The 52,782-nt window shown below is 68.3% G+C and carries 61 protein-coding genes and 1 tRNA gene (1 of these 62 only partly in view); 29 read left to right on the forward strand and 33 right to left on the reverse strand.

The genetic code is table 11. The features are described from left to right. The 5 genes from PO768_RS07955 to PO768_RS07975 all read left to right on the forward strand — a co-directional run. A partial coding sequence (locus PO768_RS07955) for a hypothetical protein (protein ID WP_272645623.1) occupies positions 1 to 559 on the forward strand: 559 nt, incomplete at its 5' end. An 18-nt stretch (positions 560 to 577) separates the two neighbouring features. Continuing rightward, complete coding sequence (locus PO768_RS07960; protein ID WP_272645624.1) at positions 578 to 1,663, forward strand: NAD(P)H-dependent flavin oxidoreductase; 1,086 nt, start codon at positions 578 to 580, stop codon at positions 1,661 to 1,663. A gap of 27 nt (positions 1,664 to 1,690) precedes the next feature. Continuing rightward, positions 1,691 to 2,011, forward strand: coding sequence for a type II toxin-antitoxin system RelE/ParE family toxin (locus tag PO768_RS07965; protein WP_272645625.1), 321 nt, complete (start codon positions 1,691 to 1,693; stop codon positions 2,009 to 2,011). Further along, complete coding sequence (locus PO768_RS07970; RefSeq protein ID WP_272645626.1) at positions 2,008 to 2,346, forward strand: helix-turn-helix domain-containing protein; 339 nt, start codon at positions 2,008 to 2,010, stop codon at positions 2,344 to 2,346. The genes PO768_RS07965 and PO768_RS07970 overlap by 4 nt, the downstream gene beginning before the upstream one ends. A 22-nt stretch (positions 2,347 to 2,368) precedes the next feature. Next, positions 2,369 to 2,674 carry a hypothetical protein gene (locus PO768_RS07975; RefSeq protein WP_272645627.1) on the forward strand — a complete coding sequence of 102 codons (306 nt, stop codon included), beginning with the start codon at positions 2,369 to 2,371 and terminating at the stop codon, positions 2,672 to 2,674. Between the two features lie 242 nt (positions 2,675 to 2,916). On the opposite strand, the gene PO768_RS07980 is transcribed toward PO768_RS07975, so the two are convergent. Then, complete coding sequence (locus PO768_RS07980; protein WP_272645628.1) at positions 2,917 to 3,555, reverse strand: LysE family translocator; 639 nt, start codon at positions 3,553 to 3,555, stop codon at positions 2,917 to 2,919. Positions 3,556 to 3,768: 213 nt separating this feature from the next. Between PO768_RS07980 and PO768_RS07985 the strand changes: the two genes are divergently transcribed. Next, a complete protein-coding gene (locus PO768_RS07985) occupies positions 3,769 to 5,034 on the forward strand; it encodes a glutamate-5-semialdehyde dehydrogenase (RefSeq protein ID WP_272645678.1) in 1,266 nt (421 codons plus the stop codon). An 8-nt stretch (positions 5,035 to 5,042) separates the two neighbouring features. On the opposite strand, the gene PO768_RS07990 is transcribed toward PO768_RS07985, so the two are convergent. The 13 genes from PO768_RS07990 to PO768_RS08050 all read right to left on the reverse strand — a co-directional run bounded on the left by PO768_RS07990 (position 5,043) and on the right by PO768_RS08050 (position 18,107). Continuing rightward, the gene (locus PO768_RS07990; RefSeq protein WP_272645629.1) at positions 5,043 to 6,020 is read right to left on the reverse strand and encodes an ABC transporter ATP-binding protein; all 978 of its coding nucleotides are present in this window, start codon (positions 6,018 to 6,020) and stop codon (positions 5,043 to 5,045) included. Then, on the reverse strand, positions 6,017 to 6,994 hold the full coding sequence (locus PO768_RS07995) for an ABC transporter ATP-binding protein (RefSeq protein WP_272645630.1): 978 nt from the start codon (positions 6,992 to 6,994) through the stop codon (positions 6,017 to 6,019). The genes PO768_RS07990 and PO768_RS07995 overlap by 4 nt, the downstream gene beginning before the upstream one ends. Beyond that, the gene (locus PO768_RS08000) at positions 6,994 to 7,908 is read right to left on the reverse strand and encodes an ABC transporter permease (RefSeq protein WP_272645631.1); all 915 of its coding nucleotides are present in this window, start codon (positions 7,906 to 7,908) and stop codon (positions 6,994 to 6,996) included. Before PO768_RS08000 ends, PO768_RS07995 begins: the two co-directional genes overlap by 1 nt. Further along, positions 7,874 to 8,833: an ABC transporter permease gene (locus PO768_RS08005; RefSeq protein ID WP_137944212.1), complete on the reverse strand. Its 960-nt coding sequence runs from the start codon at positions 8,831 to 8,833 to the stop codon at positions 7,874 to 7,876. The genes PO768_RS08000 and PO768_RS08005 overlap by 35 nt, the downstream gene beginning before the upstream one ends. Positions 8,834 to 8,860: 27 nt before the next feature. Beyond that, positions 8,861 to 10,651 (reverse strand): peptide ABC transporter substrate-binding protein, encoded by a 1,791-nt coding sequence (locus PO768_RS08010; RefSeq protein ID WP_272645632.1) that lies wholly within the window; start codon positions 10,649 to 10,651, stop codon positions 8,861 to 8,863. 92 nt (positions 10,652 to 10,743) lie between these two features. Further along, a complete protein-coding gene (locus PO768_RS08015; protein WP_272645633.1) occupies positions 10,744 to 11,058 on the reverse strand; it encodes a PspC domain-containing protein in 315 nt (104 codons plus the stop codon). 115 nt (positions 11,059 to 11,173) lie between these two features. Further along, entirely contained in the window at positions 11,174 to 11,620 is a 447-nt protein-coding gene (locus PO768_RS08020) for a lactoylglutathione lyase (RefSeq protein ID WP_272645634.1), read from the reverse strand. Beyond that, positions 11,617 to 12,831, reverse strand: a complete 1,215-nt coding sequence (locus PO768_RS08025; RefSeq protein ID WP_272645635.1) for an acyltransferase family protein — start codon at positions 12,829 to 12,831, stop codon at positions 11,617 to 11,619. The genes PO768_RS08020 and PO768_RS08025 overlap by 4 nt, the downstream gene beginning before the upstream one ends. Before the next feature lie 56 nt (positions 12,832 to 12,887). Continuing rightward, on the reverse strand, positions 12,888 to 13,622 hold the full coding sequence (locus PO768_RS08030) for a LytR/AlgR family response regulator transcription factor (RefSeq protein WP_272645636.1): 735 nt from the start codon (positions 13,620 to 13,622) through the stop codon (positions 12,888 to 12,890). After that, the gene (locus tag PO768_RS08035; protein ID WP_272645637.1) at positions 13,619 to 14,698 is read right to left on the reverse strand and encodes a sensor histidine kinase; all 1,080 of its coding nucleotides are present in this window, start codon (positions 14,696 to 14,698) and stop codon (positions 13,619 to 13,621) included. Before PO768_RS08035 ends, PO768_RS08030 begins: the two co-directional genes overlap by 4 nt. Positions 14,699 to 14,760: 62 nt before the next feature. Next, positions 14,761 to 15,897: a GGDEF domain-containing protein gene (locus PO768_RS08040; protein ID WP_272645638.1), complete on the reverse strand. Its 1,137-nt coding sequence runs from the start codon at positions 15,895 to 15,897 to the stop codon at positions 14,761 to 14,763. A 78-nt stretch (positions 15,898 to 15,975) separates the two neighbouring features. Continuing rightward, positions 15,976 to 17,196 carry a CaiB/BaiF CoA transferase family protein gene (locus PO768_RS08045; protein ID WP_272645639.1) on the reverse strand — a complete coding sequence of 407 codons (1,221 nt, stop codon included), beginning with the start codon at positions 17,194 to 17,196 and terminating at the stop codon, positions 15,976 to 15,978. After that, positions 17,196 to 18,107 (reverse strand): hydroxymethylglutaryl-CoA lyase, encoded by a 912-nt coding sequence (locus PO768_RS08050; RefSeq protein WP_272645640.1) that lies wholly within the window; start codon positions 18,105 to 18,107, stop codon positions 17,196 to 17,198. Before PO768_RS08050 ends, PO768_RS08045 begins: the two co-directional genes overlap by 1 nt. A 66-nt stretch (positions 18,108 to 18,173) precedes the next feature. Between PO768_RS08050 and PO768_RS08055 the strand changes: the two genes are divergently transcribed. Next, positions 18,174 to 18,890, forward strand: coding sequence for an IclR family transcriptional regulator (locus PO768_RS08055; RefSeq protein ID WP_272645641.1), 717 nt, complete (start codon positions 18,174 to 18,176; stop codon positions 18,888 to 18,890). A 10-nt stretch (positions 18,891 to 18,900) separates the two neighbouring features. Here the strand turns inward: PO768_RS08055 and PO768_RS08060 are convergent, their stop codons facing one another. Continuing rightward, positions 18,901 to 19,338, reverse strand: coding sequence for a RidA family protein (locus PO768_RS08060; protein WP_272645642.1), 438 nt, complete (start codon positions 19,336 to 19,338; stop codon positions 18,901 to 18,903). 213 nt (positions 19,339 to 19,551) lie between these two features. Between PO768_RS08060 and PO768_RS08065 the strand changes: the two genes are divergently transcribed. After that, positions 19,552 to 20,280 (forward strand): NAD(P)-dependent oxidoreductase, encoded by a 729-nt coding sequence (locus PO768_RS08065; protein ID WP_272645643.1) that lies wholly within the window; start codon positions 19,552 to 19,554, stop codon positions 20,278 to 20,280. A 31-nt stretch (positions 20,281 to 20,311) separates the two neighbouring features. On the opposite strand, the gene PO768_RS08070 is transcribed toward PO768_RS08065, so the two are convergent. The 3 genes from PO768_RS08070 to PO768_RS08080 are packed head-to-tail and all read right to left on the reverse strand — an operon-like array spanning position 20,312 to position 21,645. Then, positions 20,312 to 20,695 (reverse strand): hypothetical protein, encoded by a 384-nt coding sequence (locus PO768_RS08070; RefSeq protein WP_272645644.1) that lies wholly within the window; start codon positions 20,693 to 20,695, stop codon positions 20,312 to 20,314. A gap of 36 nt (positions 20,696 to 20,731) precedes the next feature. Then, positions 20,732 to 21,436 (reverse strand): glutathione S-transferase N-terminal domain-containing protein, encoded by a 705-nt coding sequence (locus PO768_RS08075; RefSeq protein WP_272645645.1) that lies wholly within the window; start codon positions 21,434 to 21,436, stop codon positions 20,732 to 20,734. Between the two features lie 53 nt (positions 21,437 to 21,489). Further along, positions 21,490 to 21,645 (reverse strand): DUF3149 domain-containing protein, encoded by a 156-nt coding sequence (locus tag PO768_RS08080; protein ID WP_272645646.1) that lies wholly within the window; start codon positions 21,643 to 21,645, stop codon positions 21,490 to 21,492. Between the two features lie 185 nt (positions 21,646 to 21,830). Between PO768_RS08080 and PO768_RS08085 the strand changes: the two genes are divergently transcribed. The 3 genes from PO768_RS08085 to PO768_RS08095 are packed head-to-tail and all read left to right on the forward strand — an operon-like array spanning position 21,831 to position 23,261. Then, positions 21,831 to 22,298: an AAC(3)-I family aminoglycoside N-acetyltransferase gene (locus PO768_RS08085; protein WP_272645647.1), complete on the forward strand. Its 468-nt coding sequence runs from the start codon at positions 21,831 to 21,833 to the stop codon at positions 22,296 to 22,298. Continuing rightward, a complete protein-coding gene (locus PO768_RS08090) occupies positions 22,298 to 22,678 on the forward strand; it encodes a GFA family protein (RefSeq protein WP_272645648.1) in 381 nt (126 codons plus the stop codon). Before PO768_RS08085 ends, PO768_RS08090 begins: the two co-directional genes overlap by 1 nt. Then, positions 22,668 to 23,261 (forward strand): hypothetical protein, encoded by a 594-nt coding sequence (locus PO768_RS08095; RefSeq protein ID WP_272645649.1) that lies wholly within the window; start codon positions 22,668 to 22,670, stop codon positions 23,259 to 23,261. The genes PO768_RS08090 and PO768_RS08095 overlap by 11 nt, the downstream gene beginning before the upstream one ends. An 11-nt stretch (positions 23,262 to 23,272) precedes the next feature. On the opposite strand, the gene PO768_RS08100 is transcribed toward PO768_RS08095, so the two are convergent. Beyond that, complete coding sequence (locus PO768_RS08100; RefSeq protein ID WP_272645650.1) at positions 23,273 to 23,503, reverse strand: DUF2789 domain-containing protein; 231 nt, start codon at positions 23,501 to 23,503, stop codon at positions 23,273 to 23,275. A gap of 1 nt (position 23,504) precedes the next feature. Next, positions 23,505 to 24,602 (reverse strand): zinc-binding metallopeptidase family protein, encoded by a 1,098-nt coding sequence (locus tag PO768_RS08105; protein ID WP_272645651.1) that lies wholly within the window; start codon positions 24,600 to 24,602, stop codon positions 23,505 to 23,507. 141 nt (positions 24,603 to 24,743) lie between these two features. Between PO768_RS08105 and PO768_RS08110 the strand changes: the two genes are divergently transcribed. Continuing rightward, positions 24,744 to 25,736, forward strand: a complete 993-nt coding sequence (locus PO768_RS08110) for a 2-dehydropantoate 2-reductase (RefSeq protein WP_272645652.1) — start codon at positions 24,744 to 24,746, stop codon at positions 25,734 to 25,736. A 6-nt stretch (positions 25,737 to 25,742) separates the two neighbouring features. Here the strand turns inward: PO768_RS08110 and PO768_RS08115 are convergent, their stop codons facing one another. From PO768_RS08115 to PO768_RS08125, 3 genes are all read right to left on the reverse strand, one after another. Further along, positions 25,743 to 26,906, reverse strand: a complete 1,164-nt coding sequence (locus PO768_RS08115; protein ID WP_272645653.1) for a serine hydrolase domain-containing protein — start codon at positions 26,904 to 26,906, stop codon at positions 25,743 to 25,745. Positions 26,907 to 26,967: 61 nt separating this feature from the next. After that, complete coding sequence (locus PO768_RS08120; protein WP_272645654.1) at positions 26,968 to 28,320, reverse strand: sensor histidine kinase; 1,353 nt, start codon at positions 28,318 to 28,320, stop codon at positions 26,968 to 26,970. After that, positions 28,317 to 28,976 carry a response regulator gene (locus PO768_RS08125; RefSeq protein WP_272645655.1) on the reverse strand — a complete coding sequence of 220 codons (660 nt, stop codon included), beginning with the start codon at positions 28,974 to 28,976 and terminating at the stop codon, positions 28,317 to 28,319. The genes PO768_RS08120 and PO768_RS08125 overlap by 4 nt, the downstream gene beginning before the upstream one ends. 165 nt (positions 28,977 to 29,141) lie before the next feature. On the opposite strand from PO768_RS08125, the gene PO768_RS08130 reads away from it, so the two are divergent. Genes PO768_RS08130 through PO768_RS08145 form a run of 4 tightly spaced genes read left to right on the forward strand, consistent with a single transcriptional unit; the run spans position 29,142 to position 33,375 of the window. Beyond that, positions 29,142 to 30,251 carry a type 1 glutamine amidotransferase domain-containing protein gene (locus tag PO768_RS08130; RefSeq protein ID WP_272645656.1) on the forward strand — a complete coding sequence of 370 codons (1,110 nt, stop codon included), beginning with the start codon at positions 29,142 to 29,144 and terminating at the stop codon, positions 30,249 to 30,251. 6 nt (positions 30,252 to 30,257) lie between these two features. Further along, complete coding sequence (locus tag PO768_RS08135) at positions 30,258 to 30,965, forward strand: response regulator transcription factor (protein ID WP_272645657.1); 708 nt, start codon at positions 30,258 to 30,260, stop codon at positions 30,963 to 30,965. Further along, positions 30,962 to 32,212 carry a sensor histidine kinase gene (locus PO768_RS08140; protein ID WP_272645658.1) on the forward strand — a complete coding sequence of 417 codons (1,251 nt, stop codon included), beginning with the start codon at positions 30,962 to 30,964 and terminating at the stop codon, positions 32,210 to 32,212. Before PO768_RS08135 ends, PO768_RS08140 begins: the two co-directional genes overlap by 4 nt. A gap of 32 nt (positions 32,213 to 32,244) precedes the next feature. Further along, on the forward strand, positions 32,245 to 33,375 hold the full coding sequence (locus PO768_RS08145; RefSeq protein WP_272645659.1) for a glycerophosphodiester phosphodiesterase family protein: 1,131 nt from the start codon (positions 32,245 to 32,247) through the stop codon (positions 33,373 to 33,375). A gap of 11 nt (positions 33,376 to 33,386) precedes the next feature. Here PO768_RS08145 and PO768_RS08150 read toward each other — a convergent pair whose 3' ends face one another. The 3 genes from PO768_RS08150 to PO768_RS08160 are packed head-to-tail and all read right to left on the reverse strand — an operon-like array spanning position 33,387 to position 34,686. Further along, complete coding sequence (locus PO768_RS08150; RefSeq protein ID WP_272645660.1) at positions 33,387 to 33,980, reverse strand: NnrU family protein; 594 nt, start codon at positions 33,978 to 33,980, stop codon at positions 33,387 to 33,389. A 55-nt stretch (positions 33,981 to 34,035) separates the two neighbouring features. After that, complete coding sequence (locus PO768_RS08155; RefSeq protein ID WP_269839119.1) at positions 34,036 to 34,179, reverse strand: hypothetical protein; 144 nt, start codon at positions 34,177 to 34,179, stop codon at positions 34,036 to 34,038. A gap of 60 nt (positions 34,180 to 34,239) precedes the next feature. Continuing rightward, a complete protein-coding gene (locus PO768_RS08160; RefSeq protein WP_272645661.1) occupies positions 34,240 to 34,686 on the reverse strand; it encodes an Lrp/AsnC family transcriptional regulator in 447 nt (148 codons plus the stop codon). Positions 34,687 to 34,832: 146 nt separating this feature from the next. Here PO768_RS08160 and PO768_RS08165 point away from each other — a divergent pair, with 146 nt between their 5' ends. From PO768_RS08165 to PO768_RS08185, 5 genes are all read left to right on the forward strand, one after another. Beyond that, positions 34,833 to 35,927: a saccharopine dehydrogenase family protein gene (locus tag PO768_RS08165; RefSeq protein ID WP_272645662.1), complete on the forward strand. Its 1,095-nt coding sequence runs from the start codon at positions 34,833 to 34,835 to the stop codon at positions 35,925 to 35,927. Between the two features lie 15 nt (positions 35,928 to 35,942). Beyond that, positions 35,943 to 38,585 carry an L-piperidine-6-carboxylate dehydrogenase gene (gene amaB / locus PO768_RS08170; RefSeq protein WP_272645663.1) on the forward strand — a complete coding sequence of 881 codons (2,643 nt, stop codon included), beginning with the start codon at positions 35,943 to 35,945 and terminating at the stop codon, positions 38,583 to 38,585. Between the two features lie 96 nt (positions 38,586 to 38,681). Next, positions 38,682 to 38,766: transfer RNA gene (locus PO768_RS08175), tRNA-Leu, on the forward strand. Positions 38,767 to 38,827: 61 nt separating this feature from the next. After that, a complete protein-coding gene (locus tag PO768_RS08180) occupies positions 38,828 to 39,349 on the forward strand; it encodes an MOSC domain-containing protein (protein WP_272645664.1) in 522 nt (173 codons plus the stop codon). A gap of 152 nt (positions 39,350 to 39,501) precedes the next feature. Beyond that, positions 39,502 to 39,870, forward strand: coding sequence for an HU family DNA-binding protein (locus tag PO768_RS08185; protein WP_137944183.1), 369 nt, complete (start codon positions 39,502 to 39,504; stop codon positions 39,868 to 39,870). 72 nt (positions 39,871 to 39,942) lie between these two features. Here PO768_RS08185 and PO768_RS08190 read toward each other — a convergent pair whose 3' ends face one another. After that, a complete protein-coding gene (locus tag PO768_RS08190) occupies positions 39,943 to 40,248 on the reverse strand; it encodes an antibiotic biosynthesis monooxygenase family protein (RefSeq protein ID WP_272645665.1) in 306 nt (101 codons plus the stop codon). Then, the gene (locus PO768_RS08195) at positions 40,245 to 41,162 is read right to left on the reverse strand and encodes a hypothetical protein (RefSeq protein ID WP_272645666.1); all 918 of its coding nucleotides are present in this window, start codon (positions 41,160 to 41,162) and stop codon (positions 40,245 to 40,247) included. Before PO768_RS08195 ends, PO768_RS08190 begins: the two co-directional genes overlap by 4 nt. A gap of 134 nt (positions 41,163 to 41,296) precedes the next feature. On the opposite strand from PO768_RS08195, the gene PO768_RS08200 reads away from it, so the two are divergent. Then, positions 41,297 to 42,385: a GGDEF domain-containing protein gene (locus PO768_RS08200; RefSeq protein WP_272645667.1), complete on the forward strand. Its 1,089-nt coding sequence runs from the start codon at positions 41,297 to 41,299 to the stop codon at positions 42,383 to 42,385. A gap of 5 nt (positions 42,386 to 42,390) precedes the next feature. On the opposite strand, the gene PO768_RS08205 is transcribed toward PO768_RS08200, so the two are convergent. Then, on the reverse strand, positions 42,391 to 43,215 hold the full coding sequence (locus PO768_RS08205; protein WP_272645668.1) for an alpha/beta fold hydrolase: 825 nt from the start codon (positions 43,213 to 43,215) through the stop codon (positions 42,391 to 42,393). Positions 43,216 to 43,276: 61 nt separating this feature from the next. Here PO768_RS08205 and PO768_RS08210 point away from each other — a divergent pair, with 61 nt between their 5' ends. The 5 genes from PO768_RS08210 (at position 43,277) to PO768_RS08230 (ending at position 47,667) form a co-directional block, all read left to right on the forward strand. Continuing rightward, entirely contained in the window at positions 43,277 to 44,353 is a 1,077-nt protein-coding gene (locus PO768_RS08210; RefSeq protein WP_272645669.1) for a DUF748 domain-containing protein, read from the forward strand. A 65-nt stretch (positions 44,354 to 44,418) separates the two neighbouring features. Further along, on the forward strand, positions 44,419 to 44,733 hold the full coding sequence (locus PO768_RS08215; protein WP_262969106.1) for a hypothetical protein: 315 nt from the start codon (positions 44,419 to 44,421) through the stop codon (positions 44,731 to 44,733). Between the two features lie 28 nt (positions 44,734 to 44,761). Next, positions 44,762 to 45,268, forward strand: a complete 507-nt coding sequence (locus PO768_RS08220; RefSeq protein WP_269839109.1) for a cupin domain-containing protein — start codon at positions 44,762 to 44,764, stop codon at positions 45,266 to 45,268. A gap of 72 nt (positions 45,269 to 45,340) precedes the next feature. Continuing rightward, positions 45,341 to 46,126 carry an enoyl-CoA hydratase-related protein gene (locus PO768_RS08225; protein ID WP_137944176.1) on the forward strand — a complete coding sequence of 262 codons (786 nt, stop codon included), beginning with the start codon at positions 45,341 to 45,343 and terminating at the stop codon, positions 46,124 to 46,126. Positions 46,127 to 46,137: 11 nt separating this feature from the next. Further along, positions 46,138 to 47,667 carry a 3-hydroxyacyl-CoA dehydrogenase gene (locus tag PO768_RS08230; protein WP_272645670.1) on the forward strand — a complete coding sequence of 510 codons (1,530 nt, stop codon included), beginning with the start codon at positions 46,138 to 46,140 and terminating at the stop codon, positions 47,665 to 47,667. Here the strand turns inward: PO768_RS08230 and PO768_RS08235 are convergent. Continuing rightward, complete coding sequence (locus PO768_RS08235) at positions 47,661 to 48,521, reverse strand: alpha/beta hydrolase (RefSeq protein WP_272645671.1); 861 nt, start codon at positions 48,519 to 48,521, stop codon at positions 47,661 to 47,663. The genes PO768_RS08230 and PO768_RS08235 overlap by 7 nt on opposite strands. Before the next feature lie 227 nt (positions 48,522 to 48,748). On the opposite strand from PO768_RS08235, the gene PO768_RS08240 reads away from it, so the two are divergent. Next, the gene (locus tag PO768_RS08240; protein ID WP_272645672.1) at positions 48,749 to 49,069 is read left to right on the forward strand and encodes a helix-turn-helix domain-containing protein; all 321 of its coding nucleotides are present in this window, start codon (positions 48,749 to 48,751) and stop codon (positions 49,067 to 49,069) included. Between the two features lie 169 nt (positions 49,070 to 49,238). Here PO768_RS08240 and PO768_RS08245 read toward each other — a convergent pair whose 3' ends face one another. The 3 genes from PO768_RS08245 to PO768_RS08255 form a co-directional block, all read right to left on the reverse strand. Then, positions 49,239 to 50,072 (reverse strand): putative phage abortive infection protein, encoded by an 834-nt coding sequence (locus PO768_RS08245; protein ID WP_272645673.1) that lies wholly within the window; start codon positions 50,070 to 50,072, stop codon positions 49,239 to 49,241. A 24-nt stretch (positions 50,073 to 50,096) separates the two neighbouring features. After that, a complete protein-coding gene (locus PO768_RS08250; RefSeq protein ID WP_272645674.1) occupies positions 50,097 to 50,474 on the reverse strand; it encodes a hypothetical protein in 378 nt (125 codons plus the stop codon). Between the two features lie 261 nt (positions 50,475 to 50,735). After that, positions 50,736 to 52,379, reverse strand: a complete 1,644-nt coding sequence (locus tag PO768_RS08255) for an FMN-binding glutamate synthase family protein (RefSeq protein WP_269839106.1) — start codon at positions 52,377 to 52,379, stop codon at positions 50,736 to 50,738. A gap of 136 nt (positions 52,380 to 52,515) precedes the next feature. Between PO768_RS08255 and sppA the strand changes: the two genes are divergently transcribed. Continuing rightward, on the forward strand, positions 52,516 to 52,782 hold the 5' end (the start) of the coding sequence (gene sppA, locus PO768_RS08260; RefSeq protein WP_272645675.1) for a signal peptide peptidase SppA. Its footprint extends 1,587 nt past the window's final position; the window shows 267 of its 1,854 coding nt (coding positions 1-267); it begins with the start codon at positions 52,516 to 52,518; its stop codon lies beyond the right edge, outside the window.

Here is a 52,782-nt window from a genome sequence, read left to right on the forward strand (position 1 = left end):
TGCGCGCCTGCTCGACGATGTGCTGGCGCGCGCCCGCGCCGCCGGCCTGGCCGAGGCCGAGCTGGAGGTGTTTGCGCAGAACGAGCGGGCGTTGCGCCTGTATCGCGGCCGCGGCTTCGAAACCCTGCATGAGCTGCACGGCTATCAGGCGCTGCCGGGCAGCGTCGCCCCGGCGGCCTGCGAGTTCCGCGCGCTCGAGCACGAGGCCGCGCTGGCCTGGCTGCGCGACGAGGCCCAGGCCCGGTTGCGCGATCTGCCGCTGCAGGTGACGGCCGCGTCGCTGCAATCGGCCACTGGCATGAGCGCCTGGCAGAAGGGATCGGCCCAGCTAGTGTTCTCGCGACCCGACGATGCCACGGTGGTGGTGGGCAGCCTGATCGACTGGCAGCCCGCGCAGACCGATGCCCGCGCCCTGCTGCAGGCGCTGCGCGCCGAGTTCCCGCAGGCCACGCTGCGCGTGCCCCAGCTGCAGCGCCTGGACCTCGGGGGTCAGGCCTTGCGCGAGCTGGGCTTCGAGACCCTGCCCCTGCATCAGCTGCTGATGCGTGCCAAGCTCTGATGCAGGAGACCTGCTGCGATGAACCACTGGCCCGATACCCGCATCCTCGATCTGTTCGGCATCGAGTTGCCCATTATCCAGGCGCCTATGGCCGGACCCACCTTGCACGAGATGGTGGTGGCTGTCTCGGAGGCCGGCGGGCTGGGCTCGCTGCCCTGCGCGCTTTTGAGCCCCGCCCAGCAGCGTGAGCAGCTGGCGCTGATCAGGGCGCAGACCGGCAAGCCTATCAATCTGAACTTCTTCTGCCACCGCCCGCCCGCACCGGATGCCGAGCGCGAGGCCGCCTGGCGGCAGCGGCTGCGCCCCTACTCCCTGGAGCTGGGCCTGGACCCGGACGGCCCGGTGCCCGCCTCGAACCGTCAGCCCTTTGACGCGGCCAGCTGCGAGTTGATCGAGGCCTTCCGGCCCGAGGTCGCGAGCTTCCATTTCGGCCTGCCCGCGCCCGAGCTGCTGGCCCGGGTGCGCGCCAGCGGTGCCAAGGTCATTGCCTCGGCGACCACAGTGGCCGAGGCGCGCTGGCTCGAAGCCCAGGGCGTGGACGCCATCATCGCCCAGGGCTTCGAGGCCGGCGGCCATCGCGGCCATTTCCTGGCCGACGAGATCGCTACCCAGGTTGGCACCTTCTCGCTGCTGCCCCAGGTGGTCGACGCGGTGCGGCTGCCGGTGATCGCGACCGGCGGCATCGCCGACCCGCGTGGCATCCATGCCGCCTTCGTGCTGGGCGCGGCCGCCGTGCAGATGGGCACCGCCTATCTGTTCACGCCCGAGGCCCATCTGGCGGCGCCGCACCGTGCCGCGCTGCGCAGCGAGCGCGCCGAGCAGACCGCGCTGACCAATCTCTTCACCGGCCGTCCGGCGCGCGGCATCGTCAACCGCCTGATGCGCGAAGTCGGCCCGATCTCGGCCCTGGCCCCGGCCTTCCCGACCGCCGGCGGCGCTTTGGCGCCGCTGCGCGCGGCCAGCGAGCCCAGAGGGGATGAAGGTTCGGGCGACTTCATGTCGCTGTGGTCGGGACAGTCGGCGCGGCTGGCGCGCGAGGGCTTGGGCGCGGGGGAGCTGACGCGCTGGCTGGCTGCGGAGGCGAGCAAGCGGCTGAGTTCCTAATCATGGCATGAATGTTATATTTGGCCTGTGAGCTACCGGATCGAGTTCTACAACGCCAGCGTCGAAGCTGAGATCCTGGCTTGGCCAGCGGGCATTGCTGGACGGTTTGTTGCGATAGCTCAGCGCATGGTTGAGCATGGACCCAGCTTGGGCATGCCGCACACGCGGGCGATGGGGGACGGCCTGTTCGAGGTGCGCGCCAGGGCGATGGAAGGTATCGGGCGAGCCTTCTCTTGCGTGCTGGTAGGGCGGCGCATCGTGGTGTTGCATGGCTTCATCAAGAAGACCGACAAGACCCCGGTCAAGGAACTGAAAATCGCACGCGACCGTATGAAGGAGCTGCCATGAGCAAGACTGTGCTTTATCGAGTGGGTGCTTTTGCACCGGTACCCTTCGATCCGGCATCCTATGCCCGTGATCGGGCGGCAAAGGATTCTGAATTCAAGCAGGCGCATGAATCAGCCGAGGAAGAGTTCGTGGCCCTGGATGCGCTGCTGCAGGCCAGGTTGCGTGCCGGCCTGACTCAGGCGCAGGTGGCAGAGCGCATGGGCGTCAAGCAGGCGGCGCTGGCGCGCGTGGAAAGCAGTCTGGGTTCGCGCAAGCATGCGCCGTCGCTGGCCACGCTGCGCAAGTACGCGCATGCCGTTGGATGCCGCTTGAAGATTCGGCTGGAACCGCAATGAGGCGTGAGGCTTAGAAAAACGCATGGCATTCGACATGTACGCAGACCAGGCGCGGGAGGCCATTGGTCAGCACGAAGAGTTTCTCCTCATGCTAGCGAGTGCAGACGAGGCCCGTTTTCCCGAGCTTTCAGCGGTGTGGTCCTCGTTCTATAAAAGCCCTTGCCTGCCGTCCGCACAAGCCGGCCGGCTTGTGCACGAGTTGCTTGACCTGCTGGCCTGCAACGGGGGCCGTTCCAACAAGCCCATCTCCGAGCCGGTCATCCGGCTGGTCTTGTTCTTCAGCGCCGCCTATCGAGGCGGGCATGAGGTTCGATGTTCGAGTGACTGACTGAAGCCCCGGCTGAACGCGGTGTCATGCATCGCGTTCTTCTCGCGGCGGTGCGCGAAGAGCGCTATGGCGCCTTTTGTGGCTGCCTGGCGAGCGAGTACATCGCGATCTCGTACGAAGTCCATTTGATGGGCGCGGGAGCCTCAGATCGATGCTGGGGCAACGAAGACGACATGCTGCTCACTGATCCAGGCCGCGAGCCCAGGAGCGATTGTTTCGTATGTCTTTCTATGGATGCGATGCTATGCCGCGCTGCGCTGCTGAGACAGGAGTTTGAAGGCCAAGGCCCCGAGCACCAAGCCCATGACATATCGCTGGACCGCGAGCCAGCAGCGGTTCTTGGCGAACCAGCCGGCCATGCCGGCTGCGGACAGGGTGACCGCCAGATTCACGCTGGACCCGATGAGAACCTGTGTGCTGCCCAGCAGCAGGCTTTGGGCAAGCACCGAACCAGACTCGGGTGAGATGAACTGCGGCAGCACCGACAGATAGAAGATGGCGACTGTCGGGTTGAGGGTGCTGGTCAAGAGTCCCATCACAAACAGCTTGTGCGGGGGCTCGGCCGGCAGGTCCCGCGCCTCGAAGGGCGAGCGGGCACCCGGTCGTACCGCCTGCCAAGCCAGCCATATCAGGTAGAGCGCGCCTGCGAATTTGAGCAGTTCATAGCCCAGCGGCACCGCCATGAAAAGTGCCGTCAGGCCGACGGCGGCACAGAGCATGTGGACGGTGAAGCCCAGAACGACGCCAAACCAAGACATGACACCGGCGGCTCGGCCCTGGCACAGCGAACGGGAGATCAGATAGATCATGTTCGGCCCCGGGGTCAGCGCCATCAGAAGCGCGGCGCCGACGAACATGACAAAGAGGGAGTTCGACATCATGGTGGCTCAGCCTCCTGTGCGGTCTGGACAAGATGGCCTCGTGACGACTGGCCATCGCAGGCAAATCTAGCATCTTTGCAAGGGCTCCCCAGCAGACCACTGCAGACCCTCGGCAGTGCACACCGGTCGGAAGCCCCGGCTGCCTGCCCCGGGCCAGGCATCGGCGAGAATCCGCCCATGAGCAGCCATGACCTTAACCACATCCCCGCCCTGATGCAGACCCTGGGCCGCCAGGCCCGTGCCGCCGCCACCTCGATGGCCGCCGCGCCCACCGCCGCCAAGAATGCCGCGCTGCTGGCGCTGGCGCGCCGCCTCGGCGAGGCCGGCCCGGCGCTGCGGAAAGCCAACGAGCGCGATCTGGAGGCGGCGATCAAGGCCGGGCTGGACGCGCCGATGGTCGACCGGTTGAGGCTGACCGACAAGGTCATCGCCACGGTCGCCGAGGGCTGCGCGCAGATCGCCGCGATGCCCGATCCGATCGGCGAGATCAGCGGGGTCAAGCGCCGCCCGAGCGGCATCAGCGTCGGCCAGATGCGCGTGCCGCTGGGGGTGTTCGGCATGATTTACGAGAGCCGGCCCAATGTGACCATCGAGGCCGCGTCGCTGGCAATCAAGAGCGGCAACGCCTGCATCCTGCGCGGTGGCTCCGAGGCCTTGCATTCGAATCTGGCGCTGGCGCAAATCGTCGGCGATGCGCTGGCCGAAGCCGGCCTGCCGCGCACGGCCGTGCAACTGGTCGGCACCACCGACCGCGTCGCGGTCGGCGCGCTGATCACGATGCCCGAGTTCGTCGACGTCATCATCCCGCGCGGCGGCAAGGGCCTGATCGAGCGCATCAGCCGCGAAGCCAAGGTGCCGGTGATCAAGCATCTGGACGGCAACTGCCACAGCTATGTCGATGCCGAGGTCGAGCTGGGCCTGGCGCTGCGCGTGGTCGACAACGCCAAGACGCAGAAATACAGCCCTTGCAACGCGACCGAATCGCTGCTGGTGCATGCCGAGCAGGCGAGCGAGTTCCTGCCCCGCATCGGCGCGATCTTCGCGGCCAAGGGCGTCGAGATGCGCGGCTGCCCGCGTACGCTGGCCCTGCTGGGCCCGCTGCAAGGCGGCCTGGCCGGCGCCAAGCTAGCGGCCGCCACCGAGGCCGACTGGAGCGAGGAGTACCTGGCGCCTGTCATCAGCATCAAGGTGGTCGACAGCCTGGACGAGGCGATCGCCCATATCAACCGCTATGGCTCTCACCACACCGATGCGATCCTGACCACCAACCATCCGAACGCGATGCGCTTTCTGCGCGAGGTCGATTCGGCCAGTGTGATGGTCAATGCCAGCACCCGCTTTGCCGACGGCTTCGAGTACGGCCTCGGCGCCGAGATCGGCATCTCGACCGACAAGTTCCACGCCCGCGGACCGGTCGGGCTGGAGGGGCTGACCTCGAGGAAGTGGGTGGTGCTGGGGCAGGGTGAGGTCAGGGGCTGATTCGCTACTCAGCCCCGCAGATGACAAGCCACCCAATGCCCGTCGCTGCTTTGCTTCAGCGGCGGTGACTCGCTGCCGCACAGCGGCATCTGCTTGATCGGGCAGCGGGTGTGGAAGTGGCAGCCCGAGGGTGGCTTGATCGGGCTGGGCACATCGCCCTGCAGCATGATGCGTTTGCGCTTGACGGTGGGGTCGGGAATAGGCACCGCCGACAGCAGGGCCTCGGTATAGGGGTGCAGCGGCCGGCTGTAGAGCTCGCGGGCGCTGGCGATCTCGACGATGCGGCCCAAGTACATCACCGCAACGCGCGTGCTGGTGTGCTCGACGACTGAGAGGTCATGGGCGATGAAGAGATAGGTCAGATTGAATTTGGCCTGCAGATCTTCGAGCAGATTGATGACCTGGGCTTGGATGGAGACATCCAGCGCCGACACCGCCTCGTCGCAGACGATCAGCTTGGGGCTGACCGCCAGCGCGCGGGCGATGCCGATGCGCTGGCGCTGGCCGCCGGAGAACTCATGCGGGTAGCGGCGCAGATGGTCGGCGGACAGGCCCACCGTCTCCAGCAGCTCGACGATGCGGCCCTCGTAGTCGGCCCGGGTCTTGGCGAGCTTGTGGATGGTCAGTGCCTCGCCGATGATGGCGCCCACCGTCATGCGCGGGTTCAGCGAGGCATAGGGATCCTGGAAGATGATCTGCATATCGCGCGCCAAGGCGCGCAGCTCGCTCTTGCCCAACGCCGTGACTTCGCGACCATCGAACCAGACCTGGCCCGAGCTCGGCTCGATCAGGCGCAGGATGCAGCGGCCGGTGGTCGACTTGCCACAGCCCGACTCGCCGACCAGGCCGAGGGTCTCACCGGCCATCAGCTCGAAGCTGACGCCATCGACCGCATGCACGCGGGCCTGCTCGCGGCCCAGCAGCCCGCCCTTGATCGGGAAGTGCTTGACCAGGTTCTCGACCTTCAGCAGCGGTGTGGTGCTCATAGAATGCAGGCGACCTTGTGGCCGGGCGCGATCTCGCGCAGCGCTGGCGTGGCCTGGGTGCAGGCGCTGCTGGCGTATTTGCAGCGCGGCGCGAAGCGGCAGCCCTCGGGCGGGTTGATCAGCTTGGGCACCGTGCCGGCAATCGCCTCCAGGCGGACCTTGTGGGTGGCGGCCAGGTCGATGCGCGGGATCGAGCGGATCAGGCCCTGGGTGTAAGGGTGGCGCGGGTTGGCAAACAGCTGCTCGACCGTGGCCTCCTCGATCACCTTGCCGGCATACATCACCACGACGCGCTGCGCGACCTCGGCGACCACGCCCATGGCATGGGTGATCAAGAGGATGCTCATGCCCAGCCGTGCCTTCAGCTCGGCCAGCAGCTCCAGGATCTGGGCCTGTATCGTCACGTCCAGCGCGGTGGTCGGCTCGTCGGCGATCAAGAGCTGCGGATTGCAGCTCAAGGCCATCGCAATCATCACGCGCTGGCGCATGCCGCCGGAGAACTGGTGCGGATAGTCGCGCACGCGGCGCTCCGGCGTCGGGATATTGACCAGGCGCAGCATCTCGACCGCGCGGTCCATCGCATCGCGCCGGTTCAGCCCCTCCTGCAGGCGCAGCACCTCGGCGATCTGCTGGCCCACCGTGTAGACCGGGTTCAGCGAGGTCATTGGCTCCTGGAACACGATGGCGATCTGTTTGGCGCGGATGCGCCGCATCTCGCTCTCGGGCAGCGTGACCAGGTCGCGGCCCTGCCAGAGGATCTGCCCGGCGACGATGCGGCCCGGCGGCATCGGCAAGAGCTTGAGCACGCTCATCGCGGTGACCGACTTGCCGCAGCCCGACTCGCCGACCACGCAGACCGTCTCGCCGCGTTGCACCGTCAGGTCGACACCATCGACCGCATGCAGCCAGCCGGCATCGGTGGCAAAGTGGGTCTTCAGGCCGCGGATATCGAGCAACGGTGCGTCGGTGCTCATCACATCACCTTGCGCGGATCGAGGGCGTCGCGCAGACCGTCGCCGATGAAGTTGATCGTCAGCACGGCCAGAAAGATCGCCAGGCCGGGGAAGAGGGCCCAGTGCGGCGCGATGTCCAGATAGTCCTTGGCATCGAAGAGGATGCGGCCCCAGGTCGGGATGTCGGGCGGGAAGCCCAGGCCCAGAAAGGACAGCGTCGACTCGGCAATGATGGCGGCCGCCACATCGATGGTGCCGGCCACGATCACCGGGCCCAGCGCATTGGGCAGGATGTGGCGCGTGACCTGGCGCGGCGTGCTCGCGCCCAGGGCCCGCGCCGCCTCGACGAACTCCTTCTCGCGCAGCGAGAAGAACTGCGCCCGCACCAGCCGCGCCACCGGCATCCAGCGGAAGCCACCGATCACGACGACGATCAGGATGAAGACGCCGACCTCGGGGCCGAAGGTCTCCTTCAGCCCGTCGCGGAACAGATAGATGATCAGCAGCAGCAAGGGCAGCTGGGGCAGCGAGAGAAACAGATCGGTCAGCCACATCAGCGCCGCATCGACGCTGCCGCGCGAGATGCCGGCGATTGCGCCGATCAGCACACCGACGATCACGGCCATCAGCATCGCCGCCAGACCCACGGCCAGCGAGATGCGGCCGCCGTAGAGCAGGCGGGCCAGCAGGTCCTGGCCCAGATCGTCGGTGCCCAGCGGGTGGGCCAGCGAGGGGCTCTTGAGCCGTGCGCTGAAGTCGATATCGTTGATCGCGACGGGCCAGAGCCAGGGCCCGACCAGCACGGCCGTCACCATCAGCAGCAGGATCACCAGGCTGAGCATGGCCATGCGGTGGCGCTTGAAGCGTCGCCAGGCCTCGCCCCAGGGCGAGACATGGGCGCTAGCGGTAGCTGATGCGGGGGTCGAGCCAGCCATAGAGCAGATCGGCCAGGAGGTTGAAGAAGATCACCAGGCAGGCGAACACAAAGGTCACCGCCATGATCACCGGCGTGTCATTGGCCAGGATGGCGCTGATCAAGAGCGAGCCGATGCCGGGGATGCGGAAGATCTGCTCGGTGACGATGGCGCCGCCGAACACCGCCGGCATCTGCAGCGCCACCAGGGTGACGACCGGGATCAGCGCATTGCGCAGCACATGCTTGATCACGACGCCGCCCTCGGAAAGGCCTTTGGAGCGGGCCGTGGTCACATAGTCGAGCTTGATCACATCCAGCACCGCCGAGCGCACATAGCGGGTCCAGCTGGCGCCCTGGAACAGGCCCAGCACGGCCACCGGCATGATGGACTGCTTGAGGTGTTCCCACCACCAGGCCCAGCCCGTGGCCGCGATATCGGCCCGGTAGACAAAGGGCAGCCAGTCGAGCTGGATCGAGAACAACAGGATCAAGAGCAGGCCGGTGAAGAAGGTCGGCAGCGAGAAGCCGACAAAGGCCAGCGTGTTGGCGATCTGGTCGAAGACCGAGTAGGGCCGGGTCGCGGCATAGACGCCCACCGGTATCGCGATCAGCAGCGCGAGGATCTGCGAGCTGCCGATGATGACCAGGGTGGTCGGCAGGCGCTGCAGGATCAGCTGGTCCACATCGACGCGGCTGACGAAGGAGAAGCCCCAATCGCCCTGGAACATCGCGAACAGCCAGCGGAAATAGCGCTGCCAGACGGGGTCATCGAGGCCGAACTTGGCGCGCAGCATCTGGCGCACCTCGGCCGGCACATTCGGGTTGGTGGCCAGCTCCTCGAAGGGGTCGCCGGGCGCCAGCGCCAGCACGGTGAACAGCACGACGCTGATGCCCAGCAGGCTGGGCAGCGCGTAGAGCAGACGGCGCAGCAGGTATTGGAACATTCAGCGGCGGTGCTGCAACGATGGGGCTCAGGCTTCCTTGAACCAGTCCTTCAGGTTCCACATATCGTTGTCCCAGCCGCTCAGCGGCGCATAGAGCTTGTTGGCGACCGCCGCCACACGCGGCCGGTAGACCACCGGGATCACCACCGGATCGCTGCACACCAGCTCGTTCATGCGGATGAACAGTGCGGCGCGCTTGACCGGGTCCAGCTCGCTCTCGGCCGCACGGAAGGCCTTGTCATACTCCTCGTTGCTCCAGCGCGAGAGATTGCGGCCCTGCCATTTATTGTCCTTGCTGGCGGCTTCCCAGGAGGCGAACTGGTTCATGAACAGCTCGGGGTCGGGCTGCGTCATCGTCGTCGTGTACATCTGCACGTCGCAGAAGAACTTGGTGTAGGTGTCGGGGTTGCCGACGTCCGAGGAGAAGAACACCGAGGCGGTCACCGACTTCAGCTCCAGATCGATGCCGGCCTTTTGCGCCGCCTGCTTGACGATGGCCTGGGTCTTCTGGCGCGGCGCGTTGATCGAGGTCTGGAACACCAGCTTGAGCTTCTTGCCGCCCTTCTCGCGGATGCCGTCGCCGCCCTTCTTCCAGCCGGCCGCGTCCAGCAGCGCACCGGCCTTGTCGATGCTGAACTCCCATTTCATGGTCTTGGAGCGGAAGCGCTCCGGGTTGTTCAGGAAGTTGGCCGTGGCCACGCCGGTGCGGCCGTAGATGAACTCCTGCACCGCCGCACGGTCCACCAGCAGGCCCAGGGCCTTGCGCACCGCCGGGTCCGACAGGATGGGGTGGCGGCTCTTCGGGTGCGCGCGCTCACCCTCGGTCTCGGTCCAAGGGTCGGCCATATTCAGCACGATGAACTCGATATTGCCGCCCGGCGTGATTTCGGCGCGGCCACGGCCGCCGGCCTCCAGCCGTTTCAGAATCTCGTCCTCGACCTGCATATTCCAGGCGTAGTCGAACTCGCCCGTCTGTATCACCGCGCGCGCCGCCGAGACCGCGTCGCCGCCGCCCTTCATTTCTATCGTGTCGAAGAAGGGGCGATGCTCGAAGTGGTAGCCGGTGTTGATCGCGCCGCGCACCATATCGCCCGGCTTGAAATCGACGAACTTGTAGGGCCCGGTGCCGACCGGCTTCAGATTGGTCGGCGCCTCGCGCGACTTGGCGCCGGTGAAGTCAGCGAACAGATGCTTGGGGATCAGCATGCCGCGGGTGCCGACAAAGGGGTCGGCCCAGAAGGGCGTGGGCTTCTTGAAGATGACCTTGACGGTGTGGCTGTCGATCTTCTCGACCTTGCAGTCCTTGTAGGTGCCTATCGTGACGGCGGCCGTGTCCGGGTTGCTGGCGTATTCCCAGTTGAACACGCAGTCATCGGCGGTGAAGGGCTTCCCGTCGTGCCAGGTGGCGCCGCGCTTGAGCTTCCAGATCACCGACATGCCGTCCTTGGCCAGGCCGCCGTTGGCCTGGCTGGGAATCTCGGCCGCGAGAATGGGCACCAGATTGCCGTCGGGGTCCCAGGCGGCCAGCGGCTCGTAGAAGATGCGCGCGCCTTCCTGGTCCTTGGTGCCGGTGGCGAAGTGCGGGTTCAGCAGCGTGGCCCCCTGCCACCACAGCAGCTTCAGCGCGCCGCCGCCGCCGCGCTTGGTGGGCTTGTAGCCGGAGCGGGTCTGGGCCTGGGCGATGCCGGCATTGAGCAGCATCTGACCCGCCAGCGGCGCCGTCAGGCCCAGGGCCAGCATGCGTTGGATGAAAGACCGTCGGGCCAGTCGGCCCTCGCGCACATCCTCGATCAGATCGCGCAACGCTTGCTCTTGCATGGGTAACCTCCGTAGGACCGGAACGGAACTGCCTAGCTGAACTGCCGGGCCATGCTAGCAGCGCGGCGTGCGCGGTCTGATCGGGGTCGGCCCTAGTCCTGCGGCACAAAGATCCACATCAGCAGATAGAACAGCACCCCGGTGCCGCCGCACAGGGCCAGCAAGGTGAAACCCAGGCGCCAGACCCAGGAGGCCATGCCGGTGATGCGGGCCAGGCCGCCACAGACCCCGCCGATCCAGCGGTCATCGCGGCTGCGGCGCAGCTCGTTGATCGCGGCAGCACCCGGTGCGCCGCTGCCGACATCGCCGGCCAGCAGCCGGGCCTTGGCGCGGGCGAACTCCTCGTCGCTGAGCGCGCCGCGCTGATGCAGGTCGCCGAGTTTTTCAAGATCGTCGCTGATGGACATGGTCGTTCCTCCTGGTTTGCAATGCTTGCAGACTAAGGGCAGGTCGACGACGGCACCAGAGCGATCCGACAGACTGCGGCCCGCCGGGGACAGGCCGGCGTGGCGGCCGCCAGGCTTACCAGCTGCCGGTGTTGGCCATCGAGGCCCAGGGCTCGGCCGGGGCCAGCGCCGGGCCGTCCTGCAAGAGTTCGACCGAGATGTTGTCGGGCGAGCGCACAAAAGCCATGCGGCCGTCGCGCGGCGGGCGCAGCACGGTCACGCCATGGTCTTGCAGGCGCTGGCAGGCGGCGTAGATATCGGGCGTGGCGAAGGCCAGGTGGCCGAAGTTGCGGCCGCCGGTGTAGACCTCGCTCCGGCCCTCGGCATCGGGCCAGTTATAGGTCAGCTCGACCTGCGGTTGATACTTGCCGGCTTCGTCGCCGGGGGCGGCCAGATAGACCAGCGTGAAGCGGCCGGCCTCGTGCTCGCTGCGGCGCACCTCGACCATGCCCAGCGCGTCGCGGTAGAACTTCAGCGAGGCGTCCAGATCGGTGACGCGCACCATGGTGTGCAGATATTTCATGAGGAGAGGGTGCTGTTGCGGGGAGGGTTGGATTGTCGCCGCTGGGGCATGTCCCCGTGCGCCGGCCCGGCAATCCCTAGGCCAGAGCGCAGCAGCGCCGGCCCGCGCCGCGCCAGTCCGTAGCCCAGCGCGCTGAAAAGCAGGGTCAGCGCGATCAGCAGCGGCCCCTCGGCCGGCGCCGGCAGGGCCAGCGGCGCCAGCGCCTGGCTCAGCAGCACGATCAGGGTCTGGTGCAGGATGTAGAGGCAGAACACCGCCGCGCCGAGGCGTTGGCGCCAGGGGCCGTCATGGTCCAGCCAGCGGCGCGCGAAGCCGCAGGCCGCCGCGATGGCCCACCAGGCGATGCCGCCCCACAGCAGGCGCTGCAGCCAGCGCAGCGGCTCGATGGGGGCCAGGTCTTGATAGGCGCGCCAGTACAGCAGGGTCAGCGCCCAGCTGGCCAGCGCCAGCGTCAGCGCCCGCCAGCGCAGCGCGGCCAGCGCGTCCCACAGCGCCGCCCCCCGGTCGGCGCGCCGCACGATCAGCAGGCCCAGCAGGAAGACGCTCAGGTAGTGCGCATGGTTGTACCAGTCGCTGACCAGATCATGGCTGGCAGGGAAGTGCGGCGCCAGCAGCCATTTGGCGGCGATCAAGGGCAGGGCCAGACCCAGCAGCAGCGGCGCCGGGCGGCTCGGCAGGCGCTCGGCCAGCCGGTCCAGCGCGCGTGGTGCCCAGCGCGCCAGCGCCCAGGCAATCAGGCCGTAGACCCAGAGATAGGGCAGGAACCAGAGATGGTTCCAGGTCGGCAGGATCAGGCAATCGTCGGCACGGCAGAAGCCGCCATAGCCGCGCAGATAGAGCCCCATGAAATCGGCATAGCTGCCGTTATAGGCCACCTTGGTGAGCACCTCGAAATAGGCCTGCGGCGGCACGATCAGCAGCATGCCGAATGCGAGTGGCCACAGCAGGCGCCGGCTGCGCTGCGCGACAAAGCCGGCCCCGGGCTCGCGGCGCAGCAGGGCCTGGGTCGCGGCGCCGGCGATGAAGAACAGCAGCGACAAGCGCCACGGCCCCGACAGCAGCATCAGCGGCTCGATCGCCGGCCCGGCCTGCGGGCTCTTCACATGCCAGTCCCAGCTGACGTAGTACATGCCGACGTGGTAGGGGACCAGCAGGCCGAAGGCCAGGATGCGCAGCCAGTCGAGGAAGAAGAGGCGTGGGGTGCTGTTCATGGGTCCAGCATCGCAAGCCCGCTCGCACTGTCCAAGCGCGCCGGGGCGGTTCGCCCTCAGCCCGGGGCGAGTTGCTTGCGATAGCTGCGCGAGACCCGCAGCTGCTGGCCGCCGCTGAGCGTCAGCATGGCCTCGCCATGGGGCAGTGCGCGCAGGGCCTGGATATGGGCCGGGTTGACCGCATGGCTGCGGTGGATGCGCAGGAACGCTGTGGCGGCCGGATGCTGCAGGAAATCGGCCAGGCTGCGGCGCTCCAGATAGCAGGCCGGCGGCGCATGCAGCTCGATGTAGTTGTCGGCCGCCGCCACCCATTGAAGCTGGGCCAGCGGCAGCTTCAGCAGGCCGCCGCGCGCCTGCTCCACCAGCCAGTGTCCGTCCAGCGGCTGCAGCTGCCGCAGCGCGCCGAGCAGGCCGCCCCGGGCGAGACCGGCGGGCGGCGTCGCCAGACGCTGGCGCAGGCGGCGCACGGTCTCGGCCAGTCGCTCCGGCGTGTAGGGCTTGAGCAGATAGTCCACCGCATTCAGGTCGAAGGCGCGCAGCGCATGGGCGTCGTAGGCGGTCGAGAAGGCGCAGGCGACGCCGGCCGGCAGCTGCAGCGCCAGCTCCAGGCCGCTGAACCCCGGCATCTGGATGTCCAGCAGCACCGCGTCGATGCGCTCGCGGGCCAGCAGGGCCAGCGCCTGCTCGGCGTTGCCGGCCTCGCCCAGCCAGCTGATTTCGGCCATGGGCGCCAGCAGACGGCGCAGCTTGGCCAGCGCCGGCGGTTCGTCGTCGACGATCAGCAGTCTCATGCCACCACCTGCACCTGCGCCGGCAGGCGTATCAGCAGCCGGGCGCCGCCCTCGGGCCTGGCGTCCAGGCTGCAGGAGGCGGCGGCGCCGAAGCTGCTGTGCAGGCGCTCACGCAGATTGGCCAGGCCGATGGCGCCGGCGCGTTCGCTGCGCAGCGGGGCCTGGCCACTGTTGATGACCTCCAGCCGCAAGACCTGACCCTGCTGCTCCAGCGTCGCCCGGATACCGACCTCGACGGCCGCGCTGCTCTGCGCCACGTCGTGCTTGATCGCGTTCTCCACCGGCGAGATCAGCAGCAGGGCCGGCAGCCGGCACTCGCGCGCCTGCGCATCGGCCTCGATGGTGACGCGCAGCCGCTCGCCGAAGCGCGCCTGCATCAGGACCAGAAAAGGCTCGACCAGGCGCAGCTCGTCCGCCAGGCTGTGCCAGCCCTGGGCCTGGGCCGCCAGGTTCTGGCGCAGCAGATCGGCCAGCTGGCACAGCATGCGGTCGGCGCGCGCCACATCCTCGTACATCACCGAAGAGATCAGGTTCAGAGTGTTGAACAGGAAATGCGGCTGCACCTGCTCGGTCAGCCGCGCCAGCTGGGCCTCGGCCAGCGCGCCGCGCAGCCGCTGCAGCTCCTGCTCGCGCCGCTGGTCAGCGAAGAACAGATGCAGGCCATGACAGATCGCCAGCATCAGCGCATAGCTGCCTATGTCCTTGGCGGCCTCGTAGCTCAGTACGGCCAGCGCGCTGCCCGGCCGGTAGTTCAGCCCCATCACCGCATAGACCGCGAAACGGATCGCGAACATGCCGGCCACATGGGCCAGGATATAGACCAGCAGGCCCAGCAGATGGCGGCCCAGCTGGCGCCAGCGCGCCAGTCCCAGGCCGGCCACATGCCAGCGGTACAGGGCCAGGCCCAGCGCGCCGGTGCAGACGGTGGAGCTGAGTTCCCACAGCAGCGGCTCCCAGGGATGGCGCCCGCCAGCCGCCAGATAGTGCTGCAGCTCGGCCAGGCCTTGCAGCAGGCCCAGACCCAGCACCAGAGCCAGGTAGGCCGCGATCAGCAGATGGCGTTGGCGGGCATGCATGAGTGCGACGCTAACAGCTCGGCACGGCGCTTCGCCCCAGGCGACCGGCCACCGGCCACAAATCAGTGCGCCAATCCCTGGGCTGGGCTGCGCCGCCCGGCGCTGACGCGGTTGCGGCCGCCGTCCTTGGCGGCATACAGGGCCTCGTCGGCGCGCGCCAGCAGCGCGTCGGCGCTGGCCATGCCGGGCGCCAGCTCGGCGCAACCGATACTGACCGTCACAGCGGCCGGCAGCTGCAGCTCGGCAATGGCCAGGCGCAGCCGCTCGGCCAGCTGCTCCGCCTGCGCCAGCCCGGTGCCGGGCAGCAGCAGCGCGAACTCCTCGCCGCCGATTCGGGCGGCCAGATCGCTGTCGCGCAGGCTGGCGCGGCAGCAGAGCGCCACCTCGCGCAGCACCGTGTCGCCGAGCTGGTGGCCGCCGCTGTCGTTGATGCGCTTGAAGTGGTCGACATCCAGCGCCAGCAGGGCCAGCGGCCGACCGCTGGCGCGGCTCTCGGCCAGCGCGCTCTCGGCGGCGCGGAAGAACTGGCGCCGGTTCGGCAGCGCGGTCAGCGCATCGGTGCGGGCCAGCAGTTCGGTCTCGGCCAGCAGATGCTGGTTCACGGCCAGCAACTGGTGCAGCTCGCTCTCGGTGCGGTAGAGCTGGCGATTGAGGCGCTGGATCACCCAGGCGGCCACGCCGCAGACGCCGGCCCACAGCAGATGGAAGAAGACCACGCGCTTGACGGTCGTCGCGTCCAGACCCAGGGCCGGCAGCAGCACGGCCGTGGCCAGCACGGTCAGGCCGCCGCAGACCAGCACCAGGGCCAGGCTGGACTTGGCGATCAGCAGCCCCATTAGATATAGGAGCGAGGTGGCCAGAATGAACTCGGGCCGGCCCAGCAGCTGGCCGTCAATCAGGCAGGCGAAGCTGACGCCCACCAGGGTGTAGAGCGGGTAGGACAGCGCCATCGGCAGCCGCCAGCCGGGCTTGAAGCTCAGGGCACTAAGCACGGCCCAGAACAGCAGATAGCCCAGGCGCAGGCGCAGCACCTCGGCGGCGGCCGGCTCGATCAGCCAGTCGCCCAGCAGATAGAGCAAGGGGATCAGGCCGCCGATCGCATAGACGAAGCGCAGCACCGGCCAGGAACGCAGGGCCAGCCAGTCCTGGTAGGCGGGCACGATAGGGCTGTGGGAGGAGGGCGGGGAGCTGTGCTGCACGGAAGGGCCGCCAGGCGGCGGGTTGACGGGCCTGCGGCCCGAAACCCTGCGATTGTCCGCCTTCGGCGCGGCGCCCGCCTAGGCCAGCACGCCCTCGGCGATCAAGGCCGTGATGTCGGTCTCGCGATAGCCCAGCTCGGCCAGCAGGCGGTGGTTGTGCTGGCCCAGCGTCGGCGGCTGCTCGCGCAGGCCCAGGCGCCGGCCGTCCAGGCTCAGCGGCAGCAGCGGCACGCGGGTCTCGCGGCCGTCGGGCAGGGTCAGCGGCGCCAGGCCGCCGGTGGCCAGCAGATGCGGGTCTTCCATCAGCTGCTCGGGCCGGGTGATGGGTGCGAACGGCAGGCCCTGGGCCTCGAACACCGCAGCGATCTCGGCGGCCGGCCGGGGCGCCAGGCGCTCGCGCAGCGCCGGGATCAGCCAGTCGCGCGCACGCACCCGGTCGTTATTGCTGGCCAGGCGCGCATCGGCGCGCAGCTCGGCCAGGCCGAAGGCCTCGCAGAACAGCGCCCACTGGGTGTCGCTGACAACGGCCAGGAAGATCTGCTCGCCATCCCTGACCGTGAAAACGTCGTAGATGCCCCAGGCCGAGATGCGCTCGGGCATGGGCGCGGCGGGCTTGCCGGTGACCGCGAACTGCATCATGTGCTGGGCCACCAGAAAGACATTGTTCTCGAACAGGGCCGACTGCACGGGCTGGCCGCGCCCGGTGACATGGCGCTGCTGCAGCGCGGCCAGCACGCCGATCGCGCCGAACAGCCCGCCCATGATGTCGTTGACGCTGGAACCGGCGCGCAGCGGATCGCCCGGCCGGCCTGTCATATAGGCCAGACCGCCCATCATCTGCACCACCTCGTCCAGCGCGGTGCGGTGCTCGTAGGGGCCGGGCAGAAAGCCCTTGTGCGAGACATAGATCAGGCGCGGGTTCAGCGCCGTCAGCGCGTCGTGACCCAGGCCCAGCCGCTCCATAGCCCCGCTCTTGAAGTTCTCGCTGAACACATCGGCGCTGGCCAGCAGCTTCAGCACGATCTCCAGGCCCTTGGGGTGCTTGATGTCCAGCGCAAGGCTGAGCTTGTTGCGGTTGAACATCGGATAGAAACCGGCCCCCGAGCCCAGCAGTTTGCGGGTGTTGTCGCCGGTGAGCGGCTCGACCTTGATGACCTCGGCGCCCAGATCGCCCAGCACCATGCCGCAGGTCGGCCCCATCACCATATGGGTGAACTCGATCACTCGCAGACCTGCCAGTGGCAGGTCTGCGCTCTTGCCGGCCTGTGGCAGGTCTTGCTGTCTTTGCTCTTGCGTCATCACTGAAATCCTTTGGGAAGCCCGGCCTCGGCCAGCATGCCGTAGACCGCCTCGCCGGGCAGACCCTCGCGCAGCGGCGTGCGGGCGGCCAGCAGCTTGTGGATGTCGATGCCGGTGTCCACGCCCATGGCCTCGAACATGAAGACCAGGTCCTCGGTGACCACATTGCCCGAGGCGCCCGGCGCATAGGGGCAGCCGCCCAGGCCGCCCAGCGAGGCATCGAAGGTCCTGACGCCGACATCGAAAGCCGCCAGGCAGTTGGCCAGGCCCAGCCCCCGCGTGTTGTGCAGATGGGCAGCGCCGGCGCGCGGCCCCAGCTCGGCGCGCAGCCGCGTGAACAGCCGCCGTACCTGGGCCGGGTTGGCCATGCCGGCGGTGTCGGACAGGCCCACCTCGTCGGCCCCGGCTTCGGCGCAGGCCAAAGCCAGACGGAGCACCGCATCCTCATCGACCCGGCCGGCCAGGGTGCAGCCGAAGGCGGTGGACAGCCCCACCTCGACCCCCATCTGCGGCGCGCGCTCCCGGCGCAGCGCGGCGACCGCGCGCAGCTCCTCGACCATGGCCTCGGGCGTCTTGCGCACATTGGCCAGCGAATGGGCCTCGCTGGCCGAGATCGGCAGGCTGATCTTGTGGGCACCGGCGGTGATGGCCGCTTCGGCGCCGCGAACATTGGGCACCAGGGCCAGCACGCGCAAGCCCGGCAGGGTCAGTGCATGGGCAACGACCTCGGCCACATCGGCCATCTGCGGCAGCAGCCGTGCCGGCACAAAGGAGCCGACCTCGATCTCGCGCAGGCCGGCCGCGTGCAGTGCGTCCAGCCAGCGCCGCTTGGCGGCGGTAGGCATCACGCTGGCGATGCTCTGCAGGCCGTCGCGCGGGCCGACCTCGCTGATCAGGACGCTGCTTGACATGATGGGGTTGTTCTATAAGATGGAACTGTGTTCCGAAAAGTATCGCGTTTGTCGCGAGCCCCGTCAATGCCCAGGAAATCCGCCACCCCCTCGTTGGCCGAAACCCAGGCCGCGCCCGGCGGTGTCGGCGCGGTCGACAAGGCCTTGAGCCTGCTGAGCGCCTTCCGCGCCGGTGATCGCGCCCTCAGCCTGGCCGAGCTGGCCCAGCGCACCCGGCTCTACAAGAGCACGGCCTTGCGCCTGCTGGCCTCGCTGGAGCATGGCCGGCTGCTGCAGCGCCAGGCCGATGGCGCTTATGCGCTCGGGCCGGAGCTGGCCCGCCTGCAGTCCATTCGGGCGGCGGGCTTCTCGCTGGAAGCCGAGGTGATGCCGGTGCTGCGCGCACTGGTGGCGCGCACCCGCGAGAGCGCGGCCCTGCATGTGCGCCAGGGCGAGCAGCGGCTGTGCCTGTACCGGGTCGATTCGCCGCAGCCGCTGCGCGACCATCTGAGCGCCGGTGATCTGCTGCCGCTGGACAGAGGCGCGGGCGGGCGGGTGCTGCTGGCCTTCTCGGGCGCACGCGGCAAGCGCTATGAAGAGATCCGCCAGGCCGGCGTGGCCGAGATCAGCGGCGACCGCGTCGAGGGTCTGAGCGGCATCGCCGCCCCGGTGTTCGGCGCGCAGGCCGAGCTGGTCGGCGCTCTGACCCTGAGCCTGCCCAGCAGCCGGCTCAAGCCCGGCCTGGCCGAGGAGGTCAGGCGGGCGGCGGCCGAGCTGAGCCGGCGCCTGGGCGCGCCGGCTTAAGCGGGCGCTGTCAGCCGCTCCCGGCCTTGGGGGGTGTCAGCACTGCCGTGGCCTCGATCTCGATCAGCATGCCGTCCAGGGCCAGGCGCGGCACCGGGATCAGCGTGCAGGCCGGCGTCGGCGCCTCGCCCCACAGCGATTTCAGCGCCTGGCTGAACTGCGCCAGCCTGGCTTCGCTGTGTCCGACCACCAGCACGGTCAGGCGCGCCACGTCCCGCAGGTCGGCGCCGCCCGCGCGCAGCGCGGTCTGCACATTGCTCAGGCATTGCGCCAGCTGGCCCTCGAAGTCCTCGGGCAGGCCGGCGCTGGGGTGTTCGCCGCCCTGGCCGGACAGCAGCAGCCAGCGGGCCGGACCCTGAACGAGGGCCAGGTGGGAATAGCCATTGGGTGCCGGGTCATAGAGGCCGGCGGGGTTGTGGAAGCTGAGCAGGGTGGTCGATGTGTTCATGGCTTTGGCTGGCATCGGTGGGATCGATGGTTTGGTGAGAGAAGTCGCCAGTCTCGAACCTCAACTCGGCTTGAGGTCAAGGCGGCGACAACAAGGGCCTGCCGGACCTGGGTTTATCTGACGCCCGGCCGCGACCGCAGGGGGGCCGGGTCTTGCCTGTCACGCCGGTGTCATCGCTATGCTGGGAGACTCTGTGGCAAAGGGGGGCGGTTGATGACGATGACATGCTTGGTCGTGGGTGCCAGCGGTGCCACCGGGCGGCTGCTGGTGGCCGAGTTGCTGGCGCGCGGGCACCGGGTCAGGGTCCTGCTGCGGGCACCCGGGCGGCTGCCGCAGGCGCTCAGGGAGGCGCCGGGCCTGAGCCTGGTCGGCAGCAGCGCGCTGGATCTGTCGGCCGCCGATCTGGCCCGTCAAGTCGAGGGCTGCGATGCCGTGGCCTCCTGCATCGGGCACACGATGAGCTGGCGCGGCATGTTCGGCCCGCCGCGTCGGCTGGTGACCGAGACGACCCGTCGCCTGTGCGAGGCCATCGCCGCGCTACGGCCGGCGCGGCCGGTCCGCTTCGTGCTGATGTGCAGCGCCGGCGTGCGCAACCAGGATCTCTCCGAGCCCATCTCCTGGGGCCAGCACAGCCTGCTCGCGCTGCTGCGACTGCTGCTGCCGCCCCATGCGGATAACGAGCAGGCCGCCGAACAACTGCGGCGCCGGGTCGGCGCCCAGGCGCAGGGGATCGAATGGGCGGTGCTGCGGCCCGATGCCCTGGTCGACAGCGAGCAGCCGACGCCCTACACACTGCATCCCTCGCCGACCCGCAGCGCCCTCTTCGACTCGGGACGCAGCAGCCGCATCAATGTCGCGCATTGCATGGCCGAGCTGCTCTGCGAGGAGCCGACCTGGCAGCGCTGGAAGGGGCGGATGCCGGTGTTGTACGACGAGGCTTGAGTTCGGCTACGCCGCCGAGCTGGCCGCGCGATCAGCGCGCCGGCGTCGGCCGGGCCTGATTCAGCAGCAGGTTCAGCAAGGCGCCCAGTGCCAGCAAGGCCAGCAGACCGCCGCCCCAGATCACCCAAGCCAGCGGCAGCAGCCAGCCCATGGCCGTGCCCAGCCAGGGCGCAGCATGGGTGATCGCGGCCATCAGACCCGTCAGACCGCTGCGCAGCATCTCGGCCCAGGCCGGGTCTATCCAATACTCCAGCCAGGCGGGCAGCGGCCATTGGGCGATGGCGCGCTCCAGCTCGCCGGCGTCGCCGGCGCTCAGGCGCGCGGCCAGCCATTGCAGCAGCTCGATGCTGAGCCAGGCACAGCCGCTCCAGACGGCGGCCAGGAATGCGATGAAGATCCAGAGTGCAGTTTTCATGGGGCGCTACCTTAACCCGACTCGCTTGCCCGATTCTTAGTTGCGTGCCGGTATCGACAAGCCGCGCGTCACCGCCGGCCGCGCCAGAAAGGCCTGCAAGACCCGCTGCAGCTGCGGGAACTCGGCGAAGCCGACCAACTCGCCGGCGCCGTAGAAGCCGACCAGGTTGTTGACCCAGGGAAGGATCGCGATGTCGGCGATCGTGTACTCGCTGCCCATGATCCAGTCGCGGCCGGTCAGGCGCTGTTCCAGCACGCCAAGCAGGCGCTTGGACTCGGCCACATAGCGCTCGCGCGGGCGCTTGTCCTCATAGTCCTTGCCGGCGAACTTGTGGAAGAAGCCCAGCTGGCCGAACATCGGGCCGACGCCGCCCATCTGGAACATCAGCCACTGGATGGTCTCGTAGCGCAGGGCCGGGTCTTGCGGCAAGAACTGACCCGTCTTCTCGGCCAGATAGATCAGGATCGCACCCGACTCGAACAGGGCCAGCGGCGCGCCGCCCGGGCCCTGCGGGTCGAGGATGGCCGGGATCTTGTTGTTCGGGTTCAGCGACAGGAACTCGGGCGTGAGCTGATCGTTGCTGTCGAAGCTGACCAGATGAGCCTCGTAGGGCAGGCCCAGCTCCTCTAGCAGGATGGAGACCTTGACGCCGTTGGGCGTGGGCAGCGAGTAGAGCTGCAGGCGCTCGGGGTGTTGGGCGGGCCAGCGGTGGGTGATGGGGAAGGCGGAGAGATCGGGCATGGACGGCGCAAGGTGGCTGAAGACGCAGAGGGGCGATTCTGCGCCAGCTTGCGCTACCTTGCTTGGTCGCGCTCGGCGCGCGCCGCATCCTCGCGGATATGGCGCAGGAAGTAGCGAACGAAGAACACCGCCATGCCCAGCATGAAAACGAGGCCGCCCAGGCTCATCAGGCCGACGTCGGTGGTGAACAGGTCTTTGAGTGCGTGCATGGTGGCTTCGCGAGGCGTGAGTGATGTACCGATTGAGCGCCGGGCTCGGCATTCCTGTCTTGAGCTGGGCCAAGAAAAGCGTTGCTTTCTGCCTTGCCACCGGTTCCTTACGGTCTGAGCTCCGATTCGTTTTATATTGCCGTCGCAACTTCGGAATCTGAACCTTTCCAGCCCGCAGGGGAACGATGAGCGACTCCGTCCATATCCAGGTGCTCGGCGGTGCTGACATCGCATCGATGCGTGCGATGCTTGCCCTGTTCGGGCAGGCCTTCGACGAGACAGCCACCTACACGGCACTGCAGCCCGACGACGGCTATCTGGCGGGTTTGCTGTCGGGCCGGAACTTTGTCGCCATCGCCGCGCTGTCCGGCTCCAGCGTCGTGGGTGGGTTGGCCGCCTATGTGCTGCCCAAGTTTGAACAGGCCCGGTCGGAGCTGTACATCTACGATCTCGCCGTCGCTGAAGCGCACCGACGGCAGGGCGTGGCGACGGCGATGATCGAGGCGTTGAAGACATGGGCCCGCGAACACGGCATCTATGTCATCTTTGTCCAGGCCGACCATGGCGATGATCCCGCGATTGCGCTCTACACCAAGCTCGGTGTGCGAGAAGAGGTGCTGCACTTCGATATCGCGCCTCAGGAGGGCGCCTGATGCTCAAAGGTTCCTGTCAGTGCGGACTCGTTCGCTTCGAGTTGAGCGAGCCCGCCGAAGCACCCACCGCTTGCCACTGCCAGCAGTGCCGCAAGCAGTCGGGCCACTACTTCGCATCGGCCAATGTCAGCAAGGCGGCCGTCACGATCTCCGGCGCCGAACACCTGAGCTGGTATCAGTCCTCGGCCAAGGTGCGGCGTGGCTTCTGCTCCCGCTGCGGCTCATGGCTGTTTTGGGAGCCGCTGGCACGTGACTGGACCTCGATCGCGCTGGGCGCTTTCGACGGCGCCACCGGGCTGCAGCTCGAGCGACATATCTTCGTTGCCGAGAAGGGCGACTACTACGACATCGCCGATGGCCTGCCGCAGAATGAACACTGACTCATCCCGCAGCAACCCGACTGCCACCGACGAGACCTTCTTCCTGCGCTTCACCGCGCCCGATGCGGAGTTGCTGCGCCAGGACATCGCGGGCGCCGAGTTGCGACTGGCGCAAGCGCGGGCAGAGGCTGATGTACTGAGCGCGATCGACCCTGCCGGCGATCTCGGCAGCCTGCTGACGACCGACCGGCAGGAGCAGGCGGCTCGCGCACTGCTCGGCGAGTTCCTGCCCGCCGCGCGCCGGCACCCCGCTCATGAGCCGTCCGCCTGGCTGCTCCATGCGCTGGCCACGGCCTGCCAGTACTGTGGCGAGCGAGCCGAGGCGGATGCGTTGTTCGCCGAGGCGCTGGCGCTGGCCCGTCTGCATAGCTGGACCAAGCTGGAGCACTATGTGCTTCACCACTGGGGCCGCAGCCTCGCCGAACAGCGGCGCTTCGGGCCGGCCCGGGATTGCTTCCTGAAGTCGCTGGCGATTCGGCAGGCGCTGGGCGATGCACGGCAAGCCTCGTCGCAGCACGCGCTAGCCCTGCTTGCCGAGCTGGAGGCCCGGCAGCCGCCGGATGCGGGCCGGCTCGAGCGATAGATAGAAGGCGCTCAGTGCAGCGCAGCGTTGAGCTGGTCGATGACCTCGGCCCAGTCGGCGTCCTGGCGCACCTGCTCGCGCAGCAGCGCCGCCTGCGCCGGGCTCCAGAACGGCGCGTCCGCCAGCCTCATATCGGCCGGCAGCGGCCGATGGCTGCCGATGAAGCGGCGGATGCCGGCTTCGTCCGAGGGCAGGCCCAGCTGGGCGAACAGATCCGAGAAGCGATGAAACGAGGTTTCCATATCAGGGCTCCGATTCGATGGTTTGCGAGAAGTTCATGGCCAGCTCGCCACGCCCGACCGCAGCCAGCAGCCGGTGGATGAAGTCCAGCTTTTCGATCACCGGCGTCGGCATGGCGAAAGGATAGCTGTCATGCGAGCCCAGGCTGCGGTCCATCGCGTTGATGAACTGCGAGATCGGCAGCCATTGCTCGATCAGCGCCGGCGCCAGCTCGGCCTCGCGCGCCAGCGGCTGCGCGATCACCGGCGCGCCGCCGGGCAGCGCCTGCTCCAGCCGCAGGCCCCAGGCGGCGGCGCTCTCCAGCCCGTCCTGGATGTGCATGTAATGAGCCCAGCATTCGGCCCAGTCCTCCCAGGGGTGGGCGCTGGCATAGCGGCTGATGAAGCTGGAGCGCCAGTCGGCCGGCGGCCCGCTGTAGTGCTGCTGCAATGCCTGGCCATAGTCGGCGCGCTCGTCGCCAAACAGCGTGCGGAATTTCGCCAGCCAGCCGGAGCCGCTGACCAGGCGGTCCCAGTAGTAGTGGCCGATCTCGTGGCGGAAGTGGCCCAGCAGGGTGCGGTAGGGTTCGTGCAGATGGGCGCGCATCTGCTCGCGGCGGGCGTCGTCGGCCTCGGCGATATTGAGCGTGATCACCCCGTTGTCATGGCCGCTCAGCACCCGCTGCTGCGGCGTGACCTGCTCGAGGAAGTGGAAGGACAAGCCGTGCTCGGCGTCGTCGTCCTTGCTGGGCGCCGGCAGGCTCAGTGCGATGAGGCTGTAGAACAGCCGGCGCTTGGCGCGCTCGATGCGCGCCCAATGGTCGCGGTTCTCGGGCCTGCCCAAAGCGGGGATCACATGGGTGCAGCGGCAGCTCAGGCACAGGGCCTGGTCCGAGTCGGCGGGCAGCATCCAGTTGCAGACGCCTTCGAGCCGGTAGTTGCTGCAAGGGCGCTGAGCGGTGGCACCCTCGGCGAGGCGCTGCCAGACGCCGTCGCTGCCGATCTCGAAGGCACCGAAACCCAGCTCGGCCGGCACAAAACCCAGCGCCGCGCCACAGGCATCGCAGGCCAGGTTCTCGAAGAAGACGCGCTGGCCACAGCGCTCGCAGCTCAAGGTTCTCATTGCTGGGCAGCATAGGTCTCTTGCCCCGCCGCGACCAGCGGCGCCGGCCGCTGCCGCCTGTCAGTCGACGCCTACAGCGGTGTGCGAGACTCGCCGCCTGCGCCCCGGCCAGGGGCGCTCGACACAGCAACGGGAATGACGATGAGAGTGTGCATTGTGGGCGCCGGCGCCATCGGCGGCTGGTTTGCCGGCCATCTGGGCCACCGGCTGGGCGCCGAAGTCAGGCTAAGCGCATTGGCGCGCGGCGCCACGCTGGCGGCCTTGCGCGCGCAGCAGGGGCTGCGTGTCGAGTCCGGCGGCGAGCGCTGGCTGGTGCCCGTAGCGGCCGGCGAGCGGCCCGAGGAGCTGGGCCCGCAGGACCTGATCGTGCTGGCCGTCAAGGGCCCGGCGCTGGCGGCGGTGGCCCCGGCCGTCAAGGCCTTGCTGGACATGAACGATCAGGCGCGCGTGCTGGTGGCGATGAATGGCGTCCCCTGGTGGTTCTTCGATGGACTGGGCGGCGAGCTCGAGGGTCTGCGGCTGGAGTCGGTCGACCCCGGCGGCCTGGTGGCCGGTCTGATCCCGGCCGAGCGCGTGATCGGCAGCGTGGTCCATGCCAGCTGCACGACACCCGAGCCCGGCCTGGTGCGCCATGTGATGGGCATGGGCCTGATCCTCGGCGCGCCCGCAGGCGGCCGGCCTGCCCACATCGAGCAGCTGGCCGCATTGCTGGGTCGTGCCGGCTTCAACGCCACGGTCTCCGAGCGCATCCAGCGCGACATCTGGTTCAAGCTCTGGGGCAATATGACCATGAACCCGATCTCGGCGCTGACCGGCGCGACCTGCGACCGCATCCTCGACGACGAGCTGGTGCGCGGTTTCGTCACGAATGTGATGCGCGAGGCGGCCGAGATCGGTGGGCGCATCGGCTGCGGCGTCGAGCAGACGCCCGAAGAGCGCCATCAAGTGACACTCAAGCTGGGCGCCTTCAAGACCTCGATGCTGCAGGACGTCGAGGCCGGCCGGCCGCTGGAGCTCGATGCCCTGGTGGCTTCGGGGCGCGAGATCGCGCAGCGCCTGGAGCTGGCCACGCCGCATACCGATGCGATGCTGGGGCTGACGCGGCTGATGGCAAGGACGCGCGGCCTGTACTGACGGGTGTCAGCGCAGCGCCAGCTGCATCAGGCCCTGGCCCAGCGCCTCCAGCACCCAGCCGCCCTCGGTATTGCTGAGCGCGAAGAAGCTCTTCTTGCCATCCTGTTGCAGCCAGGCCATGCCCATGAAGCCGGCGTAGGCGCCGGTGTGGACCAGGGCGCGCCGGCCCTGGACCAGGCCGGCGGACCAGCCCAGTGCATAGCCGCCCTCGGGCAGCTCGCGTAGCCGCTGCACATAGTCCGGGGCCAGGCCATGGCGGTCGCCCTGCAGTGCTCGTTGATGTTCTGCCAGCCATCGGCCATAGCCGGCCGCGTCGAGCCAGACATTGCCCGCAGGCTTCATCGCGCCGTCAACCCAGGCCTGCCAGGGCGGCGGCAGGGGCTGGTAGGGTGCCAGCGCGGCCGGGCTCGCGCCCTGATGCCCATGGACCGCCGAGGCCTGCCTGAGTTCGAGGCCCAGGCCCTGTGCCCAGTTGCGCAGCAGGACCTCGAAGTCCTGGCCCGTCGCCGCCTCCAGCATGGCGCCAGCGATGACATAGCCCGCGTTGGAGTAGCTGACCTGCTGGCCCGGCGGGCTGGCCGGCTCGGTCTCCAGCAGCCAGCGGCTCATCAGACGGCGGCGGCCGCGATCGGTGTCGGGCAGCGCCTCGGGCTGCGCGGCCAGGAAGGCAGCCAGATGGCCGAGCTCGGCCGGATCCTGCAGCGCAGGCAGGCCGCCGCGATGGTCCAGCAGATGGGCCAGGGTGAGCGTGGCGTAGGCCGGGCGCTGCCGGCCCGCCAGCTCTGGCAGCCAGTCCGCCGGGCGGCTGTCCCAGCGCAGCTTGCCCTGCCGCACCTGTTCGGCCGCCAGTGCCGCCGTCATGGACTTGGCCAGCGAGCCAATCTGGAAGACGGCGCCCTCTTGCAGTGCTGCTCCGCCCTGGCGATCCAGCCCGGCCGTGCCGAGGTAGAGCTTCTGCAGGGCCTCGTGTTGGCTGCCGTAGAGCACGCCCACCAGGCCGCTGGCCAGGCTGGCGCGCGCCGTCTCGCCCAGGCGCTTGCTTTCCTGGCGCAGCTCGGGGTGGCGAATTTCTTCGAAGTCCTCGCCGCCGCCACAGCCGCCGAGCATGGGCAGCGAGAGGGTCAGCGAGAGCAGCAGCAGGGCGCGGCGGCCCGGGGCGATGAAGCGCATAAGTGGCGGCAGGTCGTGGTTGCGATGCCTCGCATTCTTGGAGCCCGACCCTAAAGAAGCGCTAAAGCCGGCGCTGCGGCAGGCTCAGCTCGAAGCCGATGCCCCGCCCCTGCAGGCCGGGGCCGCAGCGCAGCCCGGCGCCCAGGCGCTCGGCCGCCTGCCGGACGATGGCCAGGCCCAGGCCGGTGCCTGGCTCCTCGCACTGCGAGCCGCGCCAGAAGCGCTCGAACATCAGCGCCTGGTGCTCGGCTGCGATGCCGGGGCCGTCGTCGCGCACGGCCAGCAATGGGCCCGTGGGGGCGTCGTGCAGCTGCAGCTCCACCGCGCGGGCGCCGTAGCGCAGCGCGTTGTCCACCAGATTCTGCAGCAGGGAATGCAGCGCCCGGCGGTCGCCCTGCCAGCGGAGCTGATCCGGCCCCTCCAGCGAGAGCTGGACCCCGCGCTGCCTGGCCTGCGGGTAGGCCTGCCGCAGCACCAGGCCGCACAGCTCGGTCAGCTCGAGCGACTCGGCGGCCGCGTCGCCCTGCGCCGGGTCCAGCGCTGCCAGGTCCAGCAGCTGCTGCGAGAGATGGGCGGTGCGCTGCAAATCCTGCTGCAAGGCCTGGGCGGCGGCACGGCGGCCGGGCTCGTCGGGGCTGTGCAGCAGCAGATGGGCCTGCGCGCCCAGCGCGGCCAGCGGCGTGCGCAGCTCATGGGCGGCGTCGTGGACGAAGGCGCGCTCATGGGCCAGCCGCTCGCGCAGCCGGGCGAGCAGCTCGTCCATGACCCGCGCCAGCGGCTGCAGCTCGGCATAGCGCAGGTCGAGATCCAGTGCCTGCAGGTCGCGCCGCGTGTCCAGCGCGCCGACGCGGGCGGTGAAGTCGCGCAGCGGGCGCAGGCCGCTGCGCACGGCCAGCCAGATCGGCAGCGCCAGCAGGGGCAGGGCCATCAGCAGGCTGGGCCCGATCTGCTCCAGCAGCCAGCGCAATAGCAGCGCATCGCCGGGCAGCGGCTCCAGCACTTGCAAGGTCCAGCGCGGGCCGGTGGCGATGTAGACCATCAGCGCGCGTCCGTCCTGCACCTGGCGGCTCAGCCCGGCGGGCCAGGCGGGATCGGCCTGCTGCGGGCCGCTGTGGAACACCGCTTGGCCGTCGGCGCGCAGCAGCTGCACCGAGACCGGGCCCACTGCGGCGTTCATCTCGCCACGCAGGCGCGCGTACTCGCCCATGAAACCCTGCAGGGCCTTGCGCGCCGAGGTCTCGTCGTCGAGCTCGGCCAGGGTCTGCGCCAGCAGGCCGCCCAGCTGGGCCGCCTGCGATTGCCCGCTCTGCTGCTGCCGCAGGCTCCAGAAGTTCTGGAACAGGATCAGCAGCGAGATCAGGGCGAAGGCCAGCAGCAGGGTGCCGACCAGGCGTGTGGCCAGGCTGCGCCTCACAGCGACTCCAGCCAGTAGCCGACGCCGCGCAGCGTGCCGATGCGCTGCGCGCCGATCTTGCGCCGCAGATTGCTCAGGTGCATCTGCAGCGCGGTGGTGTCCAGCGCCTCACCCAGCGGCTCCAGCCGCTGGGCCAGCGTCCGCTTGCCGACCACCTCGCCGCGGCCTTCGGCCAGCGCCAGCAGGAGCTGGAACTCGCGCGGCGTGAGATCGAGCGTGTGGCCCTCCAGCTGGGCCAGTGATTGCCGCGGCAGCAGGCTCAGCGCGCCGAAGCGCCAGGTGTCGCCTGCCTGGGCCGCCTGCCGCCGCAGCACCGCGCGCAGGCGGGCGAGCAGCTCGGGTGTTTCGAAGGGCTTGACCAGGTAGTCATCCGCGCCGGCGTCGAGCCCGGTCAGGCGGGCATCCAGGCTGCCCTGGGCGGTGATCAGCAGGATCGGAGTCAGCACGTCCTGGGTGCGCCAGCGCCGCAGCAGGTCCAGCCCGCTGCCGTCGGGCAGGCCAAGGTCCAGGATCACGGCGCTGCAGCTCGCGTCGTCCAGGCAGCGCGGGGCATCCCCGGCACGCCGCAGCCACTGGACGCTGAAGGCTTCCAGCTGCAGGGCGCCCAGCAGGGCGGAACCCAGGGAGAGGTCGTCTTCGATCAGGAGTATGTGCATGCGCGGCGGTGATCGCTGGCGGGTGGGGTGAGGTCTGGGGGGCGAGTGGCGCGCGCCATTCTAGGGAGATGCCCGGCACGCTGAAGGCCATCAAGGTTCACGACGGCTTCACACCGGGCCCTCTAGGCTGAGCGCCAGTCCTTGTCATCACCACCGGAGCCGCTCATGACCCTGATCAAGACTTCCCGCCGTCTGCTGCTGGCCGCTGCCGCGACCCTCGGCCTTTTCAGCATGGCCAACGCCAATCCGGCCGAGCCGCGCGTGCTGCTGGTGCTCAGCAGCCATGGCCAGGCCGAGGACGGCGGCAAGCTGGGCTATGACTTCCACGAATTCGCGCTGGCCGCCCAGCTGCTGCAGGCCAATGGCGTGAGCTTCGACATCGCCAGCCCCAAGGGCGGCGCGCCCGTGGGCCGGCCCGCCGGCGAGAGCACGGCGCGCCAGGTCCAGGCCGATGCCGCGCTGATGGCGCGGCTGCAGGCCACGCTGCCGACGGCCGGGCTCCAGCCGGCCGACTATGCGGCCGTGCTGGTGCTGGGCGGCAAGGGGCCGATGTTCGATCTGCGCGGCGATGCGCCGCTGCAGCAGCTGCTGAGCGGGGTCTGGCAACGCGGCGGCGTGCTGGCGGCGGTCTGCCACGGCCCGGCGGCCCTGCTGGACCTGAAGAGCACCGATGGCCGGCCGCTGCTGGCCGGGCGGCGCGTGACCGGCTTCAGCAATGCCGAGGAGCGCCGCTTCTCGGGCAAGACCCTGGGCCAGCTGCCCTTTCTGCTGGAGGATGCCTTGCAAGCCCAGGGCGCGCGCTACGAATCGCGCGGCCTGATGCTGCCGCTGGTGGTCAGCGACGAGCGCCTGATCACCGGCCAGAACCCGCTGTCGACCCCGCCGCTGGTCGAGGCCCTGCTGCGGGCCCTGGGCCGCACGCCGGTGGCGCGCACGCCCAGCATCGAGGAGGCCACGATGGCCCTGATCGAGCGCCATCTGGCCGGCGCTGCCGCCGCCGCCGAGGCCGGCCGCCACGACCCGCTGCTGCTGGGCACTTACGGCCTGCTGCTCAGCGAGGGCGAGGCCGCGCCCGAGCGCCTGAAGATCGCGCTGGCCATGCTGGCCCAGGCCCATCGGCTGGCCCCCGCGCACGCCGGCATGACGGCGGCGCTGGCCAGCGTCCATGCCAAGCTCGGCCACAAGCCCGAGGCGATCGCGCTGCTCAAGCGCGCGCTGCAGCAGCAGCCCGACCATGCGCGTGCCCGACAATTGCTGGCCGAACTGGAAAGCTGAGCCCCGATGACCGAGATGCCGTCGCGACCGCGCCTGAACATCCTCTTGATCGAGGACCATGCGGCGCTGGCCGACACGCTGGCCGAGTACCTGGGCCTGCAGGGCCACCGTGTCGACTGTGCCGGTGATGGCGCGCTGGGTCTGGGCATGGCGCTGGAGCAGGACTATGACCTGCTGCTGCTGGACCTGAACCTGCCGCGCCTGGACGGGCTGCAGGTCTGCGCACGGCTGAGGGCCGAGAGCGAGCGCCATGTGCCGGTGCTGATGCTGACCGCGCGCGACCAGCTGCAGGACAAGCTGGCTGGCTTTGCCCAGGGCGCCGACGACTATCTGAGCAAGCCCTTCGAGCTGGCCGAGCTGGCGGCGCGCTGCCTGGCGCTGGCGGCCCGGCCGCGTCTGCAGCGCCCCCATCGGCTGGTGCTGGGCGAGCTGAGCCTGGACCGGCGCCGCCGCGAGGCCTGTCGCCAGGGTCAGGTCTTGCCGCTGCAGCCGCTGGGCTGGCAGATCCTGCTGGCCCTGGCCGAGGCGCATCCGGCCCTTGTGAGCCGCGAGGCGCTGACGCGCAGACTTTGGGGCGACGAGCCGCCCGACTCCGATGCACTGCGCTCCCACATCTACCAGCTGCGCCAGGCGCTGGACAAGCCCTTTCCCGACCGGCCACCGCTGCTCAGCACCCTGCCCGGCCAGGGCTACCGGCTGGAGCTTCCGGCATGAGGGCCGCCTGGTCGCTGCAGCAGCGCATCATGCTGGCCTTCGGCGGCCTGACCCTCTTCATCTGCACGCTCTTCGTGCTGCTGGCGATGGCGATGATGTACTCGCTGGAAGACACCTTCTTCGAACGCATGCTGGCCGAGGAGGGCGAGCACCAGCAGCAGGCGGCGCAGGCCGGCCAGGCCGCACCGGCACCGCTGCGCCGCTTCATCAGCCTGCATGCCGATGCGAGCAGCTTCCCGCCCGATCTGGCGGCCGCCCATGCGGCCCACCCGTCGCGGCGCGAGCTGGCCGGCGAGCAGGGGCGGCATTACCACCTGCTGCGGCTGGAGCAGCCGCAGCAATGGCTGGTGGCCGAGGTCAGCCGGCAGTTGGAAGTGCGGCCGCAGCGCGCGGCCATTCTGTGGAATCTGGGGCTGATGTGCGGCGTGTTGCTGCTGCTGTCGCTGAGCCTGGGCTGGTGGCTGGCGCGCCAGGCGGTGCGGCCGCTGGCGCGGCTGGATCAGGCCCTTCGCGAGGCGCCGCCCGGCACCGAACCGCCGATAGCGCTGCAGAGCTTCCCGCGCAACGAGCTGGGCCGGCTGGCCGCCACGCTGAAGGCGGCCTGGCAGCGCAACAAGGCATTCTCTGAGCGCGAGCAGCAGTTCGGCCGTGATGCCAGCCATGAGCTGCGTACGCCGCTGGCCGTGATCGCCAACTCGGCTGAGCTGCTGCAGGCGCGCGGCGACCTGCCGGCGCATGCCGAGGCGCCGCTGGCGCGCATTCGCGAGGCCTGCCGCAGCATGACGCAGACGGTGCAGAGCCTGCTGGCGCTGGCGCGAGAGCTTGAGCAACTGCCGCCGCCGCGCCGCTACCGTTTGCTGGCCCTGGTGTTGCAGGCGCTGGAGCTGCAGCGCTCGGCGGCCTTGGCGCGTGCAGAGCCGGCGCCGCCCTTCGAGCTGGACATAGACCCGGCGCTCGAGCTGATCGGCCAGCCCGAGGTGCTGGCGGTGATACTGAACAATCTGCTGGCCAATGCGGCCCAGCATGCGCCGGGCGCCCTGGTGCGCCTGCGCTGGGCCGATGGCGAGCTGTGGGTCGAGAACGAAGGGCCGGGTCTTGCCAGCGGCGGCTCGGGCGAGCGGCAGGCCAGCGCCGGCTTGGGTCTGGGCCTGTCCATCGTCCAGCGCCTGTGCGAGCGCCATGGGCTGGGCTATCGGAGGATGGGCAAGCAAGAGGGGGGCTGGGTGCGCGTGGCGCTGCGGCTTTGAGGCATGCTGCGGGCTGTCAACAAGGAGTCCGGATGAAAACGCTGCTTGCCACCCTGGCGATCGTGCTGTCGACCTCGCCCACCCTGGCCCAGACGGGTTTGCCCGCCAAGTCGCCGCTGCTGATCGCCCATCGCGGCGCCTCCGGCTATCTGCCGGAGCACACGCTGGCCGCCTACGAGCTGGCGATCGCCCAGGGCGCCGACTACATCGAGCCCGATCTGGTCATGAGCAAGGACGGTGTGCTGCTGGCCCGTCATGAGCCCTTGCTGGCCCGGGTCGAGCTGGAGGCCGATGGCCGCATCAAGCGCGGCGCCGATGGCCGGCCTGTGCTGCACCGTACCGACACCAGCAGCAATGTCTGGGAGCTGGAGAAGTATGCGGACCGGCTCACCGTCAAGCAGGTTGACGGCCGGCCCATGGGTGGCTGGTTCGCCGAGGACTTCACAGCCGCCGAGATCCGGGCCGATATCCGCGCCCAGGAGCGGCTGCGCGATCAGCGCCTGGCCAACAAGGCGCACGACAACAAATACCCGATCCCGACCCTGCAGGAAGTCATCGCACTGGCCAAGACCCATGGCGTCGGCCTTTATCCCGAGACCAAGCACCCCAGCTATTTCAAGGCCTTCACCGAGGCGGCCGGCCTGCCGCGCCTGGAGGACAGGCTGTTGCAAGCGCTGCATGCCGCTTACGGCAACACGCGCGAGGCGCCGGTCTTCATCCAGTCCTTCGAAGTGTCAAACCTGCAGTACCTGCGCGGCAAGACCACCATCCGCCTGGTGCAGCTGCTCAGCGCCGCCGGCCGGCCCTATGACCTGAGCCTGGCCGGTGATCTGCGCGCTTATCAAGACCTGGCCCTGCCGGCCGGCCTGGACTTCATCAAGACCTATGCCGACGGCATCGGTGCGCACACGAACCTGATGATCCCGCTGGCCGGCGGTCAGCTGGGACCGCCGACCCGGCTGATCGCCGAGGCCCACGCGCGCGGCCTGCTGGTTCATGGCTGGACCTTCCGGGCCGAGAACAGCTTTCTGCCGACCGAGTTCCGGCGCGAGGGTCAGGCCCTGGGCGATATGGCGGGCCAGCTCAAGGCCTTTCTGGCCCTGGGCATGGACGGCTTCTTCACCGACCAGCCCGATCTGGGCCGGGCGGCCCTGAAGCCCTGAGCGACCGCTGATCAAGCCCCCACGGCTCGCGCGAAAGGCCGCACGCCCAGCCAGGCGCCATGGATCCAGAAGGCGAAGGCGGCCCAGGCGAGGATGCCGACGATCACGGTGCCCACCGTGCCTGCCGTCGTTCCGGCCGCCGGTGCCGGCGCGCCGGCCCGGTCGCGTTGTCGTGCGGCGCGAAAACACAGCACGGCCCAGAGCAGGAAGCTGCCGAACAGCAGCAGATCGGCCAGGGTGTTGTTGGCCAGCAGATGAGCCAAGGCCCAGAGCTTGACCGACAGCACCATCGGGTGGCGCAGCTTGGTACGGATGTGGTTGCGCGGCCCGTTGCCGGCCGCCAGCAAGATGAAGGCGACCAGGGTCAGCAGGGCGGCCAGATGGTTCATGCCGCGCGGCGTGGCCCACAGCACGGTGGGCGTCAGCCGCGCCTGCGCATAGCCCCACAGGATCAGGCCGAAGCCCAGCAGCGAGACGGCGGTATAGACCAGCTTCCAGGGCTTCTCGCCCAGGCGTGCGATCTGGGCCTGGCGCCAGGGCTCGGCGACGATGCGCAGCGAGTGCACGCCGAGAAACAGAACAAGTCCGAGTCTCAGAACAGTCATGCAAGACACCCCATGGCGGCACCGCTCAGGCGGCGCGCCATTGTGCCCCGGGCGATCAGCCTTGATGCTGAAGCAGCCGCTCCAGGCTCCACAGCAGGGCCGGGTAGAGCAGGCCCCAGACGGCCGCCACCAGCAGCAAGGCCTTCAGCGCGGTGACGATGTTCTGGGCGCGGGCGGTGGAGAGTGGTTGCTTGTTCATCGGGCACTCCGATCAAGAGAGAGTGGCATCTAGCAAGCACCGTGCCCGCACCTTGCGGGCTCAGGCGCTGCGATCCACGCGCAGCGCCAGCACCACCGAGCTGGTGGTCTTGATCACGCCCTCGATCTCGCCGATCTCGTCGAGCAGCGCGTCCAGCCGCATCGTCGACTCCGCGCGCAGCAGGGCCATGTAGTCGAACTCGCCGCTGACCGAAGCGAGCTGGCGCAGCTCGGGGAAGCCACCGAGCTTCTTGACCACCTCGCGCCCGGCGCGCGGCTGCACCGTGATGCCGACAAAGGCCTGCACGCCCCGGTCCGCCGCCTCGCTGCCCAGCTTGGCCGTGTAGCCGACGATGGTGCCGTCCTGCTCCAGCCGGGCCAGCCGCGCCACCACGGTGGTGCGGGCCACGCCCAGTTTGCGTGCCAGATTGGCCGTGCTCTCGCGGGCATTGGCCTGCAGCAGGGTGATCAGCTGGCGGTCGATGGGGTCGCGTGCGGCGCTAGTCATGGATAACCCTTGAATTCGACGATGTGAATGATGGTGCTGACGAATCGTCATTATCTGCATTTATTTCGTCGAACTCATGCTTTCTTTCGTCCGGGCTCATTCCTAGACTGCGGCCATCTGTTGATTGATCGATGAAGGAGATCCCCATGAAAGTCGCCCTGCTCGGTGCCGGCCATATCGGCCAGACCATCGCCCGCCTGCTGCACGCCACCGGCGACTACCAGGTCACCGTGATCGACAAGAATGCCAAGTACCTGGCCGCGCTCGCCGCCGAGGGCATCACCACCGCCGAGGTCGACACCGAGAACCAGGCGGCGCTGGCGGCCCAGCTGCGCGGCAAGGACACGGTCGTCAATGCCTTGCCCTACCACCTGGCCATCACGGCCGCCACGCTGGCGCTGGAATGCGGCTGCCACTATTTCGACCTGACCGAGGATGTGGCCGCGACCAAGGCCATCAAGGACCTGGCCCGCAACGCCAAGACCGCCTTCATGCCGCAATGCGGCCTGGCGCCCGGCTTCATCGGCATCGTCGCCCACCACCTGGCCACCGGTTTCGACGAGGTGCGCGATGTGCAGATGCGGGTCGGCGCGCTGCCGGCCTTCCCGACCAATGCCCTGAAGTACAACCTGACCTGGTCGGTCGACGGCCTGATCAACGAGTACTGCCACCCCTGCGAAGCCATCCATGGCGGCGAGTTCATCTCGGCCCTGCCGCTGGAAGGGCTGGAGCACTTCTCGCTTGACGGCACCGAGTACGAGGCCTTCAACACTTCGGGCGGTCTGGGCACGCTGTGCGAAACCTGGGCCGGCAAGGTGCGCAACCTGGACTACAAGACCGTGCGCTACCCCGGCCACCGCGACCTGATGAAGTTCCTGCTCGAAGACCTGGCCCTGGCCAGTGACCAGGACAAGCTCAAGGACATCATGCGCAAGAGCATGCCGGCCACGATGCAGGACGTGGTGCTGGTCTTCGTCACCGTCTCAGGGATGAAGAACGGTGTGCTGATGCAGGAGGTCTTTGCCCGCAAGATCTTCGCCGAGCGTGATGCGAAGGCACCGCTGTCAGCGATCCAGATCACCACGGCCGCTGGCATCTGCGCGGCGGTCGATCTGTTCCGCGAAGGCAAGCTGCCGGCCAAGGGCTTCATCCGCCAGGAAGAGGTCGAGCTGCCGGCCTTCCTGGCCAATCGTTTTGGCCGGGCCTATCAGCAGTCGCGCCAGGTCGAGTCCATCGGTTAAGTGAGAATCCAGACCATGACGAATCAAACGCAAGACCTGCTGAGCGCCCTGGGCGTTCCCGCTGCCGCCTACACCGGCGGCACCCTGAACGTGCGCTCGCCGATCGATGGCGCGGTGCTGGGCGCCGTGCACGAGGCCAGCGCCGCCGAGATGACGGCCGCCGTCGGCCGGGCTCACGCCGCCTTCCTCGAATGGCGCACGGTGCCCGCGCCCAAGCGCGGCGAGCTGGTGCGCCTGTTCGGCGAGGAGCTGCGTGCCCACAAGGCCGCGCTGGCCCGCCTGGTCTCGCTGGAGGCCGGCAAGGTCACCAGCGAAGGCGAGGGCGAGGTGCAGGAGATGATCGATATCTGCGACTTCGCGGTCGGCCTGTCGCGCCAGCTGCATGGCCTGACCATCGCCAGCGAGCGCCCCGGCCACCGCATGATGGAGCAGTACCTGCCTCTGGGCGTGGTCGGCATCATCTCGGCCTTCAACTTCCCCGTCGCGGTCTGGGCCTGGAACTCGGCCCTGGCCCTGGTCTGCGGCGACAGCTGCGTCTGGAAGCCCAGCGAGAAGACCCCGCTGACGGCCCTGGCCACGCAGGCGCTGTTCGAGAAGGCGGTCGCCCGTTACGAAGCTGCGCCGGCCTACCTGTCGCAAGTGCTCAACGGCGGCGCTGCCGTCGGCGAGGCCATGGTCGACGATGCCCGCGTCGCGCTGGTGTCCGCCACCGGCTCGACCCGCATGGGCCGCGCGGTCGGCCCGCGCGTCGCGGCGCGCTTCGGTCGCTGCCTGCTGGAGCTGGGCGGCAATAACGCCATCATCGTGACGCCCAGCGCCGACCTGGACCTGGCCGTGCGCGGCATCCTGTTCGGTGCCTACGGCACGGCCGGCCAGCGCTGCACGACGACGCGCCGCGTCATCGCCCACGAGTCCATCCACGACGAGCTGGTGGCCCGTCTGGACCGCGCCCGCGCGCAGCTGAAGATAGGCTCGCCCGTCGAGGCCGGTAATCTGATCGGCCCGCTGATCGACAAGCAAGCCTTCGACGCGATGCAGGCCGCGCTGGCCGCTGCACGCGAGCAGGGCGGCGAAGTCAGCGGCGGCGACCGCGCGCTGGCTGCCCAGTATCCCGAGGCCTGGTATGCCGCGCCGGCCCTGGTGCGCATGCCGGCGCAGACTGCCATCGTCAGGCACGAGACCTTCGCGCCCATCCTCTATACGCTGAAGTACAAGACGCTCGATGAAGCGATCGCGCTGCAGAACGAGGTGCCGCAAGGCCTGTCCTCGGCCATCTTCACCAACGACATCCGCGAGGCCGAAACCTTTATGAGCGCGGCCGGTTCGGACTGCGGCATCGCCAACGTCAATATCGGCACCTCGGGCGCCGAGATCGGCGGCGCCTTTGGCGGCGAGAAGGAAACCGGCGGTGGCCGCGAGTCCGGCTCCGATGCCTGGAAGGCCTATATGCGCCGCACGACCAACACGGTCAATTACTCGCGCTCGCTGCCGCTGGCTCAGGGCGTGAAATTCGATATTTGCCCCACCCCCGAGGCGCTGCGCGCCGCCCCCTCACGGGGGCAGCGCCCCTGGGCCCGGCAAAGCCGGAGCCTCGGGCTCCGCTCGATATGGCCGGGCCTTGCCGGCCGTTCCAAAGCATGGGAGTTTTCATTGATGACTGAATCCGGGCTGGGCCGCCTGCTGAGCGCCTTGCTGGGCGAGGCTGCGGCGCAAGAGACGTTTGCTCAGTTGCAGGTGATGCCGGCGCTGCTGAAGCCGGTCGGCGACACGGTGTCGCGCGCCGAGCTGGCGCAGGCGCTGAATATGGCGCTGTTCCGTGACCTGCTCGCGCGCGTGCCCGCCGGCGCCGCCTATGTGGCCGACTGCCAGCGCGCCGGCGAGCGCGTCGTGTTCGACCATGGCGCGCTGCGCACCGTGGCCTGGCCCAGTGGCGCGCTGCCGCCCGGCGAGGCGGCGATCACGCGGGTGCTGCGGCCGCTGGGCTATGCCCACGCCGAGACCTATCCGCTGACACGCCTGAAGATGACCGGGCGCAGCTGGCGGCATGAAGACTTCCCCGAGGACATCGCGCAGTTCTTCGTCTCCGAGCTGCATCCCGAGCAGTTCTCGCCGGCCTTCCAGGCGGCGGTGAGTCGCATCATCGGCGCCTCGCGCGACCCGCTGTCCAGCGCCGATCTGGCCCTGCTGGAACAGTTGGCGCGCGACAAGGTCCTGCCCTGGAATGCCGCGCTGTCCTTGCTGCCGCGCCTGTTGGGCTGTTTCGAGCGCCAGCACCCGCTGTTCGCGCTGGCCGACTACCAGGCCCTGCTGGCCGAGTCGGCCGAGATGGCCTGGATCGCGACCGAGGGCAATGCCTTCAATCACGCGACCGACCGGGTCGCCGACATCGAGCTGCTGGCCGACACCCAGCGCGTGATGGGCCGGCCGATCAAGGACAGCATCGAGACCTCGGCCTCCGGCCGGGTGCGCCAGACCGCTTTCCGCGCGGCCCAGGTGGAGCGCCAGTTCCTGCATGAGGGTCGGGTCTTGACCCAGGCGGTGCCGGGCTCGTTCTATGAGTTCATCCAGCGCGAACGCGAGGACGATCAGCAGGGCCTGGATCTGCGCTTCGACGCCGGCAATGCGACAGGGATTTTCAAGATGACGGCGGCGGCCTGAATAAAAGATTGGGACCAGGACTTGCGCGCCTGCAAATTCGCATGCTATAGTCCGGCCTCTTCGCGCAGTTCGGTAAATGTGCTGAAGACGAAACTAGCCCAGATGGCGGAATTGGTAGACGCACTAGTTTCAGGTACTAGCGGGTAACTCCGTGGAGGTTCGAGTCCTCTTCTGGGCACCAAACAATGAGGGTCAGCACGCAAGTGCTGACCCTTTGCGTTTTCTGGCTCAGACTTCTTGTGATGCCCGACGATCTCCGCTCCCTGTGCCAGCAGTTTCCGCGCCCCGGCCGCATCGAGGCCATCCTGCTGCGGCCCGCGCGCCGCGTGGCCATGCGCTCGGTCGAACAAGTCCTGACCCTTGAGGGGCGGGGACTGGATGGCGACCGCAGCGCCCAGCGCAGCGGCGGCAAGCGCCAGGTCAGCCTGATCCAGGCCGAGCACCTGCCGGTGGTCGCGGCCTTGAGCGGGCGGGCAAGCCTTGACCCCGCGCTGCTGCGCCGCAACCTCGTGATCTCCGGTCTGAACCTGATCGCCGCGCGCAGCCTGTTTCGCGATCAGGTCCTGCATCTGTGCATTGGCGACGATGTGGTGCTGGAGCTGACCGGCCCCTGCGAGCCCTGCTCGCGGATGGAAGAGCTGCTGGGCCCGGGCGGCTACAACGCGATGCGCGGCCATGGTGGCATGACAGCGCGCGTGTTGCGCGGCGGGCTGCTGAGGGTGGGGGATGCGGTGCGGGCAGTCACGGCGGGCGCTTTGTTTTGACCCAAGGTCTGCGACCTTGGGCCGAAACTCTGATGGGTGCCTGCGGCACTCATCAGAGTTTTCCCGCGTCGCCATCGGGATCGCTGCGTTTTATGAGTGAGAATGGCGCCCGCCCGAGATCGTCGGGCGCCACACAGAATTGAGATCCTGGAATGAACAAAACCGAACTGATCGAGCACCTGGCCAGCAAGCACGAACTGACGAAGGCCGAAGCCGGCCGCATCATCGAAACCCTGCTGGACGCGGTGGTGACCACCGTCAAAAAGGGCGGCGCGGTCACTATCCCCGGCTTTGGCTCCTTCAAGCAGCACGCCCGCGCAGCCCGCACCGGCGTGAACCCCAGCACCGGCGACAAGATCAAGATCGCTGCCGCCAAGCTGCCCAAGTTCACCCCGGGCGCTGGCTTCAAGGCCGCCGTCGATCCGAAGGCTGCTGCCCGCAAGGCCGCCAAGGCCGCTGAGAAGCCCGCCAAGGCCGTGAAGGCTGCCGCCAAGCCGGCTGCCAAGAAGGCCAAGAAGTAAGACGCTGCCAACACGCTTGGCGCAGGCCGGACACCCGCGAGGGTGTCCGGCCTGCTTGCTTCTGGACCGGCCTCAGACCAGGCGCTGCGCTGCCAGCTCGAAGTGTTCCACCTGGGGCGGGGTGGGGAAGAAGGGGCCGACGATGGCGCGCCACTCGGCGAACAGCGGGCCGCCGCGGAAGTGCACGGTGTGGTCTTCCAGCGTCTGCCATTCGATCAGCAGCAGATAGCGCTCGGGCGACTCGATGCCATGCTGGACCTGGGCGCGCACAAAGCCCTGGGCTCGTGTGATCACGCTGGCAATGCCCAGCTGGATGGCCTCTTCGAATGCGGCCTGCTGGCCGGGCTGGATGCGGATGTCGGCGACTTCGAGAATCATGGTCGGGGCTTTCCTGAGTTAAGGGCGGGCAGCAGCTTGCTGCGCACCAGCGGATGCCAGTATGGCGCCTTGTCCAGCGGCGTGTCGGGCGGCAGCAGCGGGTTGTTCAGCACCAACCAGCGCCGCTGGTCGAGGCGGGCGCGCGCCAGCTGCGGCGCTATGCGCTGCTCGAACAGCGCGACAAAGCTGCCGTCGGCCAGCGCCAGCTCCCAGCCCCGGCGCAGCCGCTCGGCCAGCTCGGGTCGCTTGGGGCTGACGAAAAAGTAGAAGGCCGAGGGATAGGCGATGGCCCAGCGCTGCAGTACGGCCAGCCCCGGATGGGCGTCGGCAATCGGATAGACCTCGATGGCGCCGAGCGCAAAGGTGTCGATGCGCTGGCGCCGCAGCAGCTCGGCAAAGGCCGCCAGTCTGGGCATGCGCTCGACCCGCCAGCCATTGGCCAGCAGGATCTGGCTGTCGGGCCAGTCGCTGACCTGGCCGTGGCGCAGCGCGCGCAGCTGCTCTGGCTGCTCCAGCGCATCGAGCTCGGCCGCGCGGCCGGCCAGCACCACCGGCAGGCGCACGCCCAGCAGGCCGCGATACAGGCAGACCCGCAGCGCCAGGCCCTGGGCTTCGCGCTCGGTCGAGCTCATCGAGCTCAGCACATCGACCTCGCCGGCCTGCAGCTGCAGGAAGGCGCGGTTCTGCGTCACGACCTCGGTGGCCTGCAAGCCGTAGTCGCCGTGGCTGGCCCGGGTCTTGTCGAGCAGCAGCTGCAAGACCTCGAGCTCGTAGGTGATGACCTGGCTGCTCTGCTGCTGGGCCAGCGCATGGCGTATCGGCTGGGCGGCGGCGAGGCCGGCGCACAACGCCAGGCACAGGCCGAGCAGCGCCGCCGACCTGCGCAGGGGGTGATGCGGGTGTACAGCTGTCATGGGGCTGGGACGATGATGCTGTGATTGTGACCCCCCCGGGCCGGGATTTCCTGCGGGGCCGGCATGCCGGCCTGCGGCGAGAATCGCAGCAGCGCCCGCGTCGATGGCGCGAGAGCGATGGATGATGGCTGAGCATGCACCCGAGCGAACTTGCGGCTGAGAACCAGGCCCTGCGTCAGCAGTTGGAAGACTTGCTGCGCGAGGCCCGCGCCAACGAGGACAAGATGCGCCGCTTCGACCAGCTGGAGCACCGGCTGATCGCGGCCGGCTCGCTGGGCGAGCTGCTGCGCCTGCTGCTGCTGGAGTACCGGCCGGTGTTCGGCATCGAGTTCGTCGGCCTGACCCTGCTGGACACCCAGCTGGAGATCCGCAGCATCCTGGACGCCGAGCTGCATGAGAACAGCGCGCTGCCCGGCCTGCAACTGCCGCCCACCCTGCAGGCGCTCGATGCGCTGGATCTGGATCAGCGGCCCTGGCTGGGCGCCTATGACGCCATCCTGCACGGCGCCCTGTTCGGCGCGGCGCCGGGCATCGCCTCGGTGGCGCTCTTGCCGCTGAGCCGGCGCGGCCAGGTGATCGGCTGCCTGCAGTTCGGCAGCAGCGATGCGGCGCGCTACAACAGCGGGGCCGGCACCAAGTTCCTGGAGCGCCTGGCGGCGATCGCCTCGGTCTGCCTGGAGAGCGCGCTGAACCAGGAGCGAGTCAAGCGGGCCGGCCTGACCGATGTGCTGACCGGCGTGCACAACCGGCGCTATTTCGAGCACCGCTGCCAGATCGAGATCAGCCAGGCGCGTCGCCACAGCCAGGCCCTGGCCTGCCTGTTCCTGGACATCGATCATTTCAAGCCGGTCAACGACAGCCACGGCCATGCCGCCGGCGATGCGGTGCTGCGCGCGGTGGGGCTGATGATCCAGGGCCAGCTGCGCGCCGGTGACACGGTGGCGCGCTGGGGCGGTGAGGAGTTCGTCGTGCTGCTGCCGCGCACACCGGCCGCTGCCGCTCGCGAGGTGGCCGAGCGCATCCGCCAGCGCATCGCCGATCAGCGCCTGCCGGTGGGGGGTGGGGTCGAGCTGGCGGTGACGGTCTCGATCGGCCTGGCCATGCTCGAGCTCGCCGGCGCGCCGGAAGCCGCGCCGCTGCTGCAGGCGGCCGATGCCGCGCTCTACCGCGCCAAGCAGGGCGGGCGCAACCAGGTGGTCGGGGCGAGCGACCCGCCGCGCTGAGCGGCTCAGGCGCCGGCTTCTTGTAGCAGGGCCAGGGTCTGGGCGATCACGGCCTCGGCCTGGTCCTTGTGCGGCGCATGGCCGCAGTCCGGCAGCGCGACCAAGCGGGTCGGCGCATGCAGGCGACGGATCGCCTCGATCTGCGCCAGCGTCGCGTACTCGTCGTCCACACCTTGCAGCGCCAGCACCGGGCAGGCCAGCGTCCTCAGATCGGCCTCGATATTCCAGCCGCCCTCGAAGCCCGGCCGCAGCCAGGCATCGTTCCAGCCATAGAAGGCCGAGTCGGGATCGGCATGGTGGCGCCCCAGCGCGGCCTTCAGCGCGCTGGGCTGCTGCTCGTAAGCCGTCTTGGCGGCGCGCAGGCCGGTGATCGTGATCGGCTCGACAAAGAGATGCGGCGCCAGCGCCGCCAGCGCGCGCACGCGCGCCGGAAAATAGGCGGCAAACAGCAAGGCCAGCGAGGCGCCGTCGCTGTGGCCGAACAGGATCAGCGCTTCGTGCTGCAGCCCCAGCGCATCGAAATAGGCCGGCAGCAGCCCGCGCGCCTGGCGCTGCAGATAGTCCTGCGGCCAGGGCTCGGTGCGCGGCGTGCTGCGCCCGTAGCCGGGGCGCGAGAACAGCAGACCGCGGCAGCCGGCCGCCTCGCACAGGCGCTGCGGAAAGTCCTTCCACTGCGACAGCGAGCCCAGGCCCTCGTGCAGGAACACGATCAGCGGGCGCGGCTCGGCGCCGGGGCCGGGGTTTGACTGGGTATGGAGCCACTGGGACTCGATCTGGATCTCGCGGCCCTCGAGGCGCAGCGGCTGCAGGAAGATGTCGGTGCGGTGCATGGTCGCATTGTGGGCGCTACGATGGCGGCCCCTCTTTTCCGCTGTTGCCGCTGTTGCCGCCGTGACTCCCTCCCGCCGCCGTTCCCTTGTTGCTCTTGCCATCGCGCTGGCCCTGCTGCTGGTCGCCGGCCCTTACCTGGCCGCGTGGCAGCTGCAAACGCGGATCGAGGCCGCACTGGGGCCGCGCGCGACGCTGGGGGACATCAGCATCGGCTGGAGCGGCAGCGTCGAGCTGCGCCAGCTGCGCATCCAGGCGACGCCGGGCTGGCCGGCCGAGGATGAGTTGCGGGCCGAGCGCGTGCACATCCGGCCCGATCTGCGCAGCCTGCTGGGCGGACCCTGGCGCATTGCCAGCGTGACGGTGGAGGGCGGCTATCTGTCTGCGCAGCGCAGCCGTGATGGCCGGCTGCGCCTGCTGCCGGCCCTGCTCGAGGAACGCGCCGGCCGGGCTCAGGCGCCGAGTCAAGACCCGATCCCGGCGCCGGCGATCGAGATCGACGAGATCCGCATCGCCGATGGCGCCCTGGCTTTCTTCGACCACTCGGTGCGCCGGCCGGCGCTGCAGCTGCGCATCGAGCAGCTGGCGGCCAGGCTCGGTCCGCTGCGCTTGCCAGCGCTGGACCAGGCGCTGCAGATCGAGCTTGGCGGTGTGTTCAAGGGCCCGCAGCGGGACGGTCGCATCGAGATCAGGGGCCGCTACACCCCGGCCAGCCACGATGCCGATCTGCGCGCGCGCTTCAGCGATGTGGACCTGCTGGCGCTGCAGCCCTATCTGCTGAGGGTCGCCGAGGCCGGCGTGCGGCGCGGCACGCTGGATCTGGACGTCCATGCGACGGTGGTCGGCGAGCGGCTGCGCGCGCCCGGCACGCTGACCTTGACGAATCTGGAGCTGGCCAGCGGCGGCCCCTTGGCCACCTTTGCCGGCGTGCCGCGCCAGGCGGTGCTGGCCGCGATGACACGTGACGGCCGCCTGCAGGTGCGCTTCACGCTCGAAGGCCGGCTCGACGACCCGGCCTTCTCTCTCAACGAGAATCTGGCCACCAAACTGGCCTCGGGCCTGGCCGAGACGCTGGGCGTCAGCGTCTCCGGCGTGGTCAAGGGGCTGGGCGGCCTGGTGAAGGGTTTGTTCGGGCGCTGAGCGGCCGGCGTCTTTCGCCGCAGAATAGCGCTGCATTCGCAGCTATCACATGCAGGGAGTATGCCGTGGCAAATGTCTATATGCCCTTGCAGCTGGCGCCGAGCTCGCTGACCCAGCCCATCCTGTCGAACTGGTCTTTCAATCTGTTCAGCGTCAACCTTGGCGCCACCTCCAACGCCAAGGTCGAGCAGCAGGTCATTGAGCAGGTCGGCAGCTATGGCAAGCAGATCGGTCACCTGACCGAGGCGCTTGAAGTCGTCATCAAGCAGCTGCAGCTGCTGGACAGCAAGGCGCTGTCGCAGGACGAACGAGACGCCTTGCTGGTGTTTCTCGGGGACGTGGCGGCGGTCCGCAAGATCAAGGCCGACGCCAAGACCTAAGCTCTCATCGTCTCAAGGGAGTTCCAGCGTGACCAAGCCCATCATGAATCTCGACGAACTGGTGTTCAACGACGTCGAGGAGAACGGCTACTACAGCTCCAAGCGTGCCCAGATCAGCGACCATATCGGCGCCCGCAAGCTGGGCTACAACCTGACGGTGCTGCCGCCCGGCAAGGCGCAGTGCCCCTTCCACAACCATCATGGCGAGGAAGAGATGTTCTTCATCCTCGAAGGCGAGGGCGAGCTGCGCTTTGGCGCGCAGCGTTATCCGATCCGAGCGCACGATGTGATCGCCTGTCCGACCGGCGGGCCCGAGGTGGCACATCAGATCATCAACACCGGCACGGTGACCATGCGCTATCTGGCGCTGTCGACTGTGGTCGATATCGAGACTTGCGAGTACCCGGATTCCAACAAGATCATGATCGGCTCCGGCCGGCGTGGCGAGCCGGGGCTGTGGAAGATGTTTCGCGCGGAGAACACGGTCGAGTACTACGACCGCGAGAGCACCGAGCCGCCGGAGAGCGCCGGCTGATGCTCTGCGCCCAGGCGCCCGATCCCGGTGTCGCACCGCTGCGATACTCCCCCGATTACCAGGAGTTTCAGCGTGGAGACTTTGCATATCGAGGTGGATGGGCGCGGTGTCGCCCAGCTGACGATGACACGGCCGGAGGTGTTCAATGCCTTCAACGAGGCCATGATCAGCGAGATCGGTCAGGGCTTTGACCGCTTGATCGCCGATCCGCGGGTGCGCGTGATCGTGCTGGCCGGGGCCGGCAAGGCCTTCAGCGCCGGCGCCGACATCCAGTGGATGAAGCGGGCCTCCGAGGCGACCCAGGAATGGAATCTGGAGGACGCGCGCGGTTTTGCCGGGATGCTGCACAAGATCGCGTCCTGCCCCAAGCCGACGATTGCCCGCGTGCAGGGGCTGGCGCTGGGCGGTGGGGTCGGGCTGGCGGTGGCCTGCGATATCGCGGTGGCCAGCGAGGAGGCCAAGTTCGCGGTCAGCGAGGCACGCTTCGGCATCCTGCCCGCAGTGATCGGGCCTTATGTGATCAATGCGGTCGGGCCGCGCCAGGCCAAGCGCCTGGCGCTGACCGCCAGCCGCATCGGCGCCGCGCAGGCGCTGGCGCTGGGTCTGGTGCACGAGGTGGTGGCGCTGGACGAACTGGACGGGGCGGTCAAGCGCTGGGTCGACGAGCTGCTGGCCAATGGCCCGGCGGCCCAGGGCGAGATCAAGGCCTTGTTCGCCGAGCTGGAGGTCGGGCCGGTGACGCCGGCGGTGCGCGAGCTGACCGCGCAGACGATTTCCCGGGTGCGCATGACGGACGAGGCGCGCGAGGGCTTTGCCGCTTTCCTGGCCAAGCGGCCGGCCGCCTGGATTCCCCAATAAGGATTGTTGAGATGAGCGAGACGAATCAGATCTGGACCGTGGCCGGCAGCGAGCCGGCGCCGATCGGCGTGGTGGGCGCCGGCATCATGGGGGCGGGCATCGCCCAGGTGGCGGCCCAGGCCGGCCACGCGGTGAAGCTGCTGGATGTGCGTGAGGGTGCGGCGGCGGCGGCGATCGCCTCGATCGCCAAGGCGCTGGATGGCTTGGTGCTCAAGGGCCGCATGGAGGCCGGCACACGCGAGGCGGTGCTGGCGCGGCTGAGTCCGGCCACCGCCACCGCCGAGCTGGCCGATGCGGCGCTGGTGATCGAGGTCATCGTCGAGAAGCTGGAGCCCAAGCAGGCCCTGCTGCGCGAGCTCGATGCGCTGCTGGCGCCGGGCGCCATTATTGCGACCAACACCTCGTCGATCAGCGTCACTGCGCTGGCCAATGGCATGAAGAACCCGGCCCGCCTGGTGGGCATGCATTTCTTCAACCCGGTGCCGCTGATGAAGCTGGTCGAGGTGGTCTGGGGCGCCGAAACCGAGCCCGGCGTGGCGCAGGTGATCTACGAGCTGGCCAAGCGCTGGGGCAAGACGCCGGTGCATGCGAAGTCCACGCCCGGCTTCATCGTCAACCGCATCGCCCGGCCCTATTACGCCGAGACGCTGGCCCTGCTGCTGGAGCAGGCCGGCACGCCGGCCGAGCTGGACCGCGCGCTGCGCGGCGCGGGTTTCCGCATGGGGCCTTGCGAACTGATGGACCTGATCGGCCACGACACCAACTATTTGGTGACCCAGTCGGTCTATGACGCCAACTTCGGCGACAAGCGCTATATGCCCTCGCTGGTGCAGAAGGCCCTGGTCGACGGCGGCCGGCTGGGCCGCAAGGTCGGCAAGGGCTTTTACGAGGGCGTGCCGGCGGCGCCGGTCGATGCGGCCGGTGAGCCTGTGGAGCTGCCTCCGATCAGCGTGGTCGGGCGCGGTGCGCTGGTCGAGCGCCTGGCCGACTGGCTGGCGCACAAGGGCCTGAGCTTCAGCCGCGGCGAGTCGGCCGACTGGGCCGGCCTGCAACTCGGCGAGCTGCAGTTGCACCTGACCATGGGCCATAGCGCGGCCGAGCTGGCGCACCAGCGCAAGCATCCGGAGCTGGGCGTGATGGACTGGCCGGTGGCACCGGACCGCGCCGACGCCCTGGCGCTGGCCTTTGCGCCGCAGGCCAGCGAGGCCGCGCAGGCCCAGGTGGCGGCGCTGTGGCGTCGCCTGGGCTGGCAGCCCCTGGTGCTGCGCGATGTGCCGGGTCTTGCCGTCGCGCGCACCGTGGCCATGCTGGTCAACGAGGGGGCCGATGCGGTGTGGCAGGGCGTCTGCGACGAGCAGGGCGCCGACCTGGCGATGAAGCTGGGCGTCAATTACCCGGCCGGGCCTTTCGAATGGCTGGCCCTGCTGGGCGCGCCCATGGTGGCGACCCTGCTGGACGGGCTGTTCATCGCCTATCGCAGCGAGCGTTACCGGGTCAGCCCCTTGCTGCAGCAGCAGCGCTGGCGCACAGCTTCTTACTGAGCGCGGTGGCCGAACAGCTCGGCCAGCGCCTCGCGGTAAAGCCCCTGGCCCACCGCATTGGTGTTGTGGTGCGAGCCGCCCTCGACCAGCACAAAGCGCTTGGGCTCGGGCGCGCGCTCAAACAGCGCCCGGCCGAGTTCGGGCTTGATGACCCGGTCGGCGCTGCCGTGCACGATCAGCACCGGCACCTTGAGCCCGGCGATGCGCTCGCCGGCCTCGAAGCGCTGGGTGATCAACGGGCCCACCGGCAACCAACCCCATTTGTAGCTGCTGGCCACCTCGGGGATCGAGGTGAAGCTGCCCTCGACGATCAGGCCGGCCGCTGCGGTCTGCACCTCGCTGGCCAGGTTCACCGCGATGGCGCCACCCAGCGAATGGCCGAAAATATAGCGCGGCGAGCGCGGATGCTGCGTCGCCAGCCAGTCCCAGGCGGCTCGCGCATCCTCGTAGGCCATGGCCTCGGAGGGCAGTACCTTGCTGCTCTGGCCGAAGCCACGGTAGTCGATACCCAGCACCGAGAAACCCAGCTCCTGCATGCGGCGCATGCGGTTGGCGCTGCCGCGCACATCCCAGCGCGCGCCATGCAGATAAAGCAGCACCGGCGCATCGGCACGCTCGGCCGGTATCCACAGGCCGTGCAGCTTGACCGGCGCACCGCTGAGCTTGGAGTCGAAGGCTATCCACACCTCATCCATGCCCTGGGCCGCCGCCAGCCCGCCGGACCAGGTCCGGTCGCTGGGCTTGAAGATCCACTCGCGCTGCTTCTCGTCCAGCGTGGCACAACCGCCCAGCAGGGCCAGCGCAGCGAGCGCGCCAAGCAGCAGGCGGCGCCAGGAGGGGATGGGCAGGGTCATTGCGGCAACGGCAGGGTGGACGGCAGGATTGGAGGATAGGGTAAGTGCGAATTCCTGTGCTGGCGGGGGTTCACTGTTTGAGTGCGGTATTCCCGTACTATTTGCTAGGCATGAGCCCTGTCGAAATCAAGAATGGGTGTGATATGAGCGNGGTTCACTGTTTGAGTGCGGTATTCCCGTACTATTTGCTAGGCATGAGCCCTGTCGAAATCAAGAATGGGTGTGATATGAGCGGGAAGATTGGCGTTGATGTGGTGGCGCGAGCCATTGAGGCCGATGCCGGCGAGGCGTTGCCCGATCTGCGTCAGGCGCTGAAGGAAGCGCAGGCGGGCGAGGGGCGTGTCACCACGCCCGAGCAGATCCTCGTGCGTCAAGCGCGGGAGAAGTCGGGCTTGACCCAGGCCGCCTTCGCTGAACGCATCGACACACCGGTAGCGACCTTGCGTGACTGGGAGCAAGGCCGCTTCGCGCCACCTGGCGCCGTCGCCTGTCTGATGCGGCTTATCGTCAACCACCCCGAGCTGAGCGGCGAGCTGGCTGCCTCTTGATGGTGCAGGCTGTGCCGCCACATTGCCAACAGCTAGCCGTTGTTCCCGTTCGTTGACCAGTTGGTCCTAGGTGCATTTACGCTGGGCGACGGCTCAACTCCCTTCACCAGATCAGATTTCACGGAGTGAGTTTGCATCCACCGTCACCCGTAATAACATCTCCCAGCCATTAGACCGAACCTTCTGCTGCCCGTGCATAGACCTCATTGGTGCCAAACGCTTGGGCCGGGAATGAGCGAATTTCCTCATTCTCTAGCAGGCTTGGATCTTGAATATTCTCTAGCAACCCAAAAGCGCAGACATGGTCGCTCAATTCCTTGTCGTTTGGGTGCGCCAAGCAGTGCAACAGGAGTAAGACTGCTTCGTGTGGACTAATGGAGGAGCGAATATAGCCGCCGTACTCGTGAGTAGACCTTGGAGCAGATCGGTTGACAAAGCGGCAAATTTGCCTCAAAGCTTCAATGTGCTGACGGAGGATGCCAGAATTGGATGCAAAAAGTAGTAAGTAAGTTTGCGCGTTAGAGAGATTTGCCGCGTGGTCTTCACCTATCTCGATGAGATACTTACCTCCCACGAGTCCTTCATACAGGTGCTGAAAGACGCCTTTTCCTCTGATGATTTGCCCCAATCTTGGTTGGAGCTCGAGTGAGTTGGTCGAGGACGAGTGAAGATTGAGGAGATTAAAAAGTGTTCCTTCAAACTGCTGAAGAGCAAGAAGGTCGCGCTGCCGCCGAAGTTCGCGGCGATTGGACGCAATCTCTCTGCCTTGAAGGATTAATGAGAGAGAAACCCCGAATACTGCCAGGCCGGAGAACAGCGCATTTAAGGCTCCAAATGAGTCACCGAATTGTGCTAGTTTTGCTGCATTCGTGACATCTCTTGTTGAGAATGCAAAGGACAGAAGGAGTGGGTATGTTATCCAAGCAAGAACGACGAAAATTATGGCAGCCGCTGCGAGCCCAATGGCCCATTTCGTTCCGTTATCTTGCTCGAGCATTGGCATGGGAGCAGCCCTGCTGTTGCTTTATTAGGCTGCAAGTAGATCCCGCTGAGGGCTGTTGCTCCACGATCCACAAGCCCTACGACCATTTTCTACTTGAGTCATTACCCCCTCGTCACTTAACGGAGATGGGTCGGACTCAATTAGCCTTTTCTGAGCTTCGGTGAGCGAGTTGACCTGCTGGCAAAGTCCTACCAAGTAAAGCGCTACACCCTTGTACTGACTCGATCCATAGACGATGCAGACCTTCACTACCTGATCCGCCCAGCCGGGCGCAATGAAGGCGAGTTTGCTGTTCGTCTGGACTCCGGCCAAAGACAAGACCTCAAGGATCTGCTTTTTTACCTGTTTAGTACTGCGGCGTGCTGCCTTCTGGCAACAAAAGGCATTGCAGCGTTCAATCATGGTAAGCCCCCTAGTTGTGTCGTTACCGAATTAGTCTATCGTCAGTCCTTCAGATTTTTTGTGTCGGCTACGCGACTCGATATAGGGGTTTGTGCGGGGATTTACCGGATTAGCGCCTCCTTGCCCGCTGTCCGGACCTGTGCTCGAGTCCGATCTTGTCCTCCGGTCAATATGCCCCTTTCTAGCTGCCGGGGTCCCCTGTAATGTGCAATTACGCGGCGAGCACTCCCTGTCTCCTTCAAGGCTCAGTGCCGCATACCCTCAACTCGCCGGCCCCACCGCCCCCTGCGCCGCAAAGCTGTGCGCGCTGGCCAGCGGCCAGTAGATCTTGAATACATTGCCGGGCAGGTCGCCGGCCAGCAGGCTGCCGGGCTTGATGAAGGGCAGCAGATTGGCGAGCAGCCGGACTTCGTGCTTGTTGATGCGGTGGACGATGTGGGCGGCGCAGATCTCGCTGGGATGGTGCAGGCCGGCGGCTTGTACCAGCTCGCGCAGGGCTTCCAGGGTCAGCTGGTGGAAGCGGAACACGCGCTCGGCCTTGTCGGGCACGATCAGGGCCTGCTGGCGCTGCGGGTCCTGGGTCGTGACGCCGGTGGGGCAGTGGCCGGTGTGGCAGGTCTGGGCCTGGATGCAGCCCAAGGCGAACATGAAGCCGCGCGCCGAATTGCACCAGTCGGCGCCCAGCGCCATCATGCGCGCGATGTCGAAGGCGCTGATGACCTTGCCGGCGCAGCCTATCCTGATCTTGTCACGCAGATTCAGGCCGACCAGCGTGTTGTGCACCAGCAGCAGACCCTCCTGCAGCGGCGCGCCGACATGGTCGGTGAACTCCAGCGGCGCGGCGCCGGTGCCGCCCTCGGCACCGTCGACGACGATGAAGTCCGGCACGATGCCGCTCTCCAGCATGGCCTTGGCGATCGCGAACCACTCCCAGGGATGGCCGATGCAGAGCTTGAAGCCGGTCGGCTTGCCGCCGCTGAGCTGGCGCAGCCGTTCGATGAAATGCAGCATCTCCAGCGGCGTGCCGAAGGCGCTGTGCGAGGCCGGCGAGATGCAGTCCTCGCCGATATTGACGCCTCGGGCGGCGGCGATCTCGGCGGTCACCTTGGGGCCGGGCAGCACGCCACCATGACCGGGCTTGGCGCCCTGGCTGAGCTTGAGCTCGATCAGTTTGACCTGCGGGTCGCGGGCATTGAGCTCGAAGCGCTCGGCGTTGAAGCTGCCGTCCTCGTTGCGGCAGCCGAAGTAGCCGGAGCCGATTTCCCAGATCAGGTCGCCGCCGTGCTGGCGGTGGTGCACGCTGATCGAGCCCTCGCCGGTGTCGTGGGCGAAGCCGCCGCGTCGGGCGCCGGCGTTCAAGGCCAGGATGGCATTGGCGCTGAGCGCGCCGAAGCTCATCGCCGAGATGTTGAAGACGCTGGCTTCGTAGGGCTGGGCGCGGTCGGCACCGATCAGCACGCGGAAGTCGTGGCTGGGCAGCTGGGTGGGTTGCAGCGAATGGTTGATCCATTCATAGCCCAGTGCGCCGACCTCCAGCTGGGTGCCGAAGGGGCGCTTGTCGGGCTCGCCCTTGGCGCGCTGATAGACCAGCGAGCGCTGCTGGCGCGAGAACGGCGCGGCCTCGTTGTCGGCCTCCAGAAAGTACTGGCGGATTTCGGGGCGGATGAATTCCAGCATGAAGCGCAGATGGCCGATCACCGGATAGTTGCGCAGCAGCGAGCGCTTGGTCTGGCGTACATCGGCCAGCCCCACCAGGCTCAGCGAGCCGAAGATCACGACGGCCAGTCCGTCGACGCCGTCCAGCACCCAGGCGATCGCGCTGATCAGCGTGGCGATGATGCACAGCAGCCAGGCGCTGTAGCGGATCGGGAAATGGTGATCGAGTCGGAGCAGCCAAGCGGGCATGGGGGAGCCTTTGCAGTCGCCAATCCTGGCATGCTAAGCGCTGTCGTGCCGGCTGATCGCGCGAGCAGGGCGGCTTTGACCACCCTGCCTACAATCAATTCGACCGGGCCATGCCCGCAACCAGGGATCCCACCACATGATGTCCATCCTCCGCCCGCTGGGCTGGTTCTTCTCCAAGCTCTGGTGGCTGCTCGACGCCAGCCGGCGGGCCTTGCTGAATCTGCTGTTGCTGGCCCTCTTGGTCGGCCTGATCGTCGCGCTCGCGACCCGCGGGCCGAAGCCGCTGGAGGACAAGACCACGCTGGTGCTGGACCTGAAGGGTCGGCTGGTCGAGCAGTATTCGGGCTCGGCGCGCGACCAGGCGATGGCCCAGCTGCAGGGCCAGTCGCCGCAGGCCCAGACC

This window comes from Paucibacter sp. XJ19-41 (assembly GCF_028462495.1).
Lineage (GTDB): Bacteria > Pseudomonadota > Gammaproteobacteria > Burkholderiales > Burkholderiaceae_C > Roseateles_E.

Excerpts from the sequence above, each read along its gene's own strand:
- PO768_RS07960 (WP_272645624.1), top strand. The coding sequence starts at position 578 with ATGAACCACTGGCCCGATACCCGCATCCTCGATCTGTTCGGCATCGAG.
- PO768_RS07970 (WP_272645626.1), top strand. The coding sequence starts at position 2,008 with ATGAGCAAGACTGTGCTTTATCGAGTGGGTGCTTTTGCACCGGTACCC.
- PO768_RS07975 (WP_272645627.1), top strand. The coding sequence starts at position 2,369 with ATGGCATTCGACATGTACGCAGACCAGGCGCGGGAGGCCATTGGTCAG.
- PO768_RS07980 (WP_272645628.1), bottom strand. The coding sequence starts at position 3,555 with ATGATGTCGAACTCCCTCTTTGTCATGTTCGTCGGCGCCGCGCTTCTG.
- PO768_RS07985 (WP_272645678.1), top strand. The coding sequence starts at position 3,769 with ATGCAGACCCTGGGCCGCCAGGCCCGTGCCGCCGCCACCTCGATGGCC.
- PO768_RS07990 (WP_272645629.1), bottom strand. The coding sequence starts at position 6,020 with ATGAGCACCACACCGCTGCTGAAGGTCGAGAACCTGGTCAAGCACTTC.
- PO768_RS07995 (WP_272645630.1), bottom strand. The coding sequence starts at position 6,994 with ATGAGCACCGACGCACCGTTGCTCGATATCCGCGGCCTGAAGACCCAC.
- PO768_RS08000 (WP_272645631.1), bottom strand. The coding sequence starts at position 7,908 with ATGGCTGGCTCGACCCCCGCATCAGCTACCGCTAGCGCCCATGTCTCG.
- PO768_RS08005 (WP_137944212.1), bottom strand. The coding sequence starts at position 8,833 with ATGTTCCAATACCTGCTGCGCCGTCTGCTCTACGCGCTGCCCAGCCTG.
- PO768_RS08010 (WP_272645632.1), bottom strand. The coding sequence starts at position 10,651 with ATGCAAGAGCAAGCGTTGCGCGATCTGATCGAGGATGTGCGCGAGGGC.
- PO768_RS08015 (WP_272645633.1), bottom strand. The coding sequence starts at position 11,058 with ATGTCCATCAGCGACGATCTTGAAAAACTCGGCGACCTGCATCAGCGC.
- PO768_RS08020 (WP_272645634.1), bottom strand. The coding sequence starts at position 11,620 with ATGAAATATCTGCACACCATGGTGCGCGTCACCGATCTGGACGCCTCG.
- PO768_RS08025 (WP_272645635.1), bottom strand. The coding sequence starts at position 12,831 with ATGAACAGCACCCCACGCCTCTTCTTCCTCGACTGGCTGCGCATCCTG.
- PO768_RS08030 (WP_272645636.1), bottom strand. The coding sequence starts at position 13,622 with ATGAGACTGCTGATCGTCGACGACGAACCGCCGGCGCTGGCCAAGCTG.
- PO768_RS08035 (WP_272645637.1), bottom strand. The coding sequence starts at position 14,698 with ATGCATGCCCGCCAACGCCATCTGCTGATCGCGGCCTACCTGGCTCTG.
- PO768_RS08045 (WP_272645639.1), bottom strand. The coding sequence starts at position 17,196 with ATGACGCAAGAGCAAAGACAGCAAGACCTGCCACAGGCCGGCAAGAGC.
- PO768_RS08050 (WP_272645640.1), bottom strand. The coding sequence starts at position 18,107 with ATGTCAAGCAGCGTCCTGATCAGCGAGGTCGGCCCGCGCGACGGCCTG.
- PO768_RS08055 (WP_272645641.1), top strand. The coding sequence starts at position 18,174 with ATGCCCAGGAAATCCGCCACCCCCTCGTTGGCCGAAACCCAGGCCGCG.
- PO768_RS08060 (WP_272645642.1), bottom strand. The coding sequence starts at position 19,338 with ATGAACACATCGACCACCCTGCTCAGCTTCCACAACCCCGCCGGCCTC.
- PO768_RS08065 (WP_272645643.1), top strand. The coding sequence starts at position 19,552 with ATGACGATGACATGCTTGGTCGTGGGTGCCAGCGGTGCCACCGGGCGG.
- PO768_RS08070 (WP_272645644.1), bottom strand. The coding sequence starts at position 20,695 with ATGAAAACTGCACTCTGGATCTTCATCGCATTCCTGGCCGCCGTCTGG.
- PO768_RS08075 (WP_272645645.1), bottom strand. The coding sequence starts at position 21,436 with ATGCCCGATCTCTCCGCCTTCCCCATCACCCACCGCTGGCCCGCCCAA.
- PO768_RS08080 (WP_272645646.1), bottom strand. The coding sequence starts at position 21,645 with ATGCACGCACTCAAAGACCTGTTCACCACCGACGTCGGCCTGATGAGC.
- PO768_RS08085 (WP_272645647.1), top strand. The coding sequence starts at position 21,831 with ATGAGCGACTCCGTCCATATCCAGGTGCTCGGCGGTGCTGACATCGCA.
- PO768_RS08090 (WP_272645648.1), top strand. The coding sequence starts at position 22,298 with ATGCTCAAAGGTTCCTGTCAGTGCGGACTCGTTCGCTTCGAGTTGAGC.
- PO768_RS08095 (WP_272645649.1), top strand. The coding sequence starts at position 22,668 with ATGAACACTGACTCATCCCGCAGCAACCCGACTGCCACCGACGAGACC.
- PO768_RS08100 (WP_272645650.1), bottom strand. The coding sequence starts at position 23,503 with ATGGAAACCTCGTTTCATCGCTTCTCGGATCTGTTCGCCCAGCTGGGC.
- PO768_RS08105 (WP_272645651.1), bottom strand. The coding sequence starts at position 24,602 with ATGAGAACCTTGAGCTGCGAGCGCTGTGGCCAGCGCGTCTTCTTCGAG.
- PO768_RS08110 (WP_272645652.1), top strand. The coding sequence starts at position 24,744 with ATGAGAGTGTGCATTGTGGGCGCCGGCGCCATCGGCGGCTGGTTTGCC.
- PO768_RS08115 (WP_272645653.1), bottom strand. The coding sequence starts at position 26,906 with ATGCGCTTCATCGCCCCGGGCCGCCGCGCCCTGCTGCTGCTCTCGCTG.
- PO768_RS08125 (WP_272645655.1), bottom strand. The coding sequence starts at position 28,976 with ATGCACATACTCCTGATCGAAGACGACCTCTCCCTGGGTTCCGCCCTG.
- PO768_RS08130 (WP_272645656.1), top strand. The coding sequence starts at position 29,142 with ATGACCCTGATCAAGACTTCCCGCCGTCTGCTGCTGGCCGCTGCCGCG.
- PO768_RS08135 (WP_272645657.1), top strand. The coding sequence starts at position 30,258 with ATGACCGAGATGCCGTCGCGACCGCGCCTGAACATCCTCTTGATCGAG.
- PO768_RS08140 (WP_272645658.1), top strand. The coding sequence starts at position 30,962 with ATGAGGGCCGCCTGGTCGCTGCAGCAGCGCATCATGCTGGCCTTCGGC.
- PO768_RS08145 (WP_272645659.1), top strand. The coding sequence starts at position 32,245 with ATGAAAACGCTGCTTGCCACCCTGGCGATCGTGCTGTCGACCTCGCCC.
- PO768_RS08150 (WP_272645660.1), bottom strand. The coding sequence starts at position 33,980 with ATGACTGTTCTGAGACTCGGACTTGTTCTGTTTCTCGGCGTGCACTCG.
- PO768_RS08155 (WP_269839119.1), bottom strand. The coding sequence starts at position 34,179 with ATGAACAAGCAACCACTCTCCACCGCCCGCGCCCAGAACATCGTCACC.
- PO768_RS08160 (WP_272645661.1), bottom strand. The coding sequence starts at position 34,686 with ATGACTAGCGCCGCACGCGACCCCATCGACCGCCAGCTGATCACCCTG.
- PO768_RS08165 (WP_272645662.1), top strand. The coding sequence starts at position 34,833 with ATGAAAGTCGCCCTGCTCGGTGCCGGCCATATCGGCCAGACCATCGCC.
- amaB (WP_272645663.1), top strand. The coding sequence starts at position 35,943 with ATGACGAATCAAACGCAAGACCTGCTGAGCGCCCTGGGCGTTCCCGCT.
- PO768_RS08180 (WP_272645664.1), top strand. The coding sequence starts at position 38,828 with ATGCCCGACGATCTCCGCTCCCTGTGCCAGCAGTTTCCGCGCCCCGGC.
- PO768_RS08185 (WP_137944183.1), top strand. The coding sequence starts at position 39,502 with ATGAACAAAACCGAACTGATCGAGCACCTGGCCAGCAAGCACGAACTG.
- PO768_RS08190 (WP_272645665.1), bottom strand. The coding sequence starts at position 40,248 with ATGATTCTCGAAGTCGCCGACATCCGCATCCAGCCCGGCCAGCAGGCC.
- PO768_RS08195 (WP_272645666.1), bottom strand. The coding sequence starts at position 41,162 with ATGACAGCTGTACACCCGCATCACCCCCTGCGCAGGTCGGCGGCGCTG.
- PO768_RS08200 (WP_272645667.1), top strand. The coding sequence starts at position 41,297 with ATGCACCCGAGCGAACTTGCGGCTGAGAACCAGGCCCTGCGTCAGCAG.
- PO768_RS08205 (WP_272645668.1), bottom strand. The coding sequence starts at position 43,215 with ATGCACCGCACCGACATCTTCCTGCAGCCGCTGCGCCTCGAGGGCCGC.
- PO768_RS08230 (WP_272645670.1), top strand. The coding sequence starts at position 46,138 with ATGAGCGAGACGAATCAGATCTGGACCGTGGCCGGCAGCGAGCCGGCG.
- PO768_RS08235 (WP_272645671.1), bottom strand. The coding sequence starts at position 48,521 with ATGACCCTGCCCATCCCCTCCTGGCGCCGCCTGCTGCTTGGCGCGCTC.
- PO768_RS08240 (WP_272645672.1), top strand. The coding sequence starts at position 48,749 with ATGAGCGGGAAGATTGGCGTTGATGTGGTGGCGCGAGCCATTGAGGCC.
- PO768_RS08245 (WP_272645673.1), bottom strand. The coding sequence starts at position 50,072 with ATGCCAATGCTCGAGCAAGATAACGGAACGAAATGGGCCATTGGGCTC.
- PO768_RS08250 (WP_272645674.1), bottom strand. The coding sequence starts at position 50,474 with ATGATTGAACGCTGCAATGCCTTTTGTTGCCAGAAGGCAGCACGCCGC.
- PO768_RS08255 (WP_269839106.1), bottom strand. The coding sequence starts at position 52,379 with ATGCCCGCTTGGCTGCTCCGACTCGATCACCATTTCCCGATCCGCTAC.